This is a genomic window from Stutzerimonas marianensis (genome assembly GCF_022810315.1).
In the GTDB taxonomy this organism is placed as follows: domain Bacteria; phylum Pseudomonadota; class Gammaproteobacteria; order Pseudomonadales; family Pseudomonadaceae; genus Stutzerimonas; species Stutzerimonas marianensis.
Genome location: NZ_JALGRD010000004.1, coordinates 286832 through 343428 on the forward strand (window position 1 = coordinate 286832; position 56597 = coordinate 343428).

Genomic DNA, 56597 nt, shown 5'->3' on the forward strand with positions numbered 1-56597 from the left:
CGTCCTCGATGTCGTTCGCACGGACCGCGTTCCGCGCGGGATAGAGGACTTCGATATTGATGACCACATCCTGTTTGTTGCGGATCTCGTCGTCGTTGATTCCGATGTAGGTGCGCAGGCGCAGGTCCTTGATGCGTATGCGCGCCATGCCGGATTCGAGCGCCATCAGTGGGACCTGCCGATCAGCTGCAGGAACTCCATGCGTGTCGTGCAGGACTCGCGGAAGGTGCCGAGCATCACCGAGGTGTTCATCACCGAGTTCTGCTTTTCGACGCCGCGCATCTTCATGCACATGTGCTGCGCCTCGATCACCACGGCGACTCCGGCGGCGCGGGTCACTTCCTGGATGGCCTCGGCGATCTGGCGGGTGAGGTTCTCCTGGATCTGCAGGCGTCGCGCATACATGTCCACGATTCGCGCCACCTTCGAAAGCCCCAGCACTTTCCCGGTGGGAATGTAGGCCACGTGGGCCTTGCCGATGAAGGGCAGCAGATGGTGCTCGCACAGCGAATAGAGTTCGATGTCCTGCACGATGACCATCTCGTCGTTGGTCGAGGCAAAGAGCGCGCCGTTTACAATGTCTTCGAGCCGCTCACCGTAGCCCTTGCACAGGTACTGCATGGCCTTCGCGGCGCGCTTGGGTGTGTCGAGCAACCCCTCCCGCTCCGGGTCCTCGCCGAGCCCGACGAGGATCTGCTGGTAGTGACTGGACAGTTCGGTCATGCAAAGGACCCTCATGCAGCGAGATGCGCTGAAAATGCCGTTCCACGGCGACGTTGCGCGAAAGTTATACCAAATCAACTTGCCGTACAAGAATTCAGACGAGTCCTGCCTTATCGCTTGCAGCGATCCGTGCATCGACGAGCGCCGTCGGGGTGCGGCAACCAGGCCAGGTGGGGGCGGGCAAGGCTGAACAGGCGATAGGCGGCCAGCAGCAAAGGACGAAGCGGCCGCCAGCCGAGCGGCGCGGCCCAGGTGTGAAGGCCCGCTGCTCGCCAACTCCAATAGGTTGCGTCCAGGCCGGTCAGCCATTGGCCGTTGGCGCTTAGCGCATGGAGCTTGGCACGTAGCTGGTCCGTTGATCGGCCCTCTACAGCGAAGTCCGGGTCGTTGATGTCTACCAATTGAAGACGGGCCGGATCGGCATGGCGACGCAGCCAGGCGATTTCTCTGGCGCACAGCGGACAGGCCCCGTCCACGAACAATGTCAGGGGAAGTGCAGGCGACATGTCGAACCTCTCGATTTGTATAGCTTTTGTACAGCCTATGCCGCCTGGGCCTGGGTTACAATGCGCGACCCATTCGCATGAGCTCCTTGCGTCATGACTGATTTCGCCCGTGCTTCCAAGCTGCTCGCCAACGAGTCCCTCAAGCAGGAAGAATTGTTCCCCATTCGCGAAGTGTCGAGGCTCACCGGCGTCAACCCGGTGACGTTGCGTGCCTGGGAACGGCGTTATGGTCTGATCCAGCCCACGCGTACCGAAAGCGGGCATCGCCTCTACTCGATGGCTGATATCGAAGCGGTTCGCAATATCCTGGCCTGGACCGAGCGGGGTGTTGCAGTCAGCAAGGTTGGCAGCATCCTGTCGCGCAACGCCGCGACGCGCGCCAGTGCGCCGCCCGAGCAGCAGGAAGCGGTGGCAGGCGAGTGGGGCGAATGGCAGGCCCAGGTTCAACAGGCCGTCGGCGATTTCGACGAGGTGCGCTTGGACCAGGTCTACGGGCAGATCTTTTCTACCTACCCGGTGCCGGTCGTGTTTCAGGAAGTGCTCTTGCCGTTGTGGCAGCAACTGCTGTCGCGCCGTGACGAGTTTGGCCGCAGCAGCGAATGGCTGTTTCTCGATGCCTATCTGCGCGCGCGCGTGCTGCAGCGGTTGCAGCTGGCCCGTGGTCGTGCCGAAAAACGGGTGTTGCTCGCCGGCGTGACTGGGCAATGCCGCGAACTCGAACTGCTGGTCGCCGGGCTGCTGCTCTCCAGTGAGAATGTGGCAGTACACGTATTGGCAATCGGCCAACCACTCGATGAGCTGACGCTGGTCTGCGAGAAAGTCCAGCCTCATGCCTTGATCCTGTATTCGAACGTTCCGCCGAATGCGCTGATCCTGCGCCAGTTGTCGCGACTGGCATTGTCGGTCGATTGCCCGCTGGCGATGGCGGGTGAGGCGGCGGAATTCTCGGAGGAGGGGTTGCGCGGCACACCGATCGCCTGTCTGGGCAATTCCGGCAAGCTGATGCAGCACCGGTTGATGCAGTTCCTGTCGGGCCGCCTCGATACCTGACGCAACCCCGAACAATTGTGCTGCGGTACGGTTGGCGCGATGCTGTGTTCCCCAGCCGAGCGCGTGCCAATGACTCGACCCGATCCTCGTCTTCATCGTCCCCCCCTGGATCGCCTGCCTAACGGCCTGCGAGTGCGGATGGTGCCGTCAGTCGCCGGCACCCAGGCCGCTGCGCTGGTGCGTATCCACGCCGGCTCGCACGACGCACCGGTGGCGTATCCGGGACTGGCGCATTTCCTCGAGCACATGCTGTTCCTGGGCAGCGCGCAGTACACGGCGGAAGCCGCGCTGATGCCCTTCGTGCAGGGTGTGGGCGGCCAGCTCAACGCGACCACCCGCGAGCGCCATACCGACTTCTTCTTCCAAGTGCCGGCACGACATCTCGAGCAGGCCTTGCTGCGCCTGCTGGACATGCTGACGCAGCCCAGCCTCGACCTGGACGCGCAGCGGCGCGAGCGAGAGGTGTTGCATGCCGAATTCCTTGCTCGCGCGCAGGACAGGGAAACGCTTTGCGACGCCGCGTTGGCGACGGCAATCACCCCGATGCACCCGGCCAGCCGCTTTCATGCCGGGCACCGCGAGACGCTCCCCGTGGACGACCCGGCTTTCCAACAGGCCCTGCGGGGCTACCTCGACCACGCCTACCGCACCGGAAACATCGAGCTGCTCCTGACGGGGCCGCAGGACCGCAGCGAGCTACAGCGCCTTGCCCAGATGGCTGATGCCAGGCTGCGGCCGGGCGCGTCCATGCCGCAGAGCGCGCCCGCGCTGCACACACGCACCGATCGATGGCTGACCCTGCATCTGCCGCAGGCCCGGCCGCGGTTGTTGCTCGGTTTCGTCATCGATGGATGCCCCAAATCAGCGTCCGTAGAGGACTATCTGGCGAGCTGGATCGCGTCCGAAGCGCCAGGCGGCCTGCTGGCACGGTTGCGCGACGCCGACCTGTGCCAGGGGCTGGCGATGCGCGTGCCGTACCGGTTTGGCGACCAGGGCGTGCTGGTCATCGAAGCCGTGCTGGGGGGGGCCGGGCAACGACAGCGCGCCGTCGTTGCCGGCGCGGTGCTCGACTGGTTGCGCTTCTTCGCCGCTCCGGTCTGCTGGCCGGTTTGCAGCGCGGACTATCAGGAGGCAACGCGTCGTCGCCTCTTGGGTACCGAGCCGTTGCAACGGCTGCGGCACTGGGTCGAGCCGGGCGCCTGGTCCTGTGAGGCCGGCCCGGAGCCAGAGGCGGTGACAACACTGGTGCGGTGCATGCTGGCTAGCGACCCGGTGACGCTGACCCTCACAGGCGAAGACGGCGCGAGCGGCGAGCCGGTTGACACCCAGGGCTTTCCGCTGCGCATGACACACCAGACGCCGGAGCCCATGGCGATGCCGGACTGGTGCTGGCAAGTGCCGCAGCCAAACCCCTGGTTGCGTTCGACCAGCGACATGATCGAAAGCGGTCAGCCTGCCGAAACGCTGCCGCTGCGCGCCCTCGGGCCGCAGGATGAAGGCGGGCAGGGCGCACTGATGCTGCGCTGGCGGTTCACGAACCCGCCAGCGGCTCGACACTGGCACGCCGTCGATCTGGCATTGCGCAGCCGCGTCTGGGCGGCACGGCAGGCGGGCGTGGAGCTGGCGTTCGAACACCTTGGGTGCAGCTGGACGCTGAGCCTGCGCGGGTTCGCCGAGATCATGCCGGATATCCTCGCCGACCTGTCACCGCTGCTGGCACGGCCGCCCGCCAGGTATGTGGCTGAGGGTGCGTGTCGTGCCGAGCAAGCCGCCACGCTCGGGCAGGAGGCGATGCTGCTGCGTCAGTTGCTCGACCGGCTGCCCCAGGCCGTGGCGGACCCAGGCGAGTCGCTGTCAACCGGCCTTGCTGCTGCCGAAACGGCCAATCTGGAAGACCACTGGCATGACGCCGTCTGGGAAGGGCTGGCGGTCGGCTTTCCCGAGGCGCGCATGGCGACGCTGCAAAGTGCTCTACGGAGCCTCCCGGGCAGGCCGATCAGCGCCGCGATGGCTTCGGTCGCGCCTGGCCGGACGAATCGCTGGCTGCATATTCCCGGTCCATCGGGTGGTGAAGTGGCCTATGTGCTGTTTCGTCCGCTGCCCGGGCTCGATGCACCATCCGAGGCGGCCTGGCGCGTTTTTGCCCGGCTATTGGAAGGCGCGTTCTTCCGCCGGCTGCGCAGCGAATTGCAGTTGGGCTACGCCGTGCTATGCCGCTTTGGTCAATTCGCCGGGCAGGCTGGGGTGTTCTTTGCGGTGCAGTCGCCGACGGCTTCTGCTGGCGAGATCCATCGGCATGTCGAGGCCTTTCTCGAGGCATTCTCCCTGAGACTGCACGACTGGCCTGCGCGAGACCTGGCGACGGTCACGCGCGAAACGGCCGAGCAGCAGGGCGAAGCGCTGGCCGAGTGGCGCGGCCGCAGCGAGCGGGCCTGGCAGGCGGTACTGGCCGGTCAGGCGCCGGAGCACATCGAGGCGGTCAGGGCAGCGATGGGCGTGCTGCGGCCAGCGGACCTGATCCAGGCGTCGCGTTCGCTGAACGGAGCGGGGCGGCTGGTGCTCTCCAACGCTCCGATGCCGACGTCCGAGTGGCCTTAGGGCCGCGCTGAACCGGATCGTTTTCCCCAGATCGTTCGGTCCTCGACGGCGCGCCGGGGCGGTACCCGCACTGGGCAGCACCTCCAAAGCGCAACGGCGTAATACCGAAGCCTTGCTTCCAGCAGCGCGGCAACCACCTCATAGGTAGGCGATACGGTGCTTGCGGCCAAAGCAGTAGCAAAACGCCGCCATCGCAGCGTATGGCGCTCCAGAGGCGCTTTCGATAATCCGCCTCGACACGACTGCCCGTCGTCCCATCAGCGGAGAGCGCCATGCACAACAAGAAGAACGCCGTAACCACCCTTATGCCGCTGGCCCTGGCCAGTGCGGTTGCCATGACCCTGAGCCAGTCGGCCGTGGCCGAAATCACGCTCTACGACCGGGACGACACCCGCTTCTCGGTGGATGGCTACTTCAACACCTTCTACGTCAGCAGCGATGTCGACCGCGCCGGCGAGCAGTTCGACCGCGACCAGTCCCGCGTGAAGATGGGCTTCCTGCCCAATTACATCGGCTTCAACTTCGCCAAGCAGCTCGACGACCTGAAGCTAGGCGGACGTTCTTCCTTCTGGGTGAGCATCAACGACAGCGACACCAACGGCACCGAAACCGGTATCGACGTCCGCCAGTTCTACGGCACGGCCTCCAACGATCAGTGGGGCGAAGTGCTGTTCGGCAAGGACTTCGGTCTGTTCGGCCGCTCCAACATCTTCCTCGACGAGATGCTCGCCGGCTACGGCCAGGTCAGCGACACCCTGGGCCTGGTCGATTTCGGCGGTGTGTCGTTCGGCAACATCGGCACCGGCTACCCATACCCGTTCCCGACCTCCCAGGTCACCTATCGCTCTCCGGTCATGAGCGGCCTGCGAATCGCGGTCGGCATCATGGACCCGGTCGACACCACGGACGATGCCAGCAGTGCCCTGGACGAGGCCTACCAGGACAGCCCGCGCCTGGAAACCGAAGTCACCTACCAGTTCGAGGTCGGCGGGGCGCAGTTCTATTCCTGGATCAATGGTATGCAGCAGACCTCCAGGAACACCGACAGCAGCGTCGACGAGGTCGATTCCAAGGGCATCGGCTACGGCATCCAGGCGAAGATGGGCGGCTTCTCCGTAACTGCCTCGGGCTTCCAGGCCGAAGGCATCAACCCGTTCTACACCAACAATGCCGGCGAAGCGCAGCTGCGCGATGTGGACAGCGATGGCTACCTCCTGCAGGGCTCCTACTCGTTCGGCAAGAACCGCATCGCGCTGTCGACCGGCAAGACCAAGGACGACGGCAACGGCCTGGGCACCGCCGCCGACTACGAGACCCGTGGTATCGCCTACTTCCGTACCATCAACGACAACCTGAAGCTGGTCGCCGAAGTGAATCAGTTCGAGCTGAGCGGCCGCGACACCGACGCGCTGGACGAAGAAACCCGCACCTACGCCGTTGGCGCGGCGCTGAGCTTCTAAGTCACCTCGCGGCGGACAGGCGGGCGCCTCCCGGGGCGTTCGCCTTTTTTCGTTCAGACCACCCGAAACCGGCCGCCCCGCGGTGTTTCGTCGCTTTGCTACCTTGGCACGCCGCTGCCGGTACTGAAGTAGCATTTTCGTGCCCTATGCCCTGACCAAGAATGGGGTCATACGACAGGGCAATGGGGTGGGGTGCGTGGAGCAGGAATCCTTGATGGTACGCACAGCGATGTCCGACGCCCGCGACCCGGAGCGGGTCGCGCAGGACCTGGCGCGGCAGTTGATCCATCCGCATCTGGGCTTCGTGCTGTTCTTCTGTTCCGCCGAATATGACCTGCCTGTGCTGGGCGATGCCTTGCACCAGTACTTCGGCGGCGTGCGCATGGTCGGCTGCACCTCCGCTGGGGAGATCACCGCGCAGGGCTACGGCCGCAGTTGCGTGACCGCCGTCGGCTTCGATCACCGCAGCTTTTCCATTGCCTGCGAACTGATCGACGAGATGGACCGCTTCAGCCTGATCGACGCCCAGCAATTGGTCGAGCGGCTGGGCAGTGACTGCCGCAGCAACTCGTTGGCACCGATCAAGGACCACAGTTTTGCCTTGACCCTGCTCGACGGCCTGTCCAGCCGGGAAGAAATCGTGCTGTCCGCGCTCAGCGCCGCGTTCGGCAGCATCCCGCATTTCGGCGGCTCGGCCGGCGACGACAACCACCTGACCAATACCCACGTCTATTACGACGGCCAGTTCAGAAGTGGCGCGGCCATCGTCGTGCTGATCAACACCTGGCTGGAATTCGAGGTGTTCACCACGCACCACATCCTGCCGCGCACCGAAAAGCTGGTGGTCACTCGGGCCGATAGCCATGCGCGGCGTGTCTACGAACTCAATGCCGAGCCTGCCGCCGAGGAATACGCGCGGCTGATCGGTGTCGGGGTCGACGAGCTGGACCACCGGCTGTTCGCCGCGCACCCGCTGGCGGTACGCATCAACGAGCACTACTACGTGCGCTCGATCCAGAAGGTCAACGACGATCTCAGCCTGACCTTCTACTGCGCGGTGGAGAACGGCATCGTCCTGACCGCCATGCGCCCCGGCCCGCTGATGCCCAACCTCGAGGCGCTGTTCGAGCGGCTGGAACAGCGCCTCGGCGCGCCGCTGCTGACCATCGGCTGCGACTGCTTCCTGCGGCGGCTGGAGATCGAAGGCAACGGCTCGACGGCGGACACCTCGGCCTTTCTCAAACGCCAGCAGGTGATCGGCTTCAACACCTATGGGGAGCAGTTCAATGGCATGCACATCAACCAGACCTTCACCGGCGTCGCCATCGGCCGGCCAGGAGGGCGCGCTGGAGAACGAAGTGCTCGCTGAACTGCTCGGCAGGCAGGCCGACCTCGAGCGGGAGAACCAGAAGCTCCGGCGCATCAACGCCGCGCTGATCGAGCGCGTCGAGTCGAGCGGCACGGGGCGGGATGCGTCCTACGCGGCGTTCCAGCATTCGGTGGAACTGGCCGAGCAGGTGCGCGAACGCACCGACGCGCTCAACCAGGCGATGGCCGAGCTCAAGGCCAGCAACCGGCTGCTCAGCGACGCTCGCCTGCGGGCCGAAACCGCGCACCAGCACCTGGTGGACGCGATCGAAAGCATCTCCGACGCCTTCGTCTTGTTCGACAGGGACCAGCGCATCGTCCTGTTTAACAAACGCTTCAAGTCGCTGTGGAGCCGGACCCGCGCACGCATCAACAGTGGTACGCGCCTGTCCGAGCTCAAACGGCTGGCCGAGAGCAGCGGACTGATCGCCGAGGAGCACCGAGGCAAGGCCAATGAGCCGACCGTCTACCGGTTGCACACCGGGCGCTGGGTGCAGGTCAGCGAGCGCCCCACGCGCGAAGGCGGCCTGGTGATGCTCTACACCGACATCACCGAGGTGAAGATCAGCGAAACCATGCGTCGCGAGCAGGCGCTGGCGCAGAAGTCCCGGCTGCTGCAGCGCGCCGTCGACAACCTCTCCCAGGGCGTGGCGATGGTCAGCGCCGACGGTAGCCTGGAGCTGTGGAACGGCCGCTTCCTCGAGCTCTGCGGTCTGGCGCCCATCGAGGCGCATCGCCCGTTCGAAGAGGTAATGGCCGACAGCGAACTGCGGCTGCTCACACCCGCTACCGTCGATGCCAACGGCCAGCTGCTGACCGAGCTCGAGCAGCACCTGTTCGACGGCCGGACGCTGGAAATCCGCACCCATCCGCTGCCCACCGGCGGCTTCGTCAACACCTTTACCGATATCACCGAGCGCTACCGCCATGCCGAAGCGCTGCGCGAGAGCGAGCGCTGGATCCGTCTGATCACCGACCACGTGCCGGCGCTGATCGCCTATGTGTCAGCCGACCTCACCTACGAGTTCACCAACAAGGTCTATGAAGAGTGGTACCGCTGGCCGAGCGACGGCATGCTCGGCCAGCCGCTGCGCGAGATCCACACCGGTGAGCACTGGCATCAGCTCGAGCCCTATATCGAGCGAGCGCTGTCCGGCGAGAACGTGAGTTTCGAAATGGCCGAGCGGAACCACTCGGGCCAGCAGCGCTACATGCTGCGTTCCTACGTGCCGAACCGGCTGGCCAACGGTGAAGTGGCCGGCATCTTCGTGCTGATTCAGGACATCACTGACCGCCGCCGCACCGCCGAGGCGCTGCACCAGGCCTACCAGAACCTGGAGCAGCGCGTGCGCGAGCGAACCGCCGAACTGACCAGCCTCAACGACCAGCTGCTCTGCGAGATCGACGAGCGTGCCCACGCCGAGGCGCGCTTGCGCGAGGCCAAGCGAGAGGCGGAGCTGGCGAACCTGTCCAAGACCAAGTTTCTCGCCGCGGTCAGCCACGACCTGCTGCAGCCGCTCAACGCCGCGCGGCTGTTCACCTCGGCGTTGCTCGAACAGCCCAGTGCACCAAGCAGCGGGCTGATCCGCAACATCAGCAACTCGCTGGAGGATGTCGAGAACCTGCTCGGCACGCTGGTGGACATCTCCAAGCTCGACGCCGGCGTGATCAAGCCGGACATTGCGCCCTTCGCCGTCAGCGAACTGCTGGAAAACCTCGCCGCCGAGTTCCGTCAGATCGCCGGCAGCGAACGTTTGCAGCTCGATTTCATCGGCTGCTCGGCGCTCGTACGCAGCGACATTCAGCTGCTTGCCCGCATCCTGCGCAACCTGTTGACCAACGCCATCCGCTACACGCCCTCGGGTCGCGTACTGCTCGGCTGCCGGCGGCGCCGGCAGAGCCTGTCGATCGAAGTGTGGGACACGGGCATCGGCATTGCCGAGGACAAGCTCGAGGAAATCTTCCACGAATTCAAACGCGGCGATGGCGTGCGGCCGCAGCAGGATCGCGGCCTGGGGCTGGGGCTGGCCATCGTCGAGAAGATCGCGCGGATGCTTGGGCATCGCATTCAGGTCGCCTCGGTGCCGGGACGGGGGTCGAAGTTCGCCATCGAGGTGCCGTTGGCCAAGCGCGCGCCCAAGGCGGGTGTCGAGCCGCCAACCACGGATCTCCTGCTCGAACGACTCAAAGGCGCCCGCGTCTGGGTGCTGGATAACGACACCTCGATCTGCGCCGGCATGCGCACCTTGCTCGAAGGCTGGGGATGTCGGGTCGTCACCGCGCTATCCGAGCAGGACCTGGCCGGCCAGGTCGACAACTTCCATGCCGACGCCGATCTCATCATTGCCGACTACCACCTCGACAACGGTTGCAACGGCATCGACGTCGTCGAAACGGTAAACGCCCGTCGCGCCAGTCCGTTGCCGGCGCTGATGATCACGGCCAATTACAGCAACGAGCTGAAGCAGCAGGTCCGCGAACTCGGCCATATGCTGATGCACAAGCCGGTCCGCCCGATGAAGCTCAAGACCGCCATGTGCCACATGATGGAACACGGGCATTCGTGAGGGAGGGCGGCTCGCAAGCTTGCGCCCACGAAACGCACTGGCAGCGGCTCTGCCAAGGGTGCGTTCCAGGCCCGCCCCGCCTTGTAGGAGCCAGCTTGCTGGCGATCCGGCGCCACGCCGAAATCCTGATCCGCGCCTGCAGCGCGGTGCGGACTACCTATCGGCGCAGGTAGGCGGTGAAGTCGATGTCACCGGCCGAGAGAATCGCCTGCACGCGGTTGTGCACGTTCAGCTTGCGCAGGATGGCCGAGACGTGGGCCTTGACGGTGGTTTCGGCGATGTCGAGGTTGTACGCGATCTGTTTGTTCGATTCGCCCTTGGTCATGCGTTCGAGCACCAGCAGCTGCTTGCGGGTCAGGGCCTGGAGCAGTTCCGGCGGGATGCTCTGTTCGTTGTGCTGCGACTGACGCGTGCCGGCCTTCTGGCTGCGGATGATGTCCGAGGGCAGGTAGACGTTGCCGTTGAGGATCTGCTCGATGGCCTCAGTCATCTGCGCGCGGGGCGAGGATTTGGTGATGAAGCCGCAGGCGCCGTAGGTGATTGCCTGCAACACGATCTGCTTGTCCTGCTCGGCGGAGACGATCACGACCGGAATGGTCGGCGCTTCGTTGCGCAGGTTGATAAGCCCGTTGAGGCCGTGCATGCCGGGCATGTTCAGATCGAGCAGGACCAGATCCAGGTCGTCGTGCTCGAGCGTCAGGCTCAAGGCGCTGTCCAGATCCGCGGTTTCGAGGATCTCGCTGCCGGGAAAGCCATCCTGGATGACGTTGTGGATGGCCTCGCGAAACAGCGGATGGTCGTCAGCGATCAGTATCTTGTACACAGCCGGTCACCTCATTGTTGTGATTATGCTGGGGCGAATCGGTAGGGCGTTCCGGGGCAGCAAGGTGCGAATAGGCGTGGCCTGGCGAGTTGGATCAGGCGGCTCCTGCACGGCCAGGTCACGGCGTCCGGTACTTCGGTCGGCCACATTACAGAGCAAAGTCTGCGCTTTTGAAATCCTACGATCGACAAGAAAAGCAGTACCAAAGTAGTAGAGCCAGGGTCAGGCCGCCCGGCGTAGCGCCGCGTGCTGCGGGTTGAAACTGAGCACCGAGAGCAGGGCGAACAACAGCGTCGGACCGAGGCAGATGCCCAGCGCCGTCGGATTCAGGCGCTCGTACAGCGCGAAGCGCACCAGTTCGACCGCGTGGGTAAAGGGGTTGGCCGCGCAGATCCAGTACAGCCATTCGCTGGCCTCGCGCATCTTCCACAACGGGTAGAGCGCGGAGGAAAGGAAGAACATCGGGAAGATGACGAAATTCATCACCCCGGCGAAGTTCTCCAGTTGGCGGATGCCGTTCGACAGCAGCAGCCCCAGCGCGCTGAGCAGCAGGGCGACCAGCAAGAGCGCCGGCAGCGCAGCGAGCAGGCCCATCGGCGGCGGCTGGACGCCGTAGAGCCAGGCGATACCGAGGAAGGCGTAGACCTGCAGCAGCGAGATCAGCGCCGTCGCCAGCAGCTTGCTCGCCAGCAGGAAGCTGCGCGGCAGCGGGCTGGTCAGCAACACGCGCATGCTGCCCATCTCGCGGTCGTACACCATCGACAGCGAGCCCTGCATGCCGTTGAACAGCAGGATCATGCAGGCCAGCCCGGGCACGATCCAGGTTTCGTAAGTGATGTAGGTGTCGTAGGGCTCGATGATGGCGATGCCCAGCGCCGCCCGGAAGCCGGCGGCGAACACCACCAGCCACAGCAACGGGCGGACCAGTGCGCTGAGAAAACGCGAGCGCTGCTGGACGAAGCGCAGCCACTCGCGCGCCACGATCGCCCGTAGGCATTCCCAATAGGCCGTCATGCGGGTAGCTCCGAAATCATCTGGGCCTGGCTCATCAGGCCGCGACCGGGTTGTCGGTGAGGCGGGTGAAGGTGCGTTCCAGATCGCCGTCAGGAGCGGACAGTTCGCCCGCGCGGCCCTGGGCCACCAGTCGGCCGCGATCGAGGATCAGGAGGTCGTCGTCGGCCTGCACCTCGTCGAGCAGGTGGGTCGTCCAGAGCACGCTCATGCCCTCGGTCCGGCACAGGGCGCGGACGTGTTCGTTGAGGGCGCGGCGGCTCGCGGGGTCGAGCCCGGCGCTGGCCTCGTCGAGCAACAGCAGGCTCGGCTTGTGCAGCAGGGCGCGGGCGATTTCCACGCGGCGGCGATGGCCACCGTTGAGCTCGCGCACCTTGCTCCGGCCGCGCTCGGCCAGGTGCTGGCGTTGCAGCTCCTGCGCGATCCGCTCGTTCGCCACCACACGTGGCATGCCATGCAGCGCGGCGTGATAGCGCAGGTTCTGCTCGACGGTCAGGTCCAGGTCGAGGGTGCTCTGCTGGAACACCACGCCCAGGCGCCGCAGCGCTTCGCGTGGGCGCTCTCGCAGGCTGAAACCGGCGACGCGGATGTCGCCCCGCTGCAGTTCGTACAGGCGGGTCAGCTGGGCGATCAGCGTCGACTTGCCGGCCCCGTTCGGCCCCAGCAAGGCGGTGAAGCGGCCCGGCGCGGTCCGGAAACCCACGCCCTGGAGCGCCTCGCGCGCGCCATAGGCGAAGCCGAGGTTCTCGACCTCGAGGGCGCTCATGGCGCCACCACCACGCCCCAGGGGTAGCGGCCGACCTTGATCGACTTGACCACCTTGAGCGAGCCGACGTCGATCACAGAGACATCGCCGCTGACACCGTTGGTGGTCAGCAGCTGGCTTTCGTCGAGGTTGAACGCGATGTGCCAGACCCGGCGACCGACCAGCAGGTAGTCGAGCACCTCGTAGGTGTTCGCATCGACCACCGCGATGTGGTTCGCCGGGCCCAGCGCGACGAATGCGTATTTGCCGTCGGAGCTGAGCTTGATGCCCACCGGCTGGACCTTGTCCGGGTGCACGCCCTTGAGCTTGAAGTTCAGCGTCTTGATGATTTTGCGCTGCTCGACATCGACGACGCTGACCGTCCCGCCGATTTCCGAAGACGCCCAGAGCCGCTTGCTGTCCTTGCTGAACTCGACGTGGCGCGGACGCTGGTCGACCAGGGTGTTGTCGACCAGCTCGTGGGTGGCGGTGTCGATCCAGTGCAGCATGTTGGTGGTTTCGCTGGTGTTCACCGCCCATTTTCCGTCGGGGCTGACGCCCATGCCTTCGGGTTCCACGCCCACGTCGATCTGCGCCAGCACTTCCTCGTTGTCGACGTCGACCACCGTGACCAGCGCATCGTCCTCGTTGGAGATGTACAGCCATCTGTTGTTCGGGTGCAGCGCGAACTGTTCGGGATCAGCACCGGATGGCAGCTGCTTGATGATCTTGCGGGAAGCCAGGTCCATGACCTGCACGGTGTTCGAATCACTGGCACAGATATAGAGCAGCGTGTTGTCACGTGACAGCGTCAGGCCGCGCGGGCGCTGGCCGACCTCGAGCGTCTCGACGGTTTCCAGAGTGTCCAGGTCGATCACGCTGATGCTGTTGTCCTTTTCGTTGGAAACGTAGGCGGTCGCAGCCAGCGCGTATGGGCCGACGAGCGCGAGCGAGCAGGTGATCGAGGCGGCAAGGAGCGTTCGGGTCATTGTGGGCTTCTCTTGTTGTTGTGCAGCCCGTTGACGGGCCTTGGAAGCGGCAGGTATATCCAGTCGCCGCAGGTATTCGTCAGCGCCTGCCGCTGCTCGCTGACGGCTTTCGCCGTGGCAGGCGGCGCGAGCAGCAGGGCGGTTGCGCATAGCCGGTTCATGGCGTCGCCTCGCTCAGTCGGCACTCGCTTTCGGGGCGGTCGAAGCCCAGGGTGTCGAGCTCACTGGTCTGATGCAGGAACCCTTCCTGCGGCGAGTTGCTGACCAACCCGCGCGGGTGCACCAACGGGATGGGCTGGCGCAGCTGGCCATTCCAGGAACGGAAGGTGAGCTTGCGACCCTTGAAGCCATCCACCGGCAGCGTCTCGCTGAGCGACAGGTCGCGGATGGCCTGCGCGTCGTCGGTGCCCAGCTTGGTGATGGCGGTGGCCAGGCTGCGCACGCCGATCCAGGCGGCGAAATCGCGGTCGTTCATCCAGCGCTGGGCGTGGGCTTCGAAGCGCTTCTGCAGCTGGGCGGCGCCATAGGTCTCGACCGTCTTGTGCCAGCCGGTCGGCGTCAGGCCCTGGGTGCCGGCCACCGGTCGCGGCAGCCAGGTGTGGTAAGGCACGTATTCTCCGAAATCGCCACGCTCGTCCGCCACCACGACCACGTCGTACTCGTCGGCCTGGGTAAACAGCGGCATGTCGGCCTGGGCGGTGCGGCGCTGGTCGTTATCGAAGGTCCAGGGCTTTTCCTCGATGATCCTGTGGCCGAAGCGTTTGGCCGCGCGCTTGAGCGCGGTGGCGTACGCCTGGTCGTCTGCGGTCGGGCCGCTGATCAGCAGCCAGCGGTTCCAGCGGCGCACGGCGAGAAACTGCGCGAGGGCGTCGGCCAGCATGCTGCGGCTGGGCAGGGTGTGCAGCACGTTGGGCAGACAGCGGGCGGTACGCAGGCGGTCGTCCGGGCTGCCGGCGTTGATCAGCAGGCTGTCGGGCATCGCCTCGGCGAGCTGCTGCAGGCTTGCGGCGGGGGTGTCCACGATGAACAGCCGCAAGCCCTTGGCATGCAGCGCGCGGGCGGCTTCGAGGAGGGCGTCGGGCGTCTCGCCTTCGGCGCTCTGCAGGCTGTAGCTGTGCTTGAGAAAGCGCCCGGTGGTGTTGCTGTCGGCAATGGCGAGCTCCGCGCCGCGCAGGCCCGCGTCGCTCGGCTCGGGAATGACGTTGGATAACAACGGACCGGTGTCGGGCCGATAGGCCAGGTAGCCGATGCGCACCGCCAGACCCTCGGGTGCGGCACTGGCGATGCCGGCGAAGCAGGCAAGGGCGATCAGCCAGCCCGCGCGGGCCAACCCGGCACATGAAAGAAGAGGGCGCATGGACGACTCCTGTGGCGTTGCGGCCAGCATAGGAACCATGGCGGGCAGGGGAAATATTCAGAAAGTACCGGTGGCTGTGTACCAAGGTAGTAAACCGGCGCGGGGCAGCGCCTCCTAGCGGGCTGCGGCTGCGGGGTGAGACGAGCGCGGCCCGTTTCGCTGTGCCATAGTCCAGAGCCGTTCAGCCGATACCCGGCCGTCTCTACAAGGAGCCACCATGATCAAGGTCAGCGTGATGTACCCCAATACCCCCGGGGCACGGTTCGATCACGACTACTACCGAGACACGCACCTGCCGCTGCTCAAGGCGCGCCTGGGTGATGCCTGCCTGTATTACACGATCGACCGGGCCTTGACCGGGCCGGCCGATGTGCCGGCACCCTACGTCGCGATGTGCCACATCTTCTGCGAGTCGCTCGAGGCGTTCCAGGCGGCTTTCGCGCCCCATGCCGAGGAGATTGTCGCCGACATCGCCAACTACACCGACCTGGCACCGATCCGCCAGATCAGCGAGGTCGTGGTCGGCCACTGAAGGCGGGTGCAGACTTCGGTGGCATGGCTGGCTGAACGAAGCACAGCGCCGCGACAGGCTCGGCGCGTTGCTCGAAGCGGACGGCTGGGGATGGCGCGATGTCTACGGCGACGATAGCGCTGGCTGAGTCGCCGTCAGTTGTGCAACTGACTGGCGAACTGGCCGACCGCACTCACGACACGCTGGGCGCCGTCCTGAATCTCGACGATGACTGCGCCAGCCTGGTTGGCGAAATCCAACCCGCTTTCGGCCTGGCTGCGGCTTGCCGACATGCTGCGCACGGCGGCTTGAGCCAGGTCCTGGTTCTTGCCGACCACGCCGACGATCTCTTCGGCGGCCTTGCTGCTGCGTGCCGCCAGCTGGCGGACTTCGTCGGCCACGACTGCGAAGCCTCGGCCCTGGTCACCGGCGCGGGCGGCTTCGATCGCCGCGTTGAGCGCCAGCAGGTTGGTCTGGTCGGCGATGTCGCTGATGGTCTTGAGGATCGAGCTGATCAGCTGGGATTGCTTGTCCAGCGCCTCGATGCCGTCCGACGCCTCCTTCATCTGGTTGGCGATGCGACGCATGACGTCGACCGTCTGCTGCACCACCGCCGCGCCGCGCTGGGCACTCAGGTCGGTCTGTTGGGAGGTGCTGTAGGCGATGGTCGCGGCTTCCGAGACGGCTATCTCGCGGTTGACCTGGTCGGTGATGACGGTGGCGAACTTGATCACCTTGTAGAGCTTGCCGTAGACGTCGTGGACTGGGTTGTAGGAAGCCTCCAGCCAGACGATCTGTCCGTGCGAGTCGACACGCTTGAAACGGTCGACCACGAACTCGCCACGGTTGAGACGTGCCCAGAAGTCCCGGTAGGCCGGCGATTCGGTTTCTTCGCGTTCGCAGAACATGCGGTGGTGCTTGCCCTTGATCTGTTCCAGGCGATAACCCATGCCGTCGAGAAATTGCTGGTTGGCGGTGAGCACGTGACCGCCCAGGTCGAACTCGATGACGGCGGTCGAGCGCTTGAGCGCGCTGATCACGCTCTCATGCTCGCGAGAGGTGGCAATGGTCCGGGTCAGGTTGTTGGCGCAGAGGGTGAACTGGCGCAGGGTGCCGTCGGCCGTCTTGATCGGTTGCCAGATCGAGCGCAGCCAGGCTTCGTTGCCGTTGGCCTGTAGCAGGCGGAAGGCGCCGCTGAGATGCTCGCCTCGCTGCATTGAACTCTTCAGGCTGGCGTAGTTGGGCTCCTTCTTGAATTCATCGGTAAAGAAGCTATCGAGCGGCCGGCCGACGAGGTCTTCGAGACGGTACCCCATCTCGCTGAGGAACATCGGGTTGGCATGCTGAACGCGACCCTGGGTGTCGACCTCCAGCACCATCATTTCCCTGTACAACGACTCCTTGATCTGGCGATTGGTCGCGACTTCCTCGCGCAACTCGGCCAGCTCTTGCTTCAGCTTCTTGTTGAACATAGTTCCGTACCCGATGAATAGGCGAGCAACGCTTGCTCCTCCACGTTCTCGGCATAGCCAAACCGTTCTTCAATGCCGTTCATCAAAAAAGCGCGTGGAGGCGTCCGCCGTCGTTGACAGCAGGTGAAACTACCGTGCAGAGGCACCGTTGCGCTCAGGCGTGGCGGGGTACTTCGTAGGGCTCGCCGACGAACTCGATCAGGCAGAAGCCGTTGCCAAAGGGGTCGCTCAGCGTGACCAGCTGGCCCCATTCGAACGGACGGATCGGCGTCTCCTGCAGGGCGCCGGCCGTGACGGCGCGGGCAGTGGCGGTGGCAATGTCCGGAACGACGAAGTCAGGATGAATGGGCGTCCAGTGCCGGGACCAGGGATGCGCGGCGCCGGCCGGTGCCGGATCCGGTTCCGCTCGTTCGATCAGGTAGAGACGGCACCCGGCGCCAAGCATTTCGGCGGCGCCTCCGTCGAACAGCGAACGGCTGTAACGCAGGCCGAGCGCCGCTTCATAGAAGCGGACACCACGGTCGAGATCCGCCACGTCGATATTCAATAACAGATACATCCCGGGCCCTCAGAGCGGTACGTCGCGCGGGCCCGGCGTCATCACCCCGGAGAGGCTGGAGCGGCTATCGGCGGAGCCAGCCTTCACCACGCTGAAACTGCCGTCGGTTTCGAGAATGACCGCTTCGACCTCGTCCAGTGCTGACAGGCCGCTCGAACGGATGGCCGAGCGGACTTCATCCTCGGTTACCCGCGCCGCCCGCATCGCGCCGCCCAGCATCATGCCCTGGTAGAACAGCAGGGCGGGTTCGCCCGTCACCATCTTTCTCACCCAGCCCACGCGCACGCTCGTCCAGGTAACCAGGTATTGCAGGCCGATAAGCAGCGCCAGCGCCAGCGTGCCCTCGGCGAGCGACACATCGCGGTTGAGCAGGATAGTGGCGAAGGTCGACCCCAGCGCGACGGTGACGATCAGGTCGAAGGCGTTCATCTTCGACAGCGTCCGGCGACCGGAAAGGCGCAGCAGCACGATCAGATTGATGTAGGCGAGCACGCCGATGACCAGAGTGCGGACCAGTGTCGACCAGCCGCTGAAAAACATGCCTTCCACCTGCACCTCCTCGTGAGCGTCTGTGGGGTAGACGCCATCGCGACCGAGGGGTTGCAGCGGGTGCGTGATGGAGCGACCTATGGGGTTGAATTGCCGAGCGGCATGATGCGGTCGGCCAGCAGCCGTTCGGGGTCATCGCCCAATGCGAGAAAGACCTGCAGCGCGGCATACGCATCGCTTGCGGCATACCGACGCTGCGCCTCGCTCAGGACCGGGTTGGCCCAGTTGGAGGTGGAAATGCTCCGTGACTTGCTGACACGGGCGCCGAGTACGCCCGCCACAGCGCCACGCAAGCCGACCTGGCCCTTCTTGCCCTGGTAGCGCAGCGTCGTGCCGAGGTCGATGAACGGGCGCAACTCGATGTCAAGCCGCGTGCGCAAGCGCGAACGATCGCTGCCCAGGCCGAAGCCCACCTTCAACACCTGTGTGGCCTCCAGCACCGTCCTCGCCGCTGCGACTGCACCCTCGACGCCGACCTGAAACAGAAAGGCCTTCTCCGGCGTGGCGAGCTGGATCAGATGCGGCCCGGTAGAAACCTCCCCTGCTCGAAAGGTCGGCTTGGATTCGGTATCGAAGCCTACGTGGCGCCAGGCCATGAGCGCGTCGACCGCTTCGGCCAATTGCGCGGGTGTCTCCGGCGTGACGATGCGCTCGCTGGGTAGTGGCTCCAGGCGGGGCAGGGTGTCCAGGTCGGTAATCAGGGGAATGCGGATCAGGGGCATCGAGGTACTCGGCAGGGGAAACGGCAAGACGGTAGGAGAGGCTTTCAGACAATAGCCGGTTCATAGCGCCGATGGAGCATCGAATGCCTTCGTGGCAATGCCGCACCGAAGCGCGGAGGGCATTGCGTCAACCGAGGCAGCCAAAGGGTTACGACGGGGGTGCGGCTTGGCTCCCGATGCGCAGTTTCTCTTGTCCCACTCAACCGGGCAATCGCGGGAGCTGCCCGTCGCGGTGCCCTGGAAGGTCGCGTAGTGCCGGCGTGCGCCGGACAGGGCGGCGTCCGTCCGATTGGCCTCGTTGAATCTGCCATCTACAGATTGGCGTCGTCAGGTTGGCGCCGGCGAGATCGGCCTTGTTCAGCCTACTCATCTCCAGGTTGGCCAGTCGAGATCTGTGTTTTCGCCTGGCTCCATGAGTGCCGCGCAGGCGCCAATCGCCCTACTACCAAGGAAGGAGATGCCGACCACCAAAGCAGGATTCAGCTGATCCCGCACGGCCTCCAAGATGCTCAGCACGCGCTCCGACTGGGGCGGCCTTGCTCAGTACTCGAAAACCAACGGTGGTAGCCATGAACAATAAAATCGCACGGCGCACGCTCTTCGCTGCAGGTCTGCTGGGTTTCGCCGGCCTGGCCCTGGCCCACGGGGACGTCACGCCCCAGAAGGTCGAAACCAAGGGCCTGACGCCGCTGGGTGAGGAATGGGTAGACGAGAACCCGTATCGGGCACCCAGCGAAGACCATGACAAGGCCGTCGAGATCGGCTCGTCCGCCTACAACCAGAACTGCGCCCGCTGCCATGGCCTCGAGGCGATCTCCGGCGGGATCGCCCCCGATCTGCGTGAGCTCGAAGCCAGCTACGACGGTGACGAGTGGTACAAGGAGCGCGTGATCAACGGTGCGGTGCGCGACGGTGCCGTGTATATGCCGCGCATGGCCGACTACCTCAGCCAGGAAGCGCTCTGGGCGATCCGTACCTATATCGAAAGCGAAGCAGCCAAGCGGTGATCGCCATGCGCCAGTTGTTCGCAGGTCTGTGCCTGTTGCTGGCCTGCGCGCTGGCCCGGGCGGATATCGTCAAGGTCCGCGCGTACGACGACATCATCGATTCGGGCGTGCTCAAGGTCGCCATGTACGAGCGGTTTCCGCCGTACAGCTTCATCGCCGACGGAGAGCCGCGCGGCGTCGATGTCGAGCTGGCGAACGCACTGGCCGAGCGCCTGGGGCTGAAGGTCGAGCTGCTCTGGGTCACGCCGGACGAAACGCTCGACGATGACTTGCGCAACTTCATCTGGAAAGGCCACTACCTGCGGCCAAACGTGCTCGCCGACGTGATGATGCGCGTGCCCTACGATCGAGAGTTCGCCTACAAACAGAACGAACTGGGCGAGCTGATCAACGAGCTGGTGGTGATGTTCGGGCCGTACCAGCGCGAGCGCTGGCAGTCGGCCTATGACGATCGCCGCGTGAAGGCATTGTCCAGTGTCGGCGTGCTGCGCTACCACCCGGTCGGGGTCGAGGTCGAAAGCGTGCCGTCGTTCTACCTGGCCTCGGTATTCAACGGCAGCATCGCCAAGATGCTTCACCATTACCCGACCGCCCAGGCGGCGTTCGCGGCCATGCGGGCCGGGGAGGTCGACGCCACCATGGCCATGCGCGGCGAGATCGACTGGTTGCTGCACGAGGCCCGCGACAGTCACCTCAGGCTCGGTGAGAACGCCTACCCCAACATGGGCAAGCAGGCGTGGGACCTGGGCATGGCCGTGCACGAATCCAACCGCCAACTGGCCTATGCGCTGGAAGGCGAGCTGGAAACCTTGATACGCGACGGTGACGTCGAACGCCTCTACGCGCGCTACGGTCTGCGCTACGAATTGCCGGAGCTGTACCAGGCGGAGTGAGGCATCGAGCCCCTCCGGTACCTGGGGCGGGTTTGACCAGAGCCCCGCGTACCCACAACCGCAACAGAAAAATACGCGTTCTTTACGCCGGCAAAGCGGTTCGGCAATCGAATCTTTACGCGCGCCCGGCCGACCATCTCCGTACCTGCAATCACGCGTCGTACGGAGCCATCCCATGTCCTTTCTCGACGGGCTTTCACTGAGCCTGGCCATCCTCCTGTTCGTCTATCTGCTCGCAGCGCTGCTACGCGCCGAACGCCGTTAGGGGGTCGCATGAACGTCAATGACTACGGGCTGATCGCGGCTTTCTTTCTCATGGTGTTGCTGCCGGCGCCTTGGCTGGGTCGCTACCTGTACCGCGCAATGGAGGGCCAGCGCACCTGGCTGACACCCGTGCTGCAGCCGGTCGAGCGCCTGTGCTATCGCCTCGCGGGTGTGGATGGCGAGCGCGAGCAGGACTGGAAAAGTTACAGCCTTGCATTGCTGTCGCTGACCGCGGCGAGCTTGCTGGCGCTGTTCGCCATCCTCGTGCTTCAGGCTCACCTTCCGCTGAATCCTCAGGCCGTGCCCGGCATGAGCTGGGATCTGGCGCTCAACACAGCGGTGAGCTTCGTCACCAACACCAATTGGCAGGCCTACAGCGGTGAGGCGCAACTGAGCTATTTCAGCCAGATGCTGGGGCTCGGCGTGCAGAATTTCGTCAGTCCGGCGGTCGGCCTGGCGGTGCTGGTGGTGTTCTGCCGAGCGCTGGCACGTCGCTCGTCTCGTGACGTCGGCAATTTCTGGGTCGATCTGACGCGTGCCGTGCTCTACGGCCTGCTTCCGCTGAGCCTGGTGCTGGCTCTGCTGCTGGTGTGGCAGGGCGTCCCGCAAAGCCTGCATAGCTATGTCAGTGCCGTCACGCTGCAAGGCTCGGAACAGAGCATTCCGCTTGGCCCGGCCGCCAGCCAGATCGCGATCAAGCAGCTGGGCACCAACGGCGGCGGCTTCTTCGGCGTCAACTCCGCGCATCCGTTCGAGAACCCGACGGCCTGGAGCAACCTGCTCGAGATGGCTTCGATTCTGCTGATTCCGGCGGCCCTCGTATTCATGTTTGGCCACTACGTTCGCGATCTGCGTCAAAGCCGCGCGATCCTGGCCTGCATGCTGGTGCTGTTCTGCCTCGGGCTCGGTGCCACCTTGTTGGCCGAACATCAACCGAACCCGGCCTTCAATGCGTTGCCGGTCGAGCAGGGCGGTTCATTCGAAGGCAAGGAAAGCCGGCTGGGCATTACGGCTTCTGCACTCTGGGCGACGGCCACCAGCGCGGCGTCGAACGGATCGGTCAACGCCATGCACGACAGCTTCAGCCCGCTGGGCGGTCTGGTGCCCATGTTCAACATGATGCTGGGCGAGATCATTTTCGGCGGTGTGGGCGCCGGGCTGTACGGGATGCTGTTGTTCGTCCTTGTCACCGTGTTCCTGGCGGGCTTGATGATTGGCCGCACGCCGGAATACCTGGGCAAGAAGCTCGAAGCGCAGGAGGTTCGGCTGCTGGTTGCGACCTTGCTGGTCATGCCGCTCGGCGTGCTGGTACTGACCGCGCTGGGCGTGAGCTTCGCGGGACCGGCCGAGTCGATCAGCAACCCCGGACCGCATGGGTTCAGCCAGATCCTGTACGCCTATACGTCCGGGACCGGAAACAACGGTTCGGCCTTTGCCGGCTTCGGCGCCGCGACGCCCTATCACAACCTGATGATGGCCCTGGCCATGTTGCTGGGGCGCTTCGGATTCATCCTGCCCGTGCTGGCCATCGCCGGAAGCCTGGCGGCGAAAGCGTCGGTGCCGGTCGATGCGAACAGCTTTCCCACCCATGGGGCCCTGTTCGTCGTGCTGTTGAGCCTGGTGATCCTGCTCGTCGGTGGCCTCACGTTTCTTCCTGCGCTGGCACTGGGGCCAGTCGCCGAACACTTCTCCCTGCTCACCGCGTCCCAAGGAGCCTTGTGATGAACATGCCCGACATGACAATCGATAGGGCGGCGAAGCCGGCTGCGACCGAATTCAGCTCCCTGTGCGGACCCGCACTTCTGCAGGCATTCATCAAGCTCGATCCACGCCGTTTGTGGCGCTCGCCCGTCATGCTGGTCGTCGAAATCACAGCGATATGCACGACACTGTTGTGCCTGCTGCCGAACCCCATGGTGGCGACCAGCGTGGCGGTACAGATTGCGCTCTGGCTCTGGTTTACCGTGCTGTTCGCCAACTTTGCCGAAGCCCTGGCCGAAGGTCGCGGCAGGGCGCGTGCCGATAGTCTCAAGGCCGGCGCGACGGGGCTTGAAGCGCGCCTGCTGGACCAGGCGGGTAACTACCAAAGCGTACCGGCGAGCACGCTACGACGCGGCAACGTCGTGCGCGTCGAGGCGGGTGAACTCATTCCCGGCGACGGGGAGGTCATCGAAGGCATCGCCGCGGTCAACGAGGCGGCCATCACGGGCGAGTCGGCGCCGGTCATCCGTGAGTCCGGGGGAGATCGCTCGGCGGTCACGGGTAATACTCGGGTCGTCTCCGACTGGCTGCATGTGCGCATCACCAGTGAACCCGGCGAGTCCACCCTGGACCGCATGATCGCGCTCGTCGAAGGCGCCAAGCGACAGAAAACGCCCAACGAGGTTGCGCTGGACGTGCTGTTGATCGGCCTGACGTTGATCTTTCTGGTGGTGGTCGCGACGCTCCAGCCGTTCGCCCGGTTCGCCGGCGGGGACATCCCGCTGATCTACCTGGTCGCTTTGCTGGTGACCTTGATTCCCACCACCATCGGCGGGCTGCTCTCGGCCATCGGTATCGCCGGCATGGACCGTCTCGTCCGGCTCAACGTGATCGCCAAGTCGGGCCGCGCCGTGGAAGCTGCGGGTGATGTCCAGGTCCTGCTGCTCGACAAGACCGGCACCATTACCTTCGGGAATCGTCGCTGCACGGCGATGTTCAAGGCTCCTGGCGTCACTGCGACCGAACTCAGCTGGGCCGCGCTGCTCTCGTCGCTGGCTGACGATACCGCGGAGGGTAAGTCGATCGTCGAGTACCTGCGCGCGCTTGACCCGGTCCAGGCACCGGTGGCTGGCGAGCTACGCAGCATCGCCTTCACGGCCGAGACCCGTCTCTCCGGCGCCGATCATGACGGCCGGCGCTATCGCAAGGGGGCGGTGGACGCCGTGTTGGCCCACCTTGGCCTTGGCCGCGACCAGCTACCGGAGGTGCTGGCGAGGGAGATCAAGGCGATCGCGCAGAGTGGCGGGACGCCGCTACTGGTCTGTGCCGACGAGCGACTGCTTGGCGCGATCCATCTCAAGGACGTGGTGAAGCCTGGCATCCGCGAGCGCTTCGCCGCGCTGCGCCAGCTCGGCATCCGCACGGTGATGGTCACCGGTGACAATCCTCTGACCGCGGCTGCCATCGCCGCCGAGGCAGGCGTGGACGATGTGATCGCCGAGGCAACGCCGGAGAAGAAACTTCAGCGAATCCGGCAAGAGCAGGCCGAGGGCCGGTTGGTCGCCATGTGCGGCGATGGTGCGAACGACGCGCCGGCCCTGGCGCAGGCCGATGTGGGTCTGGCCATGAACGACGGCACGCAAGCCGCCCGCGAGGCCGCGAATCTGGTCGATCTGGATTCCGATCCGACCAAATTGCTGGACGTGGTTCAGGTAGGCAAGCAACTGCTGGTGACGCGTGGCGCCCTGACGACCTTTTCGATCGCCAACGACGTGGCGAAGTATTTCGCCATTCTTCCGGCACTGTTCATTGGCATCTACCCGCAGCTCGACGCGCTGAATGTGATGCAGCTGCACAGCTCGGCGAGCGCGATCCTTTCCGCGATCATTTTCAATGCGCTGATCATTGTCGGTCTGATTCCGCTGGCATTACGCGGCGTGAACATCAAGGCCGCCGACGCGGCAAGCCTGCTGCGGCGCAACCTGCTCATATATGGCGTCGGGGGCCTGCTGGCTCCCTTCGCCGGCATCAAGCTGATCGACCTTCTACTGATCCATGTCGGGCTCGTCTGAGCACGCCCTGCCGGAGTACCCATGATGTTCAAGCATGTACGGCCCGCGCTCGCCGCGCTGGTCACGATGACAGCCCTCACCGGCATTCTGTATCCGCTGTCGGTCACCGCGTTGGCGCAGCTGGCGTTCGACGAGCAGGCCAATGGCAGCCTGGTGCGCGACGAAAGCGGGCGCGTCAGGGGCAGCTGGCTGCTGGCGCAGCCCGTCGAAGGCGCGCAGTGGTTCCACCCGCGTCCATCGGCTGTCGATTACGCAACGGTGGCGAGTGGGGCGAGCAACCTGGCGCCCAGCAACCCCGTACTGTTCGAGCAGGTGCGGCAAAACGCAGCGGACTGGGCAGGGACGCGCGGAAAACCCGTGCCGCTTGAGCTGGTCACCACGTCCGGCAGCGGCCTGGACCCTCATCTCAGTCTCGAGGCCGCCCTGTTCCAGGCCGAGAGGATCGCGGCGGCGCGGGGGATACCATCGCAGCGACTGGTGGCGCTGGTTCGGGTGCATGCGCAAAGGCCCTGGATAGGGCCGACCGTCGTCAACGTGCTGGCTCTGAATCTGGCATTGGCGGAGAATCCAGCTCCCGATTTCGCCGAGAGAAATTGATGAGCGACGCCCAACGTGCCGATGCGCTGCTCCTGGATTCGCCCCGTGAGGGGCGGGGTCAGCTGAAGGTGTTTCTCGGCGCGGCTCCGGGAGTCGGCAAGACCTACGCCATGCTTCAGGCCGCGCAGCGCCAGCGGCAGCTTGGGCGGGACGTGCGGATCGGCATTGTCGAAACCCATGGCCGTGCCGAAACCGAAGCCATGCGGGTCGGCCTCGTCGAGCAGCCCATGGTCCGGCGCGACCACCGAGGTGTGGCGCTGCAGGAAATGGACCTCGACGGCTTACTGAACGTCCGCCCGCAACTGGTTCTTGTCGATGAACTGGCGCATAGCAATGCACCGGGCAGCCGGCACGCCAAGCGCTGGCAGGACGTACTCGAGCTGCTCGATGCGGGCCTCGATGTCTACACCACGGTTAACGTTCAGCATCTGGAGAGTCTCAACGATCAGGTGCGCGCCATTACCGGCGTGCAGGTCAGGGAGACGGTGCCTGACTGGGTGCTGCAGGAGGCCGATGACATCCTGCTGATCGATTTGCCCCCTCGTGAACTGCTCGAGCGCCTGCGTGAAGGCAAGGTCTACGTGCCGGAGCAGGCGAGAGCCGCGATCGATGCCTTCTTCAGCCAGACCAACCTGACAGCGCTGCGCGAACTGGCCATGCAGACGGCCGCCGCTCGTGTGGACGCCGACCTGCATCGTCGCCATCGCCTGCTGGGACAGGCTGCCCCGGCCGTGCGTGGCCGCCTGCTGGTCGGCATCGCCGGGAATGCGGAGGCCGAAGGCCTGGTGCGGCACGCGGCACGCGTGGCCGAACGCCGCCATTTGCCGTGGTCCGTGGTGCATGTCGATACCGGAACGAGCCGTAACGAGGCTCAACTGGCGCGCTTGCAGACCGCGCAGGCCCTGGCCGAGCGCCTTGGTGCGGAGGTCGTGGAGCTGCGCGGCGAGCGCGTCGCGAGAACGCTGCTTGACCATGCGGCGGCGCGGCGTGCGAGTGTCCTGCTGGTCGGCGGACGCGGTCGGGCCCGTCGACGCTGGGCCATCTGGCAGCCTTCCGTCGCGGAGCAACTAATCCGTGCTGGTTGCGGGCTGGAGATCAGCGTGCTCGCGCAGACGCCGCCCGACGAGCCCGTTCGCTCTCCGAGCCGCAAGGCCTGGAACCGGCGAGACTACCTGCTCGCCGTACTCGCCACCGGGGGCGCGACCGCTATCGCCCTGTTGCTGTCGCGCTTTCTTGCGCTGCCCAACATCTCACTGGTGTTTCTCGCCGCGGTGCTCGTGGTCGCGGTACGAAGCAGCCTCGGGCCGGCGTTGGCTTGCGCCGGTCTGTCCTTCCTGCTGTACGATTTTCTGTTCATCCCGCCGACCTTCACCTTCATCGTTGCACGGCAGGAAGACGTCCTGACGCTGGTGTTCTTCCTGTTGATGGCCGTGCTGTCCGGCAACCTGGCCAGTCGACAGCGCAGGCAGTTCCAGGCCCTGCGTCAGACGCAGGCCGACACCACGGCCTTGCTCGAGCTTTCCCGCCAGCTCGGCGCAGCCACCGACGCGCAGGCCGTCGCCACCGCTGCCGTCCGCCAGCTGAAACAGACAACCGATCTTCGGGCAATCGTGACCACGCGTGAAGGGCGTGGTAGCTGGAGGTTCCTTGGTGACAGTGCGCCGACGCTGACCGAACAGGAGCTGGCGGCCGCGGAATGGGCGTTCGAACATGGCCAGCCCGCGGGGCAGGGTACGGACACCTTGCCAAGCGGACGCTGGTGGTGGCTGCCCTTGAGCGGGGATGAGCGATCGCTCGGCTTGCTGGGAATCGAACTCCCGGTTCCCAGCCGTACCGCGCAACAGACACGACGCCTGGTTGCGGCGCTGGCGCAACCCCTGTCCCAGGCACTGGGGCGTGCCACGCTTGCCGAACAGCTCGAGGCTGCCCGGCTTCATGGGCAGACCGAAGAGCTGCGCAGCGCGTTGCTCGCCTCGGTGTCCCATGACTTGCGCACACCGCTGACGGCCATGCGCGGCGCCATCGACAGCCTGGCCAGCCTGGGCGACAGCATGAGCGAGTCCGACCGGCAGGAGCTGCTCGAGGCGACTCGCGACGAGGCGGAGCGCCTGGATCGCTACATCCAGAACCTGCTGGACATGACACGCCTTGGCCATGGTGGTCTGAAGCTGATCCGCGACTGGACGGCCCCGGGGGATATCGTCGCCAGCGCCGTGCAGCGCTTGAAACGCGTGCTCGCCGACCTGCGGCTCGACGTGCGGCTGCCGGACGCGCCGCCGCTGCTGTATGTGCATCCGGCGTTGATCGAACAGGCGCTGGTCAATGTGCTTGAGAACGCGGCACGCTTCTCGCCCGTTGGCGGTCGCCTGGAGATCGCGGTCGAATCCGATGCGCGGGCCTTGCGGTTCATCGTGAGTGACGAAGGCCCGGGCGTACCCGAGGCCGAACGCAAGAAGATCTTCGACATGTTCTATACCGCAGCGCGAGGTGACCGCGGTGGCCCGGGCACCGGCCTCGGCCTGTCCATCTGCCAGGGCATGATCGGTGCTCATGGCGGTCGGGTGGCGGTCACGGACGGGCTCGACGGGCGCGGGACGGGCGTCATCCTGGAATTGCCGCTACAGCCTCAGCCCGAACTCGAAAAGGATGCCTCTTGAATCAGTCCGCGCGCATATTGGTCGTCGACGACGAGCCGCAGATTCGCAAGTTCCTCAGAATCAGCCTCAACTCTCAGGGCTATGAGGTAAAGGAGGCCGCCAATGGCCATGAAGGCCTCGCCATCGCCGCGCTGGAAAAGCCCGATCTGATCGTGCTCGACCTGGGCTTGCCGGATATCGACGGTCAGTCGGTACTCGAGGAGCTGCGTGTGTGGAGCCAGGCGCCGGTGCTCGTGCTGTCGGTACGCTCCGGCGAATCGGAAAAGGTGAAGGCCCTCGACAACGGCGCCAACGACTACGTCACCAAGCCATTCGGTATCCAGGAATTCCTCGCGCGGGTGCGTGCACTACTGCGCCAGGGGCAGGGTGCCTCAATCGAGCCGACGCAGCGGATTTCCGGGCCCCTCTGTATCGATTTCGCTTATCGGCGGGTCAGCCTCGATGGGCAGGACGTTGGCCTGACCCGTAAGGAATACGCCGTACTGGCGGCGCTCGCCCGGCACGCCGGTCGTGTGGTCACGCAACAGCAGTTGCTGAAGGACATCTGGGGCCCGAGTCACAGCGGTGACAGCCATTACCTGCGGGTGGTGGTCGGGCATCTGCGGCGCAAGCTGGGCGACGATCCCTCAGCGCCTCGATTCATCGCCACCGAAGCCGGCGTCGGCTATCGGCTGGTTGGCTGCGAGTGATCGGACTCGCCGAAGGCTTCGGCAAGCCCTTCAGCTTTCGCGCATCCGCGGGTGCCGAAAGAACCCGATTGCCGAGGGCGTTGCCAGGGCGATCACGGCGAGGCCCAGAATGGTGATCGCCGTGGCCAGGCCGAAATGGTCCGCGATCCAGCCGGCGGCGATCAGTGGCACGATACTGCCCACGTAGCCACACACCAGATAGGTCGAGATCAAGCCCGAGCGCTGCGCCGGACGTGCGATCCGGTTGACCATGCTGATGCCGGCCAGCAGGCACAGGCCGTGGCCGATGGCTGCGCCGCAGACGCCAATCATGAACACGGTCGGCGACCCCAGTCTGAAGTTGAGCACCAGCATGGCGTTGCTCAGCACCACGGCCAGCAGGCCGAGAAGGCCGCACCAGCGCAGGCTCATCCGCGCGGACAACAGTTGTACGGTTGCCGAGGCCAGCAGAATCACGCCAATTGCGGTGCCGCTGACGATGGGCCCGTGCCAGGGCACCATCTGGTCGAGGAACAGCGGCGCCATCGAGGCATACACGCCAAACACGCCGAAGGCGAAGAAGGGGCAGGCGCAGGTCAGGGCGAAGGCGAGCGAGTCGGCGCGGTCCGCCCACGCCAGCCGAGGGACGAAGGCGCGCCAGCTCGGGGCCTGCGGTGCCGGCGCGCTCGTCCCCTTGAGTTCGACGCGCATCAGGGCGTAGACCGCCAGCACGCCGAGCACCAGCGTCGGCACGTAGGTCGAGACCAGCGGATGGGCGAACCACTGGCCGATGATGCCGCCCGTGATCGGCCCGAGCCCGAAGCCGAATGCCAGGAGAAAGCTGGTGATGGTCGATATCCGTTGCGACGCGCCCTCGCGCGAGATCTGCACCAGGCCCACGGAAGCGCTGGTGACGATCAGGCTGGACGAAAGCCCGACGGCGAAGCGCCCGATGTTCAGGCTGGTGAGATGCCAGGCGAGCATGGTGAGGAGGGTGCCGAACCAGCCGAGCAGCAGCCCGGCCATCATGACCCGGCGAAATCCAAGGGTGTCCGACAGACGCCCCATGAACAGCAGGCCACACAGCGCGCCAACCATGTACACCACGTAGATCAGCGATATCTCGCTGGTGCGCAGCGCCCAGGCGGCCTGGTAGAGCGGGTATAGCGGCGAGATCAGGGCCGTGCCCATCACACCGACGCACATGGCGAAGCACACCCAGGGAAAGGGGGACCAGGTTTCTTTCATTTCGAACCTTGAGGGAAAAACAGACGGTAGCCATCGGCGAGGCCCGGGGGAGGGCGGCGCACATCGATAGGTGCCTACTGTATCGGTTGTCCGTCGTCGCCGGGCGTCCATTTACCGGATGATTGTCGCGCTACACCGCTGGGCGTGGCCTGTCTCGTGCGAGCGGCCGGGTATTGCTACCAAGGAACTACGGAAATCGGTACTGCGTTCAATTGTTGGCAAAGGGCCGTCATCGAAGAATCGCAACACACCGGGAAAACTTCCCGGCGACGATAACAATGAACCCGCAGAGGTAGCCGCAATGAAGCACACCGGTCTTCGCAAGCCCTTCGCCCTGAAAGCGCTTTGCGCCGCCGTGGCGTTATCCAGCGTGTCGTCGTGGGCAGTCACCGATCAGGAAATCCTCGATGACGCCAAATCCACCGATCAGATCGTCACCAATGGGCTGGGACTGCAAGGCCAGCGCTACAGCACCCTGGACAAGCTGACCGTCGATAATGTGACCGAGCTGCGGCCGGTATGGGGGTTCTCGTTCGGTGGCGAGAAACAACGCGGGCAGGAAGCCCAGCCGCTGGTCAAGGACGGCGTCATGTACATCACCGGTTCCTATTCGCGCGTGTTCGCCGTCGACGCCCGCACGGGCAAGGAACTGTGGCAGTACGACGCGCGCTTGCCCGACGGGATCATGCCGTGCTGTGACGTGATCAACCGCGGCGTCGCGCTCTACGAAGACATGGTCATCTTCGGCACCCTCGATGCCAAGCTGGTCGCGCTGAACAAGGACACCGGCAAGGTCGTCTGGAAGAAGGAAGTGGCGGACTACAAGGCCGGCTACTCCATCTCCGCCGCGCCGATGGTGGTCAAAGGCAAGCTGATCACCGGCGTGGCCGGTGGCGAGTTCGGCGTGGTCGGCAAGATCGAAGCCTACAACCCAAAGAACGGCGAACTGCTCTGGACCCGGCCAACGGTCGAAGGCCACATGGGCTACGTTATGAAGAACGGCAAAAAGGTCGAGAACGGCATCTCCGGCGGCGAAGCCGGCAAGACCTGGCCGGGCGACCTCTGGAAGACAGGCGGCGCTGCTCCCTGGCTCGGTGGCTACTATGACCCGGACACCGACTCGCTGCTGTTCGGCACCGGCAACCCCTCTCCTTGGAACTCGCATCTGCGCCCGGGCGACAACCTGTATTCCTCCTCGCGACTGGCGCTGGACCCGGAGGACGGCTCGATCAAATGGCACTTCCAGTCCACGCCGCATGACGGCTGGGACTTCGACGGGGTGAATGAGCTGATTTCCTTCGACTACCAGGAAGGCGGCAAGACCATCAAGGCAGCCGGTACCGCGGACCGCAACGGCTTCTTCTACGTGCTCGACCGCACCAACGGCAAGTTCATCCGCGGCTTCCCCTTCGTCGACAAGATCACCTGGGCCAAGGGCCTGGACAAGGACGGGCGCCCGATCTACGACGATGCCAACCGCCCCGGCAAGCCGGGCGACGCGGACAAGGGCTCGTCGGTGTTCGTCGCACCGTCCTTCCTCGGCGGCAAGAACTGGATGCCCATGGCCTACAGCCAGGACACCGGACTGTTCTACGTGCCCTCCAACGAGTGGGGCATGGACATCTGGAACGAAGGCGTCGCCTACAAGAAGGGCGCGGCCTACCTGGGTGCCGGCTTCACCATCCATCCGCTGAACGAGGAATACATCGGCGTGCTGCGCGCCATCGACCCGAAGACCGGCAAGGAAGTCTGGCGCTACGAGAATTACGCGCCGCTGTGGGGCGGTGTGCTGGCGACCAAGGGCAACCTGGTGTTCACGGGTAACCCTGAGGGCTTCCTGATGGCGTTCGACGCCAAGACGGGCAAGAAGGTGTACGAGTTCAACACCGGTTCGGGCATCGTCGGCTCGCCCGTCACCTGGGAGATGGATGGCGAGCAGTACGTCTCCGTCCTCTCTGGCTGGGGCGGCGCTGTTCCGCTGTGGGGCGGCGAAGTCGCCAAGCGTGTGAAGGACTTCAACCAGGGCGGCATGGTCTGGACCTTCAAGCTGCCGAAGGACCGGGCGGTCGCCCAGCGCTGATCCGCCATGCACCCGAAACCCCGCTGCCTGGCGGGGTTTTTATTTGCCCGGGCGAATAAATTCGCCCCTACGGTGCGTGCGGGGCCGACCGGTTGGCGGCACCTGTAGGGCCGAATTTATTCGGCCAGCGGAGTACGGGGCTTCACCGAAGTGCCAAACGGTACCCCGTTGGGCAAATAAATTCGCCCCTACGGTGCGTGCGGGCCCGATCGGTTGGCAGAACCTGAAGGGCCGAATTTATTCGGCCATCGGAGTACGGGGCTTCACCGAAGTGCCACACGGTACCCCGTTGGGCAAATAAATTCGCCCCTACGGCGCGTGCGGGGCCGATCGGTTGGCAAATCCTGTAGGGCCGAATTTATTCGGCCAGCGGAGTACGGGGCTTTACCGAAGTGCCAGGTGGCACCCCCCCGGGCGAATAAATTCGCCCCGACGGAGCGTGCGGGCCCGATCGGTTGGCAGAACCTGTAGGGCCGAATTTATTCGGCCAGCGGAGTACGGTCCATACCGAGGTGCCAGACGGCACCCCCCCGGGCGAATAAATTCGCCCCTACGGTGCGTGCGGGCCCGATCGGTTGGCAGATTCTGTAGGGCCGAATTTATTCGGCCAGCGGAGTACGGGCCATACCGAAGTGCCAGACGGCACCCCGCCGGGCGAATAAATTCGCCCCGACGGCGCGTGCGGGGCCGATCGGTTGGCAAATCCTGTAGGGCCGAATTTATTCGGCCCGCGGAGTACGGGGTTTCACCGAAGTGCCAGCCGGAACCCCGCCGGGCGAATCAATTCGCCCCTACGGTGCGTGCGGGGCCGATCGGTTGGCAGATCCTGTAGGGCCGAATTTATTCGGCCCGCGGAGTACGGGGATTCACCGAAGTGCCAGCCGGCACCCCGCCGGGCGAATAATTTCGCCCCTACGGTGCGTGCGGGGCCGATCGGTTGGCAGATCCTGTAGGGCCGAATTTATTCGGCCCGCGGAGTACGGGGATTCACCGAAGTGCCAGCCGGCACCCCGCCGGGCGAATAATTTCGCCCCTACGGTGCGTGCGGGGCCCATCGGTTGGCGTCACCTGTAGGGCCGAATTTATTCGGCCAGCGGAGTACGGGGCCATACCGAGGTGCCAGACGTACCCGCCGGCCATCGCGCTAACGCCTTGCGCCTACTACCAAATAACGAACTCATCGCGCCGTTGGGTGCATTTCGGTGGTGTGTGTGGGCTGCCTAAGATCGTTCCATGTCCTGACCATTTCCCGGCCAGGCTCCTACAAGCAAAAAAACAGAGAGGCCGCTCATGATCTACGCCCAACCCGGTACAGAAGGCGCCGTCATTTCCTTCAAGCCACGCTATGGCAACTACATCGGCGGCGAATTCGTCCCGCCGGTCAAGGGTGAATATTTCGTCAACACCTCGCCGGTCAACGGCGAAGTGATTGCCGAATTTCCCCGTTCGGGCGCCGAAGATATCGAAAAGGCGCTGGACGCCGCCCATGCCGCGGCCGATGCCTGGGGCAAGACCTCCGTCCAGGATCGCGCACTGATCCTGTTGAAGATCGCCGACCGCATCGAAGCCAACCTGGAAAAACTCGCCATCGCCGAAACCTGGGACAACGGCAAGGCCGTTCGTGAAACCCTGAACGCCGACGTGCCGTTGGCAGCCGACCATTTCCGTTACTTCGCCGGTTGCATCCGCGCACGGGAAGGCAGCACCGCGGAAATCAACGAGCACACCGCGGCCTACCACTTCCACGAGCCGCTGGGCGTCGTCGGCCAGATCATTCCCTGGAACTTCCCGCTGCTGATGGCCGCTTGGAAACTGGCGCCGGCCCTGGCCGCCGGCAACTGTGTGGTCCTCAAGCCCGCCGAGCAGACGCCGCTGTCGATCGTCATCCTCGCCGAGCTCATCGGTGATCTGCTGCCCGCCGGCGTGCTGAACATCGTGCAGGGCTTCGGCAAGGAAGCGGGTCAGGCGCTCGCCACCAATACCCGCATCGCCAAGATCGCCTTCACCGGCTCGACCCCGATTGGCTCGCACATCATGCGTTGCGCGGCCGAGAACATTATTCCGAGCACCGTGGAGCTGGGCGGCAAGAGCCCGAACATCTTCTTCGAGGACATCATGCAGGCCGAGCCGGCGTTCATCGAGAAGGCCGCCGAAGGGCTGGTACTGGCCTTCTTCAACCAAGGCGAGGTGTGCACCTGCCCGTCACGTGCACTGATCCAAGAGTCGATCTTCGAACCCTTCATGGACGTGGTCATGAAGAAGATCACGGCCATCAAGCGTNACTGGCCTTCTTCAACCAAGGCGAGGTGTGCACCTGCCCGTCACGTGCACTGATCCAAGAGTCGATCTTCGAACCCTTCATGGACGTGGTCATGAAGAAGATCACGGCCATCAAGCGTGGCAATCCGCTGGACACCGACACCATGGTCGGCGCCCAGGCGTCCGAACAGCAGTTCGACAAGATCCTGTCCTACATGGAGATCGCCGAGCAGGAGGGCGCGCAGATCCTCACCGGCGGTGCCGCGGAGAAGCTCGAGGGCAACCTGTCGACGGGTTACTACGTGCAGCCGACCCTGATCAAGGGCCACAACAAGATGCGCGTGTTCCAGGAAGAGATCTTCGGGCCGGTAGTGGGCGTCGCGACTTTCAAGGATGAAGCCGAGGCGCTGGCAATCGCCAATGACACCGAGTTCGGCCTGGGCGCCGGCGTCTGGACCCGCGACATCAACCGCGCCTACCGCATGGGCCGCGGAATCAAGGCCGGCCGTGTCTGGACCAACTGCTACCACCTGTATCCAGCGCATGCCGCGTTCGGTGGTTACAAGAAGTCCGGTGTCGGTCGCGAAACCCACAAGATGATGCTCGACCACTACCAGCAGACCAAGAACCTCTTGATCAGCTACGACATCAACCCGCTGGGCTTCTTCTAGCCAGCAGTTTTCAACTCGGAGGATCCGGCGCGTTCGCTCCAGCGCGCCGGTTTGACTGGCTCGCACTGCGGTGCGGGGATCGGTTGGGCGCAGGCGGTGCCTGATCGGTTCATCAACGCGACGCGACCCCATGGGTCGCGTTTTTTTTGGCTGGTGGTTTTTTTGGTGCGGCAACTGGAGTGATGGCAAAAGAGGACCTATTCGCGGAAATTCGGCGATCTTCGCGTTGGGCGAAACCAAGCGCTCAACCAACTCCCCATCGGCCGGTTCGCCTTAGATTGTCCGATACCGGCGGGGACGACGGCGGACTGAACCGAACTCCAACGCCCATGCCCCTCTCAGATTCAGCAGACCCCACTGATGAGGAGCCACCCATGCCCCGCTTGTTCGACCCCCTCAAGCTGAACGCTCTGACACTTCCCAACCGTGCCGTCCTGGCCCCGATGACGCGTGTCAGTGCCGAGCCGGAAGGCATGGCCAACGAGATGATGCGTGACTACTACCAGGCCTTCGCCGAGGGTGGCTTCGGCATGCTCATTACCGAAGGCATCTACACCGACACCGCCTACAGCCAGGGCTATTTCAATCAGCCAGGGCTGGCGACCGAGGCGCATCGCGACAGCTGGGTACCGGTCGTCACCGCAGTTCACCAGGCAGGCGCGGCGATCGTGGCGCAGCTGATGCACGGCGGCGCTCAGACCCAGGGCAATATCCACCATGCCCGCCACGTCGCGCCCTCCGCCGTGCAGCCGGACGGGCGGCAGTTGAGCTTCTATGGCGGTGAGGGACCTTACGCTACGCCGGCCGAAATGACTGAAACGGAGATCCAGGAGGCGATCGAAGGCTTCGTTCAGGCTGCCCGCCATGCGCGTGCGGCGGGGTTCGATGGGGTCGAGCTGCATGGTGCCAACGGTTACCTGCTGCACGAGTTCATGAGTGCGGAGTTCAACCAGCGCACCGACCGGTGGGGCGGCGACTACAAGGCGCGGCTGGCGTTGCCGCTGGAGGTCATTCGAGCCGTTCGCGACGCCGTCGGGGCGGACTTCGTCGTCGGCATGCGCTTGTCGCAGGGCATGGTGACCAACAGCCGTCTGAAGTGGGACGGCGGCGTCGAGGCGGCGCGCGATCGTTTCGTGACGCTCGCTGGCGCTGGCCTCGACTACCTGCACGTGACCGAGTATGACGCCAGCGCACCGGCCTTCGACGGAGGGCCGAGTCTCGCGGCAATCGCCAAGGAATGCGTGTCGATCCCTGTCGTGGCCAACGGCGGTATCGCGACCGGCGCACAGGCCGAAGCCTTGCTCGAGCGCAGCGAGGCCGAACTGCTGGCGATCGGCAAGGCCGCGCTGGCCAACCACGACTGGCCGATCCGCGTTCGCGAGGGCATCGGGCTGACCGAATTCGATTACGACATGTTTTCGCCGATGGCGACCCTGAGCAATGAACTGGGCTGGCGCGGCACGCATGGGCGTTCGGCGACGCGCAACGGCTGACGAACGGTCTGCCTGGCTCTGGCGCAAGGCCTGGCGAGGGTAGGGCGCATGGCACTACCAACGCAGGGCGCGGTCTCCTTCCAAAGTACCATTCTGCTTTTCGCAGAGCTGGGTGCTTAATGCGGTGTCGGAATACGTCCGGCACCAGACAAGAGAGGAACCTGCCATGTGGACTAAGCCTGCTTTCACCGACCTGCGTATTGGTTTCGAAGTCACCATGTACTTCGCCAACCGCTGATCGATCTGCCCCGGCCCCGGCCGGGGCTCCGCTTTTCAGGGAGCTGCCCATGCATATCCAGATTCTCGGTTCGGCTGCTGGCGGCGGCTTCCCCCAATGGAACTGCAATTGCGCCAACTGCGCAGGGCTGCGCAACGGCACGCTGCGCGCTCGGCCTCGCACCCAGTCCTCGATCGCCATCAGCGACAACGGCGAAGACTGGATCCTGTGCAACGCCTCACCGGACATCCGCGCGCAGCTCGAATCCTTTCCCAAGCTGCAACCGGCGCGTGGCCCTCGGGACACTGCTATCGGCGCGATCATCCTGCTCGACAGCCAGATCGACCACACCACCGGCCTGCTGACCTTGCGCGAGGGCTGCCCGCATGACGTCTGGTGCACCGAGATGGTCCATCAGGACCTCACGACAGGCTTTCCCCTGTTCAGAATGCTCGAGCACTGGAACGGTGGCCTGCGCTGGAATCCCATCGCGCTGCAAGGGGATTTCACCATTCCGGCCTGCCCGGGCCTGAAGTTCACGCCGATCCCGCTGCGCAGCGCCGCACCGCCTTACTCGCCGCACCGCAACGACCCGCACCCCGGTGACAACATCGGCCTGCTGATCGAGGACCGGACGACCGGCGGGACCCTGTTCTACGCGCCGGGCCTGGGCAAGGTCAGCCCGCAATTGCTCGATTTGATGCGCGGCGCCGACTGCCTGCTGGTGGACGGCACGCTCTGGCGCGACGACGAGATGCGCGTCCGTGAGGTGGGCACCAAGCTCGGCTCGGAGATGGGCCATCTGCAGCAGAGCGGTCCCGGCGGCATGATCGAGGTGCTCGACGGCATGCCTGCCGCACGCAAGATCCTCATCCACATCAACAACACCAACCCCATCCTCGACGAGGACTCGGCCGAGCGGGAAATCCTCGGCGAGCATGGCATCGAGGTGGCATTCGATGGCATGAGCATCGAGCTTTAGCACGACGACAGCACACCAGACACGACCTCATCGAAGCCCGTCGCGCCGCCAGCGCAGTCGGGCCGGACCAAGGAAGCCTTCATGACCCTGCCAGCCATGACCCCCGCCGAATTCGAGCAGGCGCTGCGCGCCAAGGGCGACTACTACCACATCCACCATCCTTTCCATCGGGCGATGTACGAGGGCCGCGCCACGCGCGAGCAGATCCAGGGCTGGGTCGCCAACCGTTTCTACTACCAGGTCTGCATTCCGGTGAAGGACGCGGCGATCATGGCCAACTGCACGGACCGCGATGCCCGCCGCGAATGGGTCCAGCGCATCATCGATCACGACGGTCGGCCGGGTGAGGAAGGGGGGATCGAAGCCTGGCTACGGCTGGCCGAAGCCGTGGGGCTGGACCGCGAACAGGTGTTGTCTCAGGAACTCGTGCTGCCCGGCGTGCGCTTCGCGGTAGACGCCTACGTCAATTTTGCACGCCGCGCCGTCTGGCAGGAGGCGGCCAGCAGTTCGCTGACCGAACTCTTCGCGCCGACCATCCACCAGTCGCGGCTCGACGCCTGGCCGCAGCACTACGGCTGGATCGATCCGTCCGGTTATGACTACTTCCGCAAGCGGCTGAAGGAGGCGCGGCGGGATGTCGAGCACGGCCTGCGCATCACGCTCGAGCACTACACGACGAGGGAAGGCCAGGAGCGGATGCTCAACATCCTGCAGTTCAAACTCGACGTGCTTTGGAGCATGCTCGACGCCATGAGCATGGCCTACGAGCTGGATCGCCCGCCGTACCACACCGTCACGCGCGAGCGCGTCTGGCACACCGGCATCAAGCCATGAACCAGGCCCCGATCGAGGAGCAGGCAATGACTGACATGCTGACCCGTATCCCGGCGTTTCGCCGTGGCTTTCGCTTCCAGTGGGAACCCGCGCAGGACTGCCACGTGCTGCTCTACCCGGAGGGGATGATCAAGCTCAACGAGAGCGCTTCGGCCGTGCTCGGCGAGGTCGACGGTACGCGCACCGTTGGCGCCATCGTCGCCGAGTTGCAGGCCCGCTACCCGGATGCCGAGGGCATCGAGGAAGACATCGTCGCGTTCCTGGAGGTCGCCGTTGAACGGTTCTGGATCGAGCTTCGCTAAGCCGGGCTTCGAGCCGGGGCCGCCGCTTTGGCTGCTGGCGGAGCTGACCTACCGTTGCCCGCTGCAGTGCCCCTACTGCTCCAATCCGCTGGATTTCGCCCGCAACCATGACGAGCTGAGCACGGCCGAATGGATCGATGTGTTCCGTCAGGCGCGTGAACTGGGCGCGGCGCAGCTCGGGTTTTCCGGTGGCGAGCCGCTGGTGCGACAGGACTTGGCCGAACTGATCGCGGCGGCCCGCGGACTCGGCTACTACACCAATCTGATCACCTCCGGTATCGGCCTGACCGAAAGCAAGATCGCCGCGTTCGCTGATGCCGGGCTCGACCATATCCAGATCAGCTTCCAGGCCGCGGACGAAGAGGTGAACAACCTGCTCGCCGGATCGAAAAAGGCGTTCGCGCAGAAGCTCGCCATGGCCCGCGCGGTCAAGGCGCACGGCTATCCGATGGTGCTCAACTTCGTCACCCATCGGCACAACATCGATAACATCGACCGCATCATCCAGCTCTGCCTGGAGCTGGAGGCGGATTTCGTCGAGCTCGCGACCTGCCAGTTCTACGGCTGGGCGGAACTCAACCGCGCCGGCTTGCTACCAAGCCGCGCGCAACTGGAACGTGCCGAGCGCATCACCAACGAATGGCGCGAGAAGCTCGCTGCCGAAAACCACCCCTGCAAGCTGATCTTCGTCACGCCCGATTATTACGAAGAGCGACCCAAGGGCTGCATGAACGGGTGGGGCAATCTCTTTCTCGACATCACGCCCGATGGCACTGCGCTGCCGTGCCACAGCGCCCGACAGCTGCCGATCACGTTTCCGAACGTGCGCGAGCACAGCATCGAGCAGATCTGGAAGCACTCGCTGGGCTTCAACAGGTTTCGCGGTTTCGACTGGATGCCCGAACCGTGCCAGTCCTGCGACGAGAAGGAAAAGGACTTCGGCGGCTGCCGCTGCCAGGCGTTCATGCTCACTGGTGACGCCGCCAACGCGGACCCGGTATGCAGCAAGTCAGCCCATCATGGCGCCATCCTGGCTGCGCGTACCCAGGCCGAGCAGGCACCGCGCGGGCTGGATGAGCTGACCTTCCGCAACGAGCAGGCTTCCAGGTTGATCCTCAAGGTTTAGCTGGCTGCCGGCCACGAGTACGCTGATGACCAAGACGGAAGAACCCTACGGCTTCTGGCCGAGTGACTGGACGGCCGAGGATGCCGCTTCCGCGAGCTGCGATTTCGCCGAACTGCTTGCGGGCCACGGCGGGGCTTTCTGGATCCAGTACGACCCAGCCGACGCCCGCAACACGCTCTGGTACTGGCGCGACAATCAGCTCCGATGCCTGACCCCGGCCGGTTATTCGCTGCGCAGCCGTGTCTACGAGTACGGCGGTGGCGCCGTCTGCCTGACCGACGAGGGCGTCGCGTTCGTCAACGAAGCGGACCAGCAGGTCTATCTGCAGCCGCTGGAGGCGGGTGCTCAGCCGACCGCTCTTGGCCCCGGGGGAGACCGTCGCTATGGCGATCTGCGGTTTGATGCGAAGCGGCAGGCGGTTCTCGCGATCGAGGAATCACACGAGGAAGCGGCTGTAACCCACCGATTGGTAAGCCTTTCGTTAAGGAATGGAGCGCGCTCCGTACTGGTCGAAGGGGCCGATTTCTATGCCGCACCGACGCTGGATTCCGCCGGCGAACGCCTGGCCTGGATCGCTTGGCAGCGGCCCGATCAACCCTGGACGGCCACCGAGCTCTGGTGTGCACCCTACAGCGCCGACGGCCGCCTCGGGCGCGCTGAATGTATCGCTGGCGCGAACGGAGGCGAGTCCCTGCAGCAACCACGCTTCGCGCCGGACGGCACGCTGCATTGTTTGAGCGACCGTGACGGCTGGTGGCAGCCCTGGCTGCTTCAGGATGGCACCTGGGTGCCGGAACGCCGTTGCGCCCGCGCAGCGTTCGATCACGCGCCCGCGCCCTGGCAGCTCGGCACTACCAGCTATCTGCCGTTGGGCAACGGCGATCTGCTGCTGACGCGAATCGTCGATGGCTACAGCCTGTTGTTCGAGTTGAAGGCAGGCGCGCAGGCGCGAGCATTGGCAACGGCGTTCAGCCGCTGTCGGCAGCTCGCCGCGGATGCGCACCGCTATTACTGCATCGCCGGCTCGCCAGGCCTGACGCCGGCCGTGCTGGCCATCGACCGGCATGACGCCCGGGTGGAGGTGCTCGCTGGCGGCGAGCGCCCATTGCCGACCGCTCACCTGTCGCACCCGCAGCCGTTCAGCTTCTCTTCCGGATCGGGCGAGGCCGCCCACGCCTTCTTCTATCCACCGACGCATGCGACTGTGCAGGGGCCACCGGACGCACGACCGCCTCTGGTGGTCTTCATGCATGGCGGGCCGACTTCGGCCAGCTACCCGGTCTTCGATGCGCGCATTCAGTATTGGACACAACGCGGCTTCGCTGTCGCGGACGTCAACTACCGGGGCAGCAGCGGTTTCGGCCGGGCTTATCGGCAGCGGTTGCATGAGGCCTGGGGCGTGGTGGATGTCGAGGACGCCTGCGCTGTGGTGCGCTGTCTGGCACTGCGCGGCGAGATCGACCCGGCACGTACCTTCATTCGTGGCGCCAGCGCGGGCGGCTACAGTGCGTTGTGTGCACTCGCCGCAGACGCCGGCTTCGCGGGCGGGGCGAGCCTTTACGGTGTCAGCGACCCGCTGGCGCTGCGCCGGGTCACCCACAAGTTCGAAGCGGATTACCTCGACTGGTTGATCGGAGACCCCATCCTCGACGCCCGGCGCTACCGCGAGCGGACACCCTTGAAGAACGCAGCGCAGATCAAGGTGCCGGTGATCTTTTTCCAGGGCGGCCTGGATGCGGTCGTCTTGCCGGAGCAGACCGAGGCGATGGTCGAGGCGCTACGTGCCCGCGGCATTCCTGTCGAGCACCATCTTTATGCCCAGGAGCGTCACGGCTTTCGGCAGGCGGCCAATCTGGCCGATGCGCTCACACGCGAGTGCGGGTTCTACCAGCGGCTACTGCGTCGATGAGGCCCGTTGCGCAGCCGTTGCCTCAGGTCGTATGCGCCTATTTGCCGATTGCTTTGGCAGCCGAAAGCAGTAGGCTTGCCGGACGTCCAGAATAATAACGATAGGCTGTTGTATGAGCCCCAACCTGAGCCTGCAGCGTAAATTCGTCTCGCCTGAAATCGTCTTCGGCGCCGGCTGTCGACACAGCGCTGGCAACTACGCGAAGAACTTCGGAGCCCGCAAGGTACTGCTGGTCTCGGACCCTGGCGTGGTCAAGGCCGGTTGGGCCGCGGACGTCCAGGCCAGCCTGACCCGGCAGGAGATCGGCTTTCATCTGTTCACTCAGGTCTCGGCCAACCCGCGCTCCGAGGAAGTCATGCTCGGTGCCGAGGTCTATCGCAACGAAGGCTGCAACGTGATCGTCGCCGTTGGCGGCGGCAGCCCGATGGACTGCGCCAAGGGTATCGGCATCGCCGTCGCGCATGGTCGCGATATCGTCGAGTTCGAAGGCGTCGACACCCTGCGGGTGCCGAGCCCGCCGCTGATCCTGATCCCGACCACGGCGGGGACCTCAGCAGACGTGTCGCAGTTCGTGATCATTTCCAACCAGACCGAACGCATGAAGTTTTCCATCGTCAGCAAGGGCGCGGTGCCCGACGTCTCGCTGATCGACCCGGAAACCACGCTGAGCATGGACCCCTTTCTGTCCGCCTGTACCGGTATCGATGCGCTGGTACATGCCATCGAGGCCTTCGTATCCACCGGCCACGGGCCCCTCACCGATCCGCACGCGCTCGAGGCGATGCGGCTGATCAATGGTCATCTGGTGGAGATGATCGCCCATCCTGCGGACATCGAGCTGCGCGAGAAGATCATGCTCGGCAGCATGCAGGCCGGGCTGGCCTTCTCCAATGCCATCCTTGGCGCCGTGCACGCCATGTCGCACAGCCTCGGCGGTTACCTGGACCTGCCACACGGCCTGTGCAATGCGGTGCTGGTCGAACATGTGGTGGCCTTCAACTACGACGCCGCGCCGGACCGCTTCAAGAAGGTGGCCGAGACCCTCGGCATCGACAGCCGCGGCCTGAACCACCGGCAGATTCGCGAACGGCTCGTGCAGCATCTGATCAGTCTCAAGCAGGCCATCGGCTTCCATGAAACGCTCCGCCTGCATGGGGTCAATCTGTCGGACATTCCGTTCCTCTCACAGCACGCGATGCAGGACCCCTGCATCCTGACCAACCCGCGCTCATCCACCCAGCGCGATGTCGAAGTGGTGTATGCCGAAGCACTCTGAGCAGGATGACGCGCTGGCCGGCTTGCTCGGTCTCGGCACTCATTCGGCGCGCAAGAGCCATTACCCGGAACTGGTCGCACGGCTTGAAGAGCTGGAGGCCGAGCGCAACCGCTACAAATGGTTGTTCGAACATGCGGTGCACGGCATTTTCCAGGCCAGCCTGCAGGAAGGCATCCGTGCCGCCAACCCGGCACTGGCGCGCATGCTCGGCTACAAGGACCCCGCCGAAGCGCTCTGGGCGCTGACCGATCTGTCGCATCACCTGTTCCTTGGCGGCGATGCGGAGCTCAAGCAGATCCGCAAGACGCTCGGTGCACAGCAAGGCCTGTTCGGCTACGAGACGCGGCTGCGACGAAAAGACGGCAGCGCCATCGACGTGATGATGAACCTGCTGCTCAAACCGGACGAAGAAGGGCTCGTCGAGGGTTTCGTAGCCGACATCACCGAACGCAAGCTGGCGCAGGTGCGGCTGCTGCAGCTCAACGAACAGCTCGAGCAGCGCGTTGCCGAGCGGACGCTGGAGTTGCGCAAGGCACGGGATGCCGCCGAGGCGGCCAACCGCAGCAAGGACAAGTATCTCGCCGCTGCTAGCCATGACCTGCTGCAACCACTGAATGCCGCCCGGCTGCTGATTTCCACGCTGCGCGAGCGCCCGCTGCCAGGCGCCGAGCACAACCTGGTGGAGCGCGCGCACCTCGCGCTGGAGGGCGCGGAAGACCTGCTCACCGACCTGTTGGATATCTCCAAGCTGGACCAGCAGGCCATCAAGCCGGATATCGAGGTGTACCGCGTCGATGAGGTGCTGCTGCCGCTGGTTTCCGAGTTTCAATCCGTCGCCGAAGCCAAGGGGCTTGGCTTGGCGCACTACATCCCGGCGTATGCCCTGCGCAGTGACTTCCGGCTGCTGACGCGCATCCTGCGCAACTTGCTGAGCAATGCCTGCCGGTACACGGATGAGGGCCGCGTGTTGCTCGGCGCGCGGCGGCGGGGCGACAAGCTGCGGCTCGAGGTGTGGGACACGGGGCGCGGTATTGCGGCCGACCAGCTGCAATCGATCTTCCTGGAGTTCAACCAGCTGGGCGTGCAACGGGCAGCCGAGCGGGCGGGGGTCGGGCTCGGCCTGGCGATCGTCGATCGTATCGCCAGCATGCTCGACTACCGCATCGAGGTCCGTTCGCAGCCCGGTCGCGGCTCGGTATTCAGTATCGAGGTTCCGCTGGCGCCATTGCCGGAGCAGGTCACCGTCGATGCCCAGCCCAAGGCCACGCTGCTGGGCGACCCCTTGCCGGGGCGCCGGTTGCTGGTGATCGATAATGAGCTGAACATCCTCGACAGCATGGCCGCACTGCTCGGGCAGTGGGGCTGTGCGGTACTCACCGCCGTAGATGAAGCGGCTGCTGTCGAGGTGCTGGATGGCACCGCGCCGGACCTGATCCTCGCCGACTATCACCTCGACCAGGGCGTGACTGGCTGGGACGTTGCGCAATCGCTGCGCATGCGTTTCGGCCAGGCGATTCCGGTGGTAATGATCACCGCAGATCGTAGCGATGAGTGCCGCAAGGCGCTGCAGGGCTTCGGTGTCCCCGTGCTGAACAAGCCGGTCAAGGCGGGCAAGCTGCGCTCGGTCCTGAGCCATCTGCTGAGCGACGCCGCGGAGCTGGTGTCCTAGTTCGCTTCGGTATGCCGCGGCAGTCCATGAGAGATCAGCGCTGCCAATGTGATGAATGCGGTCGAAACCCACAGGCAGGCCGCCAGACCATGAGCCTGGTAGACCCAACCCGACAGCAAGGTGCCGAGCAGACGACCCATGGCGTTCGACATGTAGTAGAAGCCGACGTCGAGGGACACGCCGTCCTGCTCGGCATAGGACACGATCAGGTAGCTGTGCAGGGAGGAATTGATGGCGAACAGGGCGCCAAACAGCAACAGCCCGCCGATCAGAATGGGCTGTGGAGGCAGGTCAGTGGCCAGCCCCAGCGCGATGGCAGCAGGCAACCAGGCCAGCAGCAACGCCCATACAAGCGCAGCACGCCCATCAGGCGCTTGGTCTCGTCGCTTGCCGGTGATCGCCGGGGCGAGCGACTGGACGATGCCATAGCCAATCACCCACGCCGCGAGAAAGCCGCCGACCTGCCAGAAATCCCAGCCGAACACGGCAGCGAGATAGACCGGCAGCGCGACCACGAACCAGACGTCACGCGCGCCAAAGAGGAACAGGCGCGCCGCGGACAGCACGTTGATCGCGCGACTCTTGGACAAGAGGTCACGAAATTTCGGTTTGGCCTTTGCCTTGCCCAGGTCGGTTTCGAGCAGGATCAGGCTGCTGACCCAGACCACCGCGAGCAGGCCGGCCAGGGTGAGAAGGGTGCCGCGGAACCCGAGCCAGGCGAGCAGGGCACCGCCGAGAAAGAAGCCCACACCCTTCAGGGCGTTCTTCGAGCCGGTGAGCATCGCCACCCAGCGGTAAAGCTGGCCCTGCTGGTTGTCAGGTACGAGCGTCTTGATGCTGCTCTTGGCGCTCATCTTGTTGAGGTCCTTGGCGATGCCGGACAGCGCCTGCGCCGCCATCACCCAGGGAATGGTCAGCCACACGGCGGGCACCGTCAGCATCAGCAGGGCGATCACCTGCAAGCCCAGGCCGATATTCATGGTTCGGTTGAGCCCGATCCGCGCGCCCAGATAGCCGCCGACCAGGTTGGTGACCACGCCGAATATTTCGTAGAAGAGAAAGAGCGCGGCGATTTCCAGCGGCTGATAGCCCAATGCGTGGAAATGCAGCACAACCAGCATTCGCAAGGCACCGTCGGTCAGCGTGAAGAGCCAGTAGTTGCCGGTGACGATCAGGTACTGGCGAACGGCGGGAGAGATCGTGGTCATGGTGTTCTCGAGAGGATCCGGGGCCGAGCGTGAGGTCGGCCCCCTCCAGGCCGGTCAGGCCAGGCCAACCTTGCGCGCCAGCTCCGCGGTGCGGTTGGCGTAGCCCCATTCGTTGTCGTACCAGGCGTACAGCTTCAGTTGCGTGCCGTTGACGACCATGGTCGACAGCGCATCGATGATCGAAGAGCGGGGGTCGGTTCGATAGTCGATGGAGACCAGCGGCCGTTCTTCGTAGCCAAGGATGCCGCGCAGCGGACCCTGTTCGGCGGCGCTGCGCAGCAACCCGTTGACTTCCTCGACGGTCGTGGCGCGCTCGAGCTCGAATACGCAGTCGGTCAACGACGCATTCGCCAGCGGGACACGCACGGCATGTCCGTTGAGCTTGCCTCGCAGCGCCGGGAAGATCTCGGCAATGGCAGTCGCTGAGCCCGTGGTGGTGGGAATCAGGCTCATGCCCGAGGCGCGGGCGCGGCGCAGGTCCTTGTGGGGCTGGTCGAGGATGCTCTGGGTATTGGTCAGGTCATGGATGGTGGTGATCGAACCATGACGAATACCGAGGTTCTCGTGGATCACCTTGACCACCGGGGCGAGGCAATTCGTGGTGCAGGATGCGGCTGTGACGATGCGGTGCTGGGCGGGGTCGAAGCGCTGGTCATTGACACCCATCACGATGTTCAGCGCGCCCGGTTCCTTCACCGGTGCGCTGACCACCACGCGTTTGACACCCTGGTCCAGGTACGCCTGCAGCACGGCGACTGTCTTCATCTTGCCGCTGGCCTCGATGACCAGATCGCAGCCCGACCAGTCAGTGTCCACGATCGCCTTGTTGGCCGTGACCGTTATCCTTCGTCCGGCAATGACCAGCTGATCGCCGTCATGACCCGCCTCGTGCTGCCAGCGACCGTGTACCGAGTCGAAGTTGAGCAAGTGGGCGTGGGTCGCGGCATCGCCTGCGGGATCGTTGATCTGCACGAACTCGATTTCCGGCCAATCCCACGCGGCGCGAAGGACCAGGCGCCCGATGCGGCCGAAACCGTTGATACCGACTTTCAATGCCATGAGCAGCACTCCTTGAAGAATGTGAAAGGGTCAGCCGTGACGTGGGGCGAACATGATGATGGCCATGCCCGCCAGGGCGACGGCCGAGCCGAGCAGGTCCCAGCCGGTGGGCCTGATCTTGTCCACCAACCAGAGCCAGAGCATTGCAGTGCCGATGTAGACGCCACCGTAGGCGGCGTAGACCCGTCCCGCCGCAGTGGGGTGCAGCGACAGCAGCCAGGCGAACAGCGCCAGCGAAGCAGCGGCCGGCAGCAACAGCCAGGCGCTCTTGCCCTGCCGCAGCCAGAGATAGGGCAGGTAGCAGCCGACGATCTCCGCCAGGGCGGTGAGGACGAACAGGGCGAAGGTCTTGATCACGTTGGATTCCGAGCCGGTCGGGTCATATCGAACGCTGGTTGACGCGCTGCGAGAGCGCCTCGGCGGATTCCTTGCGCTCGGAATAGCGATCCACCAGATATTGCTCCCGGCCTCGCAGCAGCAGGGTGAACTTCATCAGCTCCTCCATGACATCGACCAGCCGATCATAGAAGGCTGACGGCTTCATACGGCCGTCAGCGTCGAACTCCAGAAAAGCCTTCGGGACCGAGGACTGATTCGGGATGGTGACCATCCGCATCCAGCGCCCGAGTACCCGCAGCTGGTTGACGACATTGAAGGATTGCGAGCCGCCGCAAACCTGCATCACTGCAAGCGTCTTGCCCTGAGTCGGACGGACGGCACCCATGGCGAGCGGAACCCAGTCGATCTGTGCCTTGAAAACCGCACTCATCGAGCCGTGGCGTTCCGGGGAACACCAGACCTGGCCTTCGGACCACTGCATCAGCTCGCGGAGTTCCTGAACCTTTGGATGCGTGTCGGGCGCATCGTCTGGCAAGGGCAGGCCGGACGGGTCGAAAACGCGGGTTTCGGCGCCGAGCCGCTGCAGCAGGCGAGCGCCTTCCAATACCAGCAGCCGGCTGTAGGATTGCGGCCGATTCGAGCCGTAGAGCAACAGGATGCGAGGCTTGTGCGCCAGGCTCGTCTGCCCCAGACGCGCGAGGTCGGGCATGGCCAGCAAGGCCTCGTCCAGGTTCGGCAATTCGGGGCGCGGCTCTTGCGTGTCGTTCACGTATCACTCCTCTCGTATGGCTAGGGCCGTATCAGCTGCAGGTGCTCGTATCGGAGCGGTCGCGCATCGCTTGCAAACGCTCGTTGTCACATGCCAGCCAGCGGCTGTTGGCCTGGGCAACCTCGGTCAGCAGGGCCTGGATCCAGGCCGGCAGTTCAGGGTGGAGGCGGTAGTAGACCCACTGCCCTTGCCGACGGTCCTCGAGCAGGGCGCAGTTGCGTAGCTGGGCCAGATGACGGGATACCTTCGGTTGGTTCTGATCGAGCGCGACGGTCAGCTCGCAAACGCACAGCTCACCTCGTGACGCGATCAGCAGGGTGATCCGTGCGCGGGTCTCGTCGGCCAGGCACTTGAAAACCTCGGCGGGTGTGAGTTCGGGTGTCATGAGGCGCTGCAGCACGTAGATATATGGGTAGCCGAATATATGGTTTGCCATATGTGATGTAAAGCGTGGCGAGCGTACGCTGCTTCGCCCGTCGCGCCGTCAGCCCTGCACACTGAGCAGCAGGGCGGCGTAACCGATCGAACCCAGCAAAAAAGGTCCGAGCCGGCTGTTGCGCTCTTCCGGCAGCTCCTCTTTCAACACGTTGAGGATGATCGACCCCCCCAGGAAGGCTGCGAGGGCCGATACCGCCAGTTCGGAAACCTCCGTGACGCTCCCTATGGCCCAACCGGCTACAGGCATCAGCGCCAGCAACCAGCGGCCGCGACGGCTGAACAGGTCCTTATGAGCGTCCTGCAAGGCGAAGTCGTTGACCAGGAAGTGCAGCCCCATTGCAACGCAGTACAGCGCCAGGTCGGTCGAGTCTTCGCTTTCCCCATGCACCAGCAGATATCCGATCAGCCCGTTGTAGGCGCCGAACGCTCCGATATGCAGCCAGAACATGGCCGGGTGGGAAGGGTGGTGCGCCGGCTTGTTCTGGCGGTGCTGTTTTATCATTCGCTCGAGTCCGTAGAACACCACCAGGCCGAGCAGGGCCAGAAGGTAGGCGTGGTGCTCGAGATAGCTGAGCAAGGCGATGTCGATGCCATCCATCACCTGCTGACCGCGGGCGAGGTCGGGCAGCAGGTGCACGAAAACATAGGCCACCGCGACACCGCCAGCGGCCGATAGCCAGCGGCTGCGCGGCAGACGATCCAGGCTACGCAACCCGCCAGCGCACAGGTGTACGGCGGCAAGCAGCGTGGCGGCAATGAAACTCTCGAGCACGTGGGCGTCCCTCTGGCTGCGGCGGCTCCTAGCTCTGACGCGCAGCGGCCGGGTAGCGTTCAGCTGGATGGCGGTGCCGATCGACAGGTGTAATATCATCTGGCCATGTGACGTGCGGTCTGGGTAAGCCGGCAAGGATTTGGTAGAGTTCGCCGCTTATGAAGCGAGCAGCCAGCCAGCTTTGAAATCGTACTGAAGAGGTGTCTGCTTGATTAGGGTGCTGGTGGTCGACGACCACGATCTGGTACGCACAGGCATATCCCGCATGTTGGCCGATATCGACGGCTTGCAGGTGATCGGTCAGGCCGAGTCCGGGGAAGCGGCGATCAAGAAGTCGCGCGAGCTCAAGCCGGACGTCGTTCTGATGGATGTCAAGATGCCTGGCATCGGTGGCCTCGAGGCCACGCGCAAACTGCTGCGCAGCCATCCGGACATAAAGGTCATCGCGGTCACGATCTGTGAGGAGGATCCGTTTCCGACGCGCCTGCTCCAGGCCGGTGCCGCCGGCTACCTGACCAAGGGGGCCGCCCTCGAGGAAATGGTCCAGGCCATCCGCATGGTATTCGCCGGGCAACGCTATATCAGTCCGCAGATTGCCCAGCAGCTGGCACTCAAGTCCTTCCAGCCGAAGGTCAACGGTTCACCGTTCGATCTGCTGTCCGAGCGCGAGATCCAAATTGCCCTCATGATCGCGAACTGCCAGAAGGTCCAGACGATATCCGACAAGCTGTGCCTGTCGCCGAAAACGGTGAACACCTACCGGTACCGCATTTACGAGAAGCTGTCCGTGTCCAGCGATGTCGAGCTGGCATTGCTGGCCGTCCGCCACGGCATGGTCGACACCATCAATTGATGACCGGCTTCGATTCCTCGGCATTCCTCGCGTCCTGCAGTGGGCGACCCGGCGTCTACCGGATGTTCGACGCCGAGGCCAAGCTGCTGTACGTCGGCAAGGCCAAGAACCTCAAGAAGCGCCTCGCCAGTTACTTCCGCAAGACCGGGCAAGCGCCCAAGACGGCAGCCCTGGTGGCTCGGATCGCCCAGGTCGAGACGACCATCACGGCGAATGAAACCGAAGCGTTGCTGCTCGAACAGACGCTGATCAAGCAGTGGCGGCCGCCGTACAACATCCTGCTGCGCGACGATAAGTCATATCCCTACGTGTTCCTGTCGAGCGGCGACTTCCCGCGGCTGAGCATTCACCGCGGCGCGAAGAAGGAGCCAGGTCGGTATTTCGGTCCGTACCCCAGCGCGGGAGCGATCCGTGAGAGTCTGAGCCTGTTGCAGAAAGCCTTTTTCGTTCGTCAGTGCGAGGACAGCTATTACCGCAACCGTACCCGGCCGTGCTTGCAGTACCAGATCAAGCGCTGCAAGGCGCCGTGCGTGAACCTGGTCGATCCTGCCGAGTATGCCGAGGACGTCCGCCATTCGGTAATGTTCCTGGAAGGCCGCAGTAACGCGCTCGCCGAAGAGCTGTCGAGGAACATGGAAAAGGCCGCGATGGCGCTGGATTTCGAGCGGGCGGCAGAAATTCGCGACCAGATTGGCATCCTCCGCCGCGTGCAGGACCAGCAAAGCATGGAAGGCGGCAGCGGTAACGTCGATATCGTTTCGGCCGTGGTGAGCCCCGGGGGCGCTTGTGTACACCTGATCAGCGTGCGTAGCGGCCGAGTGCTGGGCAGCAAGAACTTCTTTCCCCAGGTCGCCATCGAGGAAAGCGTCAGCGAAGTGCTGCAGGCCTTTCTGGAGCAGTATTACCTGGGTTCGATGGAGCGCGACCTGCCGTCCGAGCTGATCGTCAACACCGTTCACGAGGATTTCGACACGCTCATCGATGCGCTGCGCGAGTTGCGCAGCGTCGAGCTGGCCATCACGCATCGCGTACGCGGCACCCGCGCGCGCTGGCAACAACTGGCGCTGACCAATGCCGAGCAAGCCCTCGGCGCCCGGCTCGCCAGTCGCCAGCACTTGGCAGCGCGATTCCAGGCGCTGGCCGACGCGCTGGACCTGGAGGAGCCACCCACGCGGCTCGAATGTTTCGATATCAGCCACTCCAGCGGCGAGGCGACCGTCGCCTCCTGCGTGGTGTTCGGGCCCGAGGGCGCACTGAAGTCCGACTATCGCCGGTACAACATCGAAGGCGTCACCGCGGGTGATGACTACGCCGCGATGCATCAGGCCCTGTCACGGCGCTTCCGAAAGGCGGCCGAAGGCGAGGGCAAGCTGCCGGACATCCTGCTTGTCGACGGCGGCAAGGGCCAGTTGAACATGGCGCGGGAGGTGCTGCAGGAGCTCGCGGTGCCGGACCTGATCCTGCTGGGCGTAGCCAAAGGCGTGACCCGCAAGCCCGGCTTCGAAACCCTCTACCTGAACGATGCGGCGCACGAATTCACGCTGCCAGGCGATTCCCCGGCGCTGCACCTCATTCAGCAGGTACGCGACGAGGCGCATCGCTTCGCCATTACCGGCCACCGGGCGAGGCGCGGCAAGGCGCGAACGACCTCTACGCTGGAGAACGTTCCCGGCATCGGGCCGAAGCGCCGGCGCGAACTGCTCAAGCATTTCGGCGGTCTGCAAGAATTGTGTCGCGCCAGCCTGGACGAGATCGCCAAGGCGCCCGGCATCAGTAAAAAGCTTGCCGAGTCGATTTATGCCACTCTGCACAGTGAGTAGAATCCTCATCCAAATTTGCGGACAGTGGTATCGATGAACATTCCAAACATTCTCACCGTACTGCGCGTACTGCTGATCCCCATCATCATTCTGTTGTTCTACCTACCGTTCAAATGGAGCTACCTGGCCTGCAGCGTGGTCTTCGCCTTCGCCGCTGCGACCGATTGGCTCGACGGCTACCTCGCTCGGCGATTACAGCAAAGCACGCCATTCGGTGCCTTTCTGGACCCCGTCGCCGACAAGCTGATGGTCGCGGTCGCGCTGGTGCTACTGGTCGAGGAACACTCCAATCTATGGCTGACCTTGCCGGCCGCGATCATCATTGGGCGTGAAATCGTGGTATCGGCCTTGCGGGAGTGGATGGCCGAGCTCGGGGCAAGGGCACAGGTGGCGGTGTCCAATCTCGGCAAATGGAAGACCGCGGCGCAGATGACCGCGTTGGTCATCCTGCTGGCCAATCCACCGCTGGCAACCGTCTGGGTCGGGTTGGGTTACGCCTTGCTGATCGTTGCAGCCGGTCTGACGCTATGGTCGATGGTCAATTACCTGATCGCCGCCTGGCCGCACCTCAGCCCAACCGAAACTAAATAAAAACTTTTTTAATCAAAGGCTTGACGGGGCGTCACGAAACTATAAAATGGCGCCCGTCACCAAGACGATGCGGGAATAGCTCAGTTGGTAGAGCACGACCTTGCCAAGGTCGGGGTCGCGAGTTCGAGTCTCGTTTCCCGCTCCAGTTTGTTGACGATGACGCCGCAGTATGCGGCGTCATCGTTTTGAGGCCGGTTGGCAGAGTGGTTATGCAGCGGATTGCAAATCCGTGTACGCCGGTTCGATTCCGACATCGGCCTCCATTAAAAAAGAAACCGCAAGCGAAAGCCTGCGGTTTTTTTTCGTCTGGCTTTTTACCCTGCCGATCATCGTCATCCCTTCCGCACCCCTCTGCATGGAACTGACGCGCTCGCTCGAAAGACTCACCTGTATCGAGTCCGTGGAGTACCCAGCATGTCGGATGCCGTCAGTTACCTTGCCATCGCCGTCGCGGTGGCCGTTATCGCTCTGGATCTGCTTGCCATCGTCAGCGTTTTCAAAAGCGATCGTACCGTGGGCGCGAAGGCGCTCTGGGCCTTGGGCATCGCCCTGTTCCCCATTCTGGGGCTGGTGTTCTGGATAATCGTCGGCCTGCGGCGCAGGCATTGAACGGCGCGTCACGGCGAGGAGGGGGGGATGACGCTTGACGAGGTGAAACCCGGCTCGGCTTCACAAGAGACGGCTGGTGCCCGGAGCGGGAATCGAACCCGCATACCCTTTCGGATGAGGGATTTTAAGTCCCTTGCGTCTACCAGTTTCGCCATCCGGGCATGTTGCGCGCGACCCTCGGGATCGCGGCGCAGGACTATAACCAGCCGCGGCACCCGGCGCAACCGAGAGGGCAGGCCGACTTCATGATCAACGGTCGCTCACTGCATGAACGTCACCGGCCGTGCGCCCTCCAAACAGGCAAGAGCAACCGAAGGGGATAGCGCATGGCGACCCAAGACCCGAACGACCCAACCCGGCACCAAGAACTGAGCGCTGCCGCCAACAACGCCGACGATGACGGTATCGTTGTGCCTGGTTCTCCACCCCCTCTGGGCAGCGAGCGCACCGATGTGAATCCGGGCGGCGAAGCTGGCGTCGATGAACTGCCCGGCAACGAGGGCAAGACGCCTGCGGGCAGCCGAGAGGCCGAACGTATTCGTGATCGTGTACCTGATACCGACCCGGACAATGCGGAGCGCAATGAGGCGCCGAACCCGCGATGAAATCAGGCAATAAAAAGCCCCGCGCGGGGCGGGGCTGCAAGTGTCGCATCCGTCGTTCCATCGTCCATGAAGCCGCTCTCCAGCGACCGTTCCGTTCGAGCATCCTTTCCCGGTGCGCGTCCTGCGCTACTGATGCTCAGAATAGGCAACCCTGAGATGAGGCGGAATAAGCGAAGCTCGCCAATGTGCGTCAGCCATTGCCTACAGAGGCGTCGAGTCAGGGGGTATCACCCACGCGAAACGGCGATGTTCGTGCTGGTGGCAGCGCTGCTGGGCGGCTGCATGACTACTGAGAGCGTGCCGCCGGCCAAGGGCGACGATGAGTATGTCTTTGCATGTGAGAAGGTCGCCGGGGAGCCCAGCTGCGAAACCTTGGCAGAGCATGCCTGCCCGGATGGCTTCGAAACGCTGAGCAGTGAACAGGATTTCGAACGAAAGGAGTTGCGGGTTCGCTGCAACAAAGCCGATGGCAGCCCCTATCGCTAGCGGCCACCATCGGCGCAGCGCGTCAGCTGTCGAGTAGCTCCTTGGCTTCTCCCAGTGCCTTCAGCGAACCTTCATGGTCCCCGGCGTTGTGCAGTTTTTCACCTTCCTCGCGCAATGCCTGCACGCGTGACAGGATCGCCGGATCCGATGGCGGGTTGGATTGCAGCTGTTGGTCGATTTCCGCCATGTCCTGCGGGCAATGCATAGCCCAGGCCGGTGCGCTCATCAAAGCCGCAACGGCGATTACCCATAGTTTTCGCATGATTCGATCTCCTGCTGGGAACGTTCGCTCAGTATAGAAGGCGATCGACAGTCGCTCGGATTTCGGACGCAAGGTCATAGGCCGCAAACCGGATGTTGCGGATAGTTATCGTACAACTGCTGAGCTATGATAGCCGTCAGTTCGTTTCTCAGAGATCGAAGTGCCCATGGAAAACCAGAGCGCCCAGCCACGTGTCCGCCGCAAACATCGCAGCCTTGCCCAGGAGCTGGTGACGGAGCTGTCGCAGCAGATTCGTGACGGCCTGATCAAGCGGGGCGACAAATTGCCCACCGAGTCGGCCATCATGCAGGCGCAGGGTGTCAGCCGCACCGTGGTGCGGGAGGCGATCTCGCGTTTGCAGGCCTCGGGCCTGGTCGAAACTCGCCATGGCATTGGGACCTTCGTGCTGGATACGCCGAGCACCACCGGTTTGCGTATCGATCCGGCGACGATCGGCACCTTGCGTGACGTGCTGTCGATTCTCGAGTTACGGATCAGTCTGGAGGTTGAGTCGGCCGGGCTGGCGGCTCAGCGGCGTACACCGGAGCAGCTGGCGGCGATGCGCGCCTTCCTCGATTCGCTCCAGCAGAGTGCTGCCCTGTCCAGCGAGGCCGCGGTGTCGGACTTCCAGTTCCATCTGCAGATCGCCGAAGCGACCGGCAACCGTTACTTCACCGACATCATGAATCACCTGGGCACGGCGATCATTCCGCGTAGTCGCCTCAACTCCGCGCGTCTTGCCCACGACGACCAGCCGCATTACCAGCAGCGCCTGGGTCGCGAACACGAGCAGATCTATGACGCCATCGCCCGTCAGGATGCCGAATCCGCCCGCGCGGCGATGCGCCTGCACCTGACCAACAGCCGTGAGCGCCTGCGTCAGGCCCACGAAGAGGCCGAGACGGACAAGGCTGGTTGATGACACCGGCCGACGCCCGTCATCCATAGCACAGGCGCCTGCCGCCTATAGCGGCATGCGCTGCCTTCTACGAGACGATCTCTGTAATCGGATTCAATGCTTGCGGTAGGCCAGCAACACGATGCCGCCCACCACGATCAACCCGCCGAATATCTGCAATGGGCCGAGCAGCTGGCCGAGCACCAGCCAGCCGAGGAGCATGCCGGCGACCGGCTCCATGTTCATCACCGGCGCGTTGCGCGCAATGTTCAGCCGCGGCATGCAGATGAACAGCGTGGAAAAGGCCGCGCCATAGAGCAGCACCAGGCAGGCGAGGGCGATCCAGCCAGCAGTGGCGCTGGGCAGGCCGAGCCCACCGGGAATCAGGCCGCTGCTGCCGAGCAGCGCCGAGACAAGGAACACCACGATCAGGGTCAGCATGCTGCGCACCGATCCGGCCATCTTCGACAGCTTGTGTTCCGTGACCCACAGCGCCACCGCGAACACCGCGGCGGCCGTCAGGCTGAACAGGATGCCGGCGACCCATTGGCCATCCGGCGCCTCGGCGCTCAGCAGGCGCGCCGGCACATCCAGCACCAGCACCAGGCCGAACAGGATCATGCCCATGATCGCCAGCGCCTGACGGGTCGGCCTCGGGCCGCCGAGCGCCCAGGTGAGCAGCGCCAGCAGGATCGGCGAGAGGTTCACCACCAGCAGCGCCAGCGCCACCGGGATGCGGGCGACCGCCGAGTAGATGCAGAAGCTTTGTACTGAAATCAGCAGGCCGAGCAGCAGCTGCCAACGCCAGGTGGTCGGGCTCAGGCGCAGCGATTCGCGCCGCCAGAACACCAACGCCGCCAGCACCGCCAGGGTCACGCCGGCGCGGCAGAGCATCGCCAGCAGCAGCCCGGTGTCGTGATCGAAGGCGATGCGCGCCGCGATGTGGTTGCCAG

At 64.4% G+C, this 56597-nt stretch carries 52 protein-coding genes, 3 tRNA genes and 1 pseudogene (2 of these 56 running past the window's edge); 34 read left to right on the top strand and 22 right to left on the bottom strand.

Annotated elements, in window-relative coordinates:
* From folX to MST27_RS09090, 3 genes are all read right to left on the bottom strand, one after another.
* On the bottom strand, nt 1-166 hold the beginning of the coding sequence (folX, locus tag MST27_RS09080; protein ID WP_420864228.1) for a dihydroneopterin triphosphate 2'-epimerase. 203 nt of this gene lie to the left of the window's left edge; 166 of the gene's 369 nt are visible here — the first part of the coding sequence; its start codon is at nt 164-166; the stop codon falls past the left edge of the window.
* On the bottom strand, nt 166-723 hold the full coding sequence (gene folE / locus MST27_RS09085; protein WP_243605642.1) for a GTP cyclohydrolase I FolE: 558 nt from the start codon (nt 721-723) through the stop codon (nt 166-168). Before folE ends, folX begins: the two co-directional genes overlap by 1 nt.
* Before the next feature lie 110 nt (nt 724-833).
* On the bottom strand, nt 834-1229 hold the full coding sequence (locus MST27_RS09090; protein WP_243605643.1) for a thiol-disulfide oxidoreductase DCC family protein: 396 nt from the start codon (nt 1227-1229) through the stop codon (nt 834-836).
* Nucleotides 1230-1322: 93 nt separating this feature from the next.
* On the opposite strand from MST27_RS09090, the gene MST27_RS09095 reads away from it, so the two are divergent.
* The 5 genes from MST27_RS09095 to nahK all read left to right on the top strand — a co-directional run bounded on the left by MST27_RS09095 (nt 1323) and on the right by nahK (nt 10272).
* Entirely contained in the window at nt 1323-2279 is a 957-nt protein-coding gene (locus tag MST27_RS09095; RefSeq protein WP_243605644.1) for a MerR family transcriptional regulator, read from the top strand.
* Between the two features lie 69 nt (nt 2280-2348).
* On the top strand, nt 2349-4877 hold the full coding sequence (pqqF, locus tag MST27_RS09100; RefSeq protein ID WP_275973136.1) for a pyrroloquinoline quinone biosynthesis protein PqqF: 2529 nt from the start codon (nt 2349-2351) through the stop codon (nt 4875-4877).
* A 272-nt stretch (nt 4878-5149) separates the two neighbouring features.
* A complete protein-coding gene (locus MST27_RS09105) occupies nt 5150-6337 on the top strand; it encodes a porin (protein WP_243605646.1) in 1188 nt (395 codons plus the stop codon).
* 214 nt (nt 6338-6551) lie between these two features.
* Nucleotides 6552-7706 carry a nitric oxide-sensing protein NosP gene (nosP, locus tag MST27_RS09110; RefSeq protein WP_243605647.1) on the top strand — a complete coding sequence of 385 codons (1155 nt, stop codon included), beginning with the start codon at nt 6552-6554 and terminating at the stop codon, nt 7704-7706.
* Nucleotides 7624-10272, top strand: a complete 2649-nt coding sequence (nahK, locus tag MST27_RS09115; RefSeq protein ID WP_243605648.1) for a hybrid sensor histidine kinase/response regulator NahK/ErcS' — start codon at nt 7624-7626, stop codon at nt 10270-10272. The genes nosP and nahK overlap by 83 nt, the downstream gene beginning before the upstream one ends.
* Before the next feature lie 157 nt (nt 10273-10429).
* Here nahK and MST27_RS09120 read toward each other — a convergent pair whose 3' ends face one another.
* The 5 genes from MST27_RS09120 to MST27_RS09140 all read right to left on the bottom strand — a co-directional run bounded on the left by MST27_RS09120 (nt 10430) and on the right by MST27_RS09140 (nt 15197).
* A complete protein-coding gene (locus tag MST27_RS09120; RefSeq protein ID WP_243605649.1) occupies nt 10430-11095 on the bottom strand; it encodes a response regulator in 666 nt (221 codons plus the stop codon).
* Between the two features lie 222 nt (nt 11096-11317).
* Nucleotides 11318-12109, bottom strand: coding sequence for an ABC transporter permease (locus tag MST27_RS09125; RefSeq protein ID WP_243605650.1), 792 nt, complete (start codon nt 12107-12109; stop codon nt 11318-11320).
* Nucleotides 12110-12143: 34 nt separating this feature from the next.
* Entirely contained in the window at nt 12144-12872 is a 729-nt protein-coding gene (locus MST27_RS09130) for an ABC transporter ATP-binding protein (protein WP_243605651.1), read from the bottom strand.
* The gene (locus MST27_RS09135; RefSeq protein WP_243605652.1) at nt 12869-13840 is read right to left on the bottom strand and encodes a YVTN family beta-propeller repeat protein; all 972 of its coding nucleotides are present in this window, start codon (nt 13838-13840) and stop codon (nt 12869-12871) included. Before MST27_RS09135 ends, MST27_RS09130 begins: the two co-directional genes overlap by 4 nt.
* A 157-nt stretch (nt 13841-13997) precedes the next feature.
* Nucleotides 13998-15197 (bottom strand): ABC transporter substrate-binding protein, encoded by a 1200-nt coding sequence (locus tag MST27_RS09140; RefSeq protein WP_243605653.1) that lies wholly within the window; start codon nt 15195-15197, stop codon nt 13998-14000.
* 217 nt (nt 15198-15414) lie between these two features.
* Here MST27_RS09140 and MST27_RS09145 point away from each other — a divergent pair, with 217 nt between their 5' ends.
* Entirely contained in the window at nt 15415-15729 is a 315-nt protein-coding gene (locus tag MST27_RS09145; RefSeq protein WP_243605654.1) for an EthD family reductase, read from the top strand.
* A 134-nt stretch (nt 15730-15863) separates the two neighbouring features.
* On the opposite strand, the gene MST27_RS09150 is transcribed toward MST27_RS09145, so the two are convergent.
* From MST27_RS09150 to MST27_RS09165, 4 genes are all read right to left on the bottom strand, one after another.
* Entirely contained in the window at nt 15864-17180 is a 1317-nt protein-coding gene (locus MST27_RS09150) for a methyl-accepting chemotaxis protein (RefSeq protein WP_243605655.1), read from the bottom strand.
* Between the two features lie 154 nt (nt 17181-17334).
* On the bottom strand, nt 17335-17739 hold the full coding sequence (locus tag MST27_RS09155) for a VOC family protein (RefSeq protein WP_243605656.1): 405 nt from the start codon (nt 17737-17739) through the stop codon (nt 17335-17337).
* A 9-nt stretch (nt 17740-17748) separates the two neighbouring features.
* Complete coding sequence (locus MST27_RS09160) at nt 17749-18288, bottom strand: DUF421 domain-containing protein (RefSeq protein ID WP_243605657.1); 540 nt, start codon at nt 18286-18288, stop codon at nt 17749-17751.
* A 77-nt stretch (nt 18289-18365) separates the two neighbouring features.
* Nucleotides 18366-19010, bottom strand: a complete 645-nt coding sequence (locus tag MST27_RS09165) for a 3'-5' exonuclease (RefSeq protein ID WP_243605658.1) — start codon at nt 19008-19010, stop codon at nt 18366-18368.
* Between the two features lie 569 nt (nt 19011-19579).
* Here MST27_RS09165 and pedF point away from each other — a divergent pair.
* The 8 genes from pedF (at nt 19580) to MST27_RS09205 (ending at nt 28890) form a co-directional block, all read left to right on the top strand.
* Nucleotides 19580-20017, top strand: coding sequence for a cytochrome c-550 PedF (gene pedF, locus MST27_RS09170; RefSeq protein WP_243605659.1), 438 nt, complete (start codon nt 19580-19582; stop codon nt 20015-20017).
* Between the two features lie 5 nt (nt 20018-20022).
* Entirely contained in the window at nt 20023-20910 is an 888-nt protein-coding gene (locus MST27_RS09175; protein ID WP_243605660.1) for a substrate-binding periplasmic protein, read from the top strand.
* A 175-nt stretch (nt 20911-21085) separates the two neighbouring features.
* The gene (gene kdpF, locus MST27_RS09180) at nt 21086-21175 is read left to right on the top strand and encodes a K(+)-transporting ATPase subunit F (RefSeq protein WP_243605661.1); all 90 of its coding nucleotides are present in this window, start codon (nt 21086-21088) and stop codon (nt 21173-21175) included.
* An 8-nt stretch (nt 21176-21183) separates the two neighbouring features.
* Nucleotides 21184-22896: a potassium-transporting ATPase subunit KdpA gene (gene kdpA / locus MST27_RS09185; RefSeq protein ID WP_243605662.1), complete on the top strand. Its 1713-nt coding sequence runs from the start codon at nt 21184-21186 to the stop codon at nt 22894-22896.
* Nucleotides 22897-22901: 5 nt separating this feature from the next.
* Complete coding sequence (kdpB, locus tag MST27_RS09190) at nt 22902-24947, top strand: potassium-transporting ATPase subunit KdpB (RefSeq protein WP_420864235.1); 2046 nt, start codon at nt 22902-22904, stop codon at nt 24945-24947.
* A 24-nt stretch (nt 24948-24971) separates the two neighbouring features.
* Entirely contained in the window at nt 24972-25544 is a 573-nt protein-coding gene (kdpC, locus tag MST27_RS09195) for a potassium-transporting ATPase subunit KdpC (protein WP_243605756.1), read from the top strand.
* Entirely contained in the window at nt 25544-28201 is a 2658-nt protein-coding gene (locus MST27_RS09200; protein ID WP_243605664.1) for a sensor histidine kinase, read from the top strand. The genes kdpC and MST27_RS09200 overlap by 1 nt, the downstream gene beginning before the upstream one ends.
* Nucleotides 28198-28890, top strand: coding sequence for a response regulator (locus MST27_RS09205; protein ID WP_243605665.1), 693 nt, complete (start codon nt 28198-28200; stop codon nt 28888-28890). Before MST27_RS09200 ends, MST27_RS09205 begins: the two co-directional genes overlap by 4 nt.
* A gap of 30 nt (nt 28891-28920) precedes the next feature.
* On the opposite strand, the gene MST27_RS09210 is transcribed toward MST27_RS09205, so the two are convergent.
* Nucleotides 28921-30117, bottom strand: coding sequence for an MFS transporter (locus MST27_RS09210; RefSeq protein ID WP_243605666.1), 1197 nt, complete (start codon nt 30115-30117; stop codon nt 28921-28923).
* Nucleotides 30118-30418: 301 nt separating this feature from the next.
* Here MST27_RS09210 and MST27_RS09215 point away from each other — a divergent pair, with 301 nt between their 5' ends.
* The 11 genes and pseudogenes from MST27_RS09215 (at nt 30419) to MST27_RS09265 (ending at nt 44935) form a co-directional block, all read left to right on the top strand.
* Nucleotides 30419-32197 carry a PQQ-dependent methanol/ethanol family dehydrogenase gene (locus MST27_RS09215; protein ID WP_243605667.1) on the top strand — a complete coding sequence of 593 codons (1779 nt, stop codon included), beginning with the start codon at nt 30419-30421 and terminating at the stop codon, nt 32195-32197.
* A 1290-nt stretch (nt 32198-33487) separates the two neighbouring features.
* Nucleotides 33488-35127, top strand: a pseudogene (locus MST27_RS22580) (aldehyde dehydrogenase family protein).
* Between the two features lie 374 nt (nt 35128-35501).
* Nucleotides 35502-36620, top strand: a complete 1119-nt coding sequence (locus MST27_RS09225) for an NADH:flavin oxidoreductase (protein ID WP_243605668.1) — start codon at nt 35502-35504, stop codon at nt 36618-36620.
* A 166-nt stretch (nt 36621-36786) separates the two neighbouring features.
* Nucleotides 36787-36858 (top strand): pyrroloquinoline quinone precursor peptide PqqA, encoded by a 72-nt coding sequence (gene pqqA, locus MST27_RS09230; protein ID WP_003253598.1) that lies wholly within the window; start codon nt 36787-36789, stop codon nt 36856-36858.
* Nucleotides 36859-36907: 49 nt separating this feature from the next.
* The gene (pqqB, locus tag MST27_RS09235; protein WP_243605669.1) at nt 36908-37819 is read left to right on the top strand and encodes a pyrroloquinoline quinone biosynthesis protein PqqB; all 912 of its coding nucleotides are present in this window, start codon (nt 36908-36910) and stop codon (nt 37817-37819) included.
* Between the two features lie 81 nt (nt 37820-37900).
* Nucleotides 37901-38653 (top strand): pyrroloquinoline-quinone synthase PqqC, encoded by a 753-nt coding sequence (pqqC, locus tag MST27_RS09240; RefSeq protein ID WP_243605670.1) that lies wholly within the window; start codon nt 37901-37903, stop codon nt 38651-38653.
* A 26-nt stretch (nt 38654-38679) separates the two neighbouring features.
* On the top strand, nt 38680-38955 hold the full coding sequence (gene pqqD, locus MST27_RS09245) for a pyrroloquinoline quinone biosynthesis peptide chaperone PqqD (protein ID WP_243605671.1): 276 nt from the start codon (nt 38680-38682) through the stop codon (nt 38953-38955).
* Nucleotides 38927-40081, top strand: coding sequence for a pyrroloquinoline quinone biosynthesis protein PqqE (pqqE, locus tag MST27_RS09250; protein ID WP_243605672.1), 1155 nt, complete (start codon nt 38927-38929; stop codon nt 40079-40081). The genes pqqD and pqqE overlap by 29 nt, the downstream gene beginning before the upstream one ends.
* A gap of 25 nt (nt 40082-40106) precedes the next feature.
* Entirely contained in the window at nt 40107-41990 is a 1884-nt protein-coding gene (locus MST27_RS09255) for an alpha/beta hydrolase family protein (RefSeq protein ID WP_243605673.1), read from the top strand.
* Between the two features lie 112 nt (nt 41991-42102).
* Complete coding sequence (ercA, locus tag MST27_RS09260) at nt 42103-43266, top strand: alcohol dehydrogenase-like regulatory protein ErcA (RefSeq protein ID WP_243605674.1); 1164 nt, start codon at nt 42103-42105, stop codon at nt 43264-43266.
* Nucleotides 43250-44935: a hybrid sensor histidine kinase/response regulator gene (locus MST27_RS09265; RefSeq protein ID WP_243605675.1), complete on the top strand. Its 1686-nt coding sequence runs from the start codon at nt 43250-43252 to the stop codon at nt 44933-44935. Before ercA ends, MST27_RS09265 begins: the two co-directional genes overlap by 17 nt.
* Here the strand turns inward: MST27_RS09265 and arsJ are convergent.
* The 6 genes from arsJ to MST27_RS09295 all read right to left on the bottom strand — a co-directional run bounded on the left by arsJ (nt 44932) and on the right by MST27_RS09295 (nt 49520).
* Nucleotides 44932-46143, bottom strand: a complete 1212-nt coding sequence (gene arsJ / locus MST27_RS09270; protein WP_243605676.1) for an organoarsenical effux MFS transporter ArsJ — start codon at nt 46141-46143, stop codon at nt 44932-44934. The two genes, MST27_RS09265 and arsJ, sit on opposite strands and share 4 nt — an antisense overlap.
* A gap of 54 nt (nt 46144-46197) precedes the next feature.
* On the bottom strand, nt 46198-47202 hold the full coding sequence (locus MST27_RS09275) for an ArsJ-associated glyceraldehyde-3-phosphate dehydrogenase (protein ID WP_243605677.1): 1005 nt from the start codon (nt 47200-47202) through the stop codon (nt 46198-46200).
* 30 nt (nt 47203-47232) lie between these two features.
* Nucleotides 47233-47559, bottom strand: a complete 327-nt coding sequence (locus tag MST27_RS09280; protein ID WP_243605678.1) for a YnfA family protein — start codon at nt 47557-47559, stop codon at nt 47233-47235.
* 22 nt (nt 47560-47581) lie between these two features.
* Nucleotides 47582-48310 carry an arsenical resistance protein ArsH gene (gene arsH, locus MST27_RS09285; protein WP_420864229.1) on the bottom strand — a complete coding sequence of 243 codons (729 nt, stop codon included), beginning with the start codon at nt 48308-48310 and terminating at the stop codon, nt 47582-47584.
* Nucleotides 48311-48341: 31 nt separating this feature from the next.
* Complete coding sequence (locus MST27_RS09290; RefSeq protein ID WP_243605679.1) at nt 48342-48695, bottom strand: metalloregulator ArsR/SmtB family transcription factor; 354 nt, start codon at nt 48693-48695, stop codon at nt 48342-48344.
* A 99-nt stretch (nt 48696-48794) separates the two neighbouring features.
* On the bottom strand, nt 48795-49520 hold the full coding sequence (locus MST27_RS09295) for a hypothetical protein (protein WP_243605680.1): 726 nt from the start codon (nt 49518-49520) through the stop codon (nt 48795-48797).
* Nucleotides 49521-49728: 208 nt separating this feature from the next.
* On the opposite strand from MST27_RS09295, the gene gacA reads away from it, so the two are divergent.
* The 6 genes from gacA (at nt 49729) to MST27_RS09325 (ending at nt 53393) form a co-directional block, all read left to right on the top strand.
* Entirely contained in the window at nt 49729-50373 is a 645-nt protein-coding gene (gacA, locus tag MST27_RS09300) for a response regulator transcription factor GacA (RefSeq protein ID WP_243605681.1), read from the top strand.
* Complete coding sequence (uvrC, locus tag MST27_RS09305; RefSeq protein WP_243605682.1) at nt 50370-52193, top strand: excinuclease ABC subunit UvrC; 1824 nt, start codon at nt 50370-50372, stop codon at nt 52191-52193. Before gacA ends, uvrC begins: the two co-directional genes overlap by 4 nt.
* A gap of 33 nt (nt 52194-52226) precedes the next feature.
* The gene (gene pgsA / locus MST27_RS09310; protein WP_243605683.1) at nt 52227-52784 is read left to right on the top strand and encodes a CDP-diacylglycerol--glycerol-3-phosphate 3-phosphatidyltransferase; all 558 of its coding nucleotides are present in this window, start codon (nt 52227-52229) and stop codon (nt 52782-52784) included.
* 69 nt (nt 52785-52853) lie between these two features.
* A tRNA-Gly gene (locus MST27_RS09315) sits at nt 52854-52929 on the top strand.
* A gap of 44 nt (nt 52930-52973) precedes the next feature.
* A tRNA-Cys gene (locus tag MST27_RS09320) sits at nt 52974-53047 on the top strand.
* Nucleotides 53048-53198: 151 nt separating this feature from the next.
* Nucleotides 53199-53393 (top strand): PLD nuclease N-terminal domain-containing protein, encoded by a 195-nt coding sequence (locus MST27_RS09325; protein ID WP_243605684.1) that lies wholly within the window; start codon nt 53199-53201, stop codon nt 53391-53393.
* 74 nt (nt 53394-53467) lie between these two features.
* Here the strand turns inward: MST27_RS09325 and MST27_RS09330 are convergent.
* Nucleotides 53468-53554 (bottom strand) — tRNA-Leu (locus MST27_RS09330).
* A gap of 165 nt (nt 53555-53719) precedes the next feature.
* On the opposite strand from MST27_RS09330, the gene MST27_RS09335 reads away from it, so the two are divergent.
* On the top strand, nt 53720-53998 hold the full coding sequence (locus tag MST27_RS09335) for a hypothetical protein (RefSeq protein ID WP_243605685.1): 279 nt from the start codon (nt 53720-53722) through the stop codon (nt 53996-53998).
* A gap of 246 nt (nt 53999-54244) precedes the next feature.
* Nucleotides 54245-54484 (top strand): hypothetical protein, encoded by a 240-nt coding sequence (locus MST27_RS09340; RefSeq protein ID WP_243605686.1) that lies wholly within the window; start codon nt 54245-54247, stop codon nt 54482-54484.
* A gap of 22 nt (nt 54485-54506) precedes the next feature.
* On the opposite strand, the gene MST27_RS09345 is transcribed toward MST27_RS09340, so the two are convergent.
* The gene (locus tag MST27_RS09345; protein WP_243605687.1) at nt 54507-54746 is read right to left on the bottom strand and encodes a hypothetical protein; all 240 of its coding nucleotides are present in this window, start codon (nt 54744-54746) and stop codon (nt 54507-54509) included.
* A gap of 166 nt (nt 54747-54912) precedes the next feature.
* Between MST27_RS09345 and MST27_RS09350 the strand changes: the two genes are divergently transcribed.
* Nucleotides 54913-55665: a FadR/GntR family transcriptional regulator gene (locus MST27_RS09350; protein ID WP_243605688.1), complete on the top strand. Its 753-nt coding sequence runs from the start codon at nt 54913-54915 to the stop codon at nt 55663-55665.
* A gap of 93 nt (nt 55666-55758) precedes the next feature.
* On the opposite strand, the gene MST27_RS09355 is transcribed toward MST27_RS09350, so the two are convergent.
* Nucleotides 55759-56597: the 3' portion of an EamA family transporter gene (locus MST27_RS09355; protein WP_243605689.1), read on the bottom strand. The gene runs 70 nt beyond the window's last position; the window shows 839 of its 909 coding nt (coding positions 71-909); its start codon lies off the right edge, out of view; it ends in the stop codon at nt 55759-55761.

Excerpts from the sequence above, each read along its gene's own strand:
- folE (WP_243605642.1), bottom strand. The coding sequence starts at position 723 with ATGACCGAACTGTCCAGTCACTACCAGCAGATCCTCGTCGGGCTCGGC.
- MST27_RS09090 (WP_243605643.1), bottom strand. The coding sequence starts at position 1,229 with ATGTCGCCTGCACTTCCCCTGACATTGTTCGTGGACGGGGCCTGTCCG.
- MST27_RS09095 (WP_243605644.1), top strand. The coding sequence starts at position 1,323 with ATGACTGATTTCGCCCGTGCTTCCAAGCTGCTCGCCAACGAGTCCCTC.
- pqqF (WP_275973136.1), top strand. The coding sequence starts at position 2,349 with ATGACTCGACCCGATCCTCGTCTTCATCGTCCCCCCCTGGATCGCCTG.
- MST27_RS09105 (WP_243605646.1), top strand. The coding sequence starts at position 5,150 with ATGCACAACAAGAAGAACGCCGTAACCACCCTTATGCCGCTGGCCCTG.
- nosP (WP_243605647.1), top strand. The coding sequence starts at position 6,552 with ATGGTACGCACAGCGATGTCCGACGCCCGCGACCCGGAGCGGGTCGCG.
- nahK (WP_243605648.1), top strand. The coding sequence starts at position 7,624 with ATGGCATGCACATCAACCAGACCTTCACCGGCGTCGCCATCGGCCGGC.
- MST27_RS09125 (WP_243605650.1), bottom strand. The coding sequence starts at position 12,109 with ATGACGGCCTATTGGGAATGCCTACGGGCGATCGTGGCGCGCGAGTGG.
- MST27_RS09130 (WP_243605651.1), bottom strand. The coding sequence starts at position 12,872 with ATGAGCGCCCTCGAGGTCGAGAACCTCGGCTTCGCCTATGGCGCGCGC.
- MST27_RS09135 (WP_243605652.1), bottom strand. The coding sequence starts at position 13,840 with ATGACCCGAACGCTCCTTGCCGCCTCGATCACCTGCTCGCTCGCGCTC.
- MST27_RS09140 (WP_243605653.1), bottom strand. The coding sequence starts at position 15,197 with ATGCGCCCTCTTCTTTCATGTGCCGGGTTGGCCCGCGCGGGCTGGCTG.
- MST27_RS09145 (WP_243605654.1), top strand. The coding sequence starts at position 15,415 with ATGATCAAGGTCAGCGTGATGTACCCCAATACCCCCGGGGCACGGTTC.
- MST27_RS09150 (WP_243605655.1), bottom strand. The coding sequence starts at position 17,180 with ATGTTCAACAAGAAGCTGAAGCAAGAGCTGGCCGAGTTGCGCGAGGAA.
- MST27_RS09155 (WP_243605656.1), bottom strand. The coding sequence starts at position 17,739 with ATGTATCTGTTATTGAATATCGACGTGGCGGATCTCGACCGTGGTGTC.
- MST27_RS09165 (WP_243605658.1), bottom strand. The coding sequence starts at position 19,010 with ATGCCCCTGATCCGCATTCCCCTGATTACCGACCTGGACACCCTGCCC.
- pedF (WP_243605659.1), top strand. The coding sequence starts at position 19,580 with ATGAACAATAAAATCGCACGGCGCACGCTCTTCGCTGCAGGTCTGCTG.
- MST27_RS09175 (WP_243605660.1), top strand. The coding sequence starts at position 20,023 with ATGCGCCAGTTGTTCGCAGGTCTGTGCCTGTTGCTGGCCTGCGCGCTG.
- kdpF (WP_243605661.1), top strand. The coding sequence starts at position 21,086 with ATGTCCTTTCTCGACGGGCTTTCACTGAGCCTGGCCATCCTCCTGTTC.
- kdpA (WP_243605662.1), top strand. The coding sequence starts at position 21,184 with ATGAACGTCAATGACTACGGGCTGATCGCGGCTTTCTTTCTCATGGTG.
- kdpB (WP_420864235.1), top strand. The coding sequence starts at position 22,902 with ATGCCCGACATGACAATCGATAGGGCGGCGAAGCCGGCTGCGACCGAA.
- kdpC (WP_243605756.1), top strand. The coding sequence starts at position 24,972 with ATGTTCAAGCATGTACGGCCCGCGCTCGCCGCGCTGGTCACGATGACA.
- MST27_RS09200 (WP_243605664.1), top strand. The coding sequence starts at position 25,544 with ATGAGCGACGCCCAACGTGCCGATGCGCTGCTCCTGGATTCGCCCCGT.
- MST27_RS09210 (WP_243605666.1), bottom strand. The coding sequence starts at position 30,117 with ATGAAAGAAACCTGGTCCCCCTTTCCCTGGGTGTGCTTCGCCATGTGC.
- MST27_RS09215 (WP_243605667.1), top strand. The coding sequence starts at position 30,419 with ATGAAGCACACCGGTCTTCGCAAGCCCTTCGCCCTGAAAGCGCTTTGC.
- MST27_RS09225 (WP_243605668.1), top strand. The coding sequence starts at position 35,502 with ATGCCCCGCTTGTTCGACCCCCTCAAGCTGAACGCTCTGACACTTCCC.
- pqqB (WP_243605669.1), top strand. The coding sequence starts at position 36,908 with ATGCATATCCAGATTCTCGGTTCGGCTGCTGGCGGCGGCTTCCCCCAA.
- pqqC (WP_243605670.1), top strand. The coding sequence starts at position 37,901 with ATGACCCTGCCAGCCATGACCCCCGCCGAATTCGAGCAGGCGCTGCGC.
- pqqD (WP_243605671.1), top strand. The coding sequence starts at position 38,680 with ATGACTGACATGCTGACCCGTATCCCGGCGTTTCGCCGTGGCTTTCGC.
- MST27_RS09255 (WP_243605673.1), top strand. The coding sequence starts at position 40,107 with ATGACCAAGACGGAAGAACCCTACGGCTTCTGGCCGAGTGACTGGACG.
- ercA (WP_243605674.1), top strand. The coding sequence starts at position 42,103 with ATGAGCCCCAACCTGAGCCTGCAGCGTAAATTCGTCTCGCCTGAAATC.
- MST27_RS09265 (WP_243605675.1), top strand. The coding sequence starts at position 43,250 with ATGCCGAAGCACTCTGAGCAGGATGACGCGCTGGCCGGCTTGCTCGGT.
- arsJ (WP_243605676.1), bottom strand. The coding sequence starts at position 46,143 with ATGACCACGATCTCTCCCGCCGTTCGCCAGTACCTGATCGTCACCGGC.
- MST27_RS09275 (WP_243605677.1), bottom strand. The coding sequence starts at position 47,202 with ATGGCATTGAAAGTCGGTATCAACGGTTTCGGCCGCATCGGGCGCCTG.
- MST27_RS09290 (WP_243605679.1), bottom strand. The coding sequence starts at position 48,695 with ATGACACCCGAACTCACACCCGCCGAGGTTTTCAAGTGCCTGGCCGAC.
- pgsA (WP_243605683.1), top strand. The coding sequence starts at position 52,227 with ATGAACATTCCAAACATTCTCACCGTACTGCGCGTACTGCTGATCCCC.
- MST27_RS09325 (WP_243605684.1), top strand. The coding sequence starts at position 53,199 with ATGTCGGATGCCGTCAGTTACCTTGCCATCGCCGTCGCGGTGGCCGTT.
- MST27_RS09335 (WP_243605685.1), top strand. The coding sequence starts at position 53,720 with ATGGCGACCCAAGACCCGAACGACCCAACCCGGCACCAAGAACTGAGC.
- MST27_RS09340 (WP_243605686.1), top strand. The coding sequence starts at position 54,245 with ATGTTCGTGCTGGTGGCAGCGCTGCTGGGCGGCTGCATGACTACTGAG.
- MST27_RS09345 (WP_243605687.1), bottom strand. The coding sequence starts at position 54,746 with ATGCGAAAACTATGGGTAATCGCCGTTGCGGCTTTGATGAGCGCACCG.
- MST27_RS09350 (WP_243605688.1), top strand. The coding sequence starts at position 54,913 with ATGGAAAACCAGAGCGCCCAGCCACGTGTCCGCCGCAAACATCGCAGC.